At 58.4% G+C, this 57426-nt stretch carries 47 protein-coding genes, 2 tRNA genes, 3 rRNA genes and 2 pseudogenes (2 of these 54 running past the window's edge); 30 read left to right on the top strand and 24 right to left on the bottom strand.

Annotated elements, in window-relative coordinates:
- A protein-coding gene (gene sfsA, locus PSH64_RS25640) for a DNA/RNA nuclease SfsA (RefSeq protein WP_305479115.1) crosses the window boundary here: on the top strand, positions 1-115 show its end. 599 nt of this gene lie to the left of the window's left edge; the window shows 115 of its 714 coding nt (coding positions 600-714); its start codon lies beyond the left edge, outside the window; its stop codon occupies positions 113-115.
- On the opposite strand, the gene PSH64_RS25635 is transcribed toward sfsA, so the two are convergent.
- Positions 112-429 carry a Rieske (2Fe-2S) protein gene (locus PSH64_RS25635; protein ID WP_305479113.1) on the bottom strand — a complete coding sequence of 106 codons (318 nt, stop codon included), beginning with the start codon at positions 427-429 and terminating at the stop codon, positions 112-114. The genes sfsA and PSH64_RS25635 overlap by 4 nt on opposite strands.
- A gap of 247 nt (positions 430-676) precedes the next feature.
- Here PSH64_RS25635 and PSH64_RS25630 point away from each other — a divergent pair, with 247 nt between their 5' ends.
- The 3 genes from PSH64_RS25630 to PSH64_RS25620 are packed head-to-tail and all read left to right on the top strand — an operon-like array spanning position 677 to position 3311.
- Positions 677-1660, top strand: a complete 984-nt coding sequence (locus PSH64_RS25630; RefSeq protein ID WP_305481210.1) for an iron ABC transporter permease — start codon at positions 677-679, stop codon at positions 1658-1660.
- Positions 1660-2427, top strand: a complete 768-nt coding sequence (locus PSH64_RS25625) for a heme ABC transporter ATP-binding protein (protein WP_305479111.1) — start codon at positions 1660-1662, stop codon at positions 2425-2427. The genes PSH64_RS25630 and PSH64_RS25625 overlap by 1 nt, the downstream gene beginning before the upstream one ends.
- Positions 2428-2447: 20 nt before the next feature.
- On the top strand, positions 2448-3311 hold the full coding sequence (locus tag PSH64_RS25620) for a ChaN family lipoprotein (RefSeq protein ID WP_305479109.1): 864 nt from the start codon (positions 2448-2450) through the stop codon (positions 3309-3311).
- 269 nt (positions 3312-3580) lie between these two features.
- On the opposite strand, the gene PSH64_RS25615 is transcribed toward PSH64_RS25620, so the two are convergent.
- From PSH64_RS25615 to PSH64_RS25605, 3 genes are all read right to left on the bottom strand, one after another.
- A complete protein-coding gene (locus PSH64_RS25615) occupies positions 3581-3853 on the bottom strand; it encodes a TfoX/Sxy family protein (RefSeq protein ID WP_007938046.1) in 273 nt (90 codons plus the stop codon).
- A 237-nt stretch (positions 3854-4090) separates the two neighbouring features.
- Positions 4091-4435: a pentapeptide repeat-containing protein gene (locus PSH64_RS25610; RefSeq protein WP_052967693.1), complete on the bottom strand. Its 345-nt coding sequence runs from the start codon at positions 4433-4435 to the stop codon at positions 4091-4093.
- A gap of 91 nt (positions 4436-4526) precedes the next feature.
- Positions 4527-6083, bottom strand: a complete 1557-nt coding sequence (locus PSH64_RS25605; RefSeq protein WP_305479106.1) for a bifunctional aminoglycoside phosphotransferase/ATP-binding protein — start codon at positions 6081-6083, stop codon at positions 4527-4529.
- A gap of 118 nt (positions 6084-6201) precedes the next feature.
- Between PSH64_RS25605 and mrcB the strand changes: the two genes are divergently transcribed.
- Genes mrcB through PSH64_RS25590 form a run of 3 tightly spaced genes read left to right on the top strand, consistent with a single transcriptional unit; the run spans position 6202 to position 9606 of the window.
- Entirely contained in the window at positions 6202-8520 is a 2319-nt protein-coding gene (mrcB, locus tag PSH64_RS25600) for a penicillin-binding protein 1B (RefSeq protein ID WP_305479104.1), read from the top strand.
- A 16-nt stretch (positions 8521-8536) separates the two neighbouring features.
- Positions 8537-9271: a M48 family metallopeptidase gene (locus PSH64_RS25595; protein ID WP_305479102.1), complete on the top strand. Its 735-nt coding sequence runs from the start codon at positions 8537-8539 to the stop codon at positions 9269-9271.
- Positions 9271-9606 carry a YqcC family protein gene (locus tag PSH64_RS25590; RefSeq protein ID WP_305479100.1) on the top strand — a complete coding sequence of 112 codons (336 nt, stop codon included), beginning with the start codon at positions 9271-9273 and terminating at the stop codon, positions 9604-9606. The genes PSH64_RS25595 and PSH64_RS25590 overlap by 1 nt, the downstream gene beginning before the upstream one ends.
- A gap of 96 nt (positions 9607-9702) precedes the next feature.
- On the opposite strand, the gene PSH64_RS25585 is transcribed toward PSH64_RS25590, so the two are convergent.
- On the bottom strand, positions 9703-10125 hold the full coding sequence (locus PSH64_RS25585) for a DUF4124 domain-containing protein (protein ID WP_305479098.1): 423 nt from the start codon (positions 10123-10125) through the stop codon (positions 9703-9705).
- A gap of 401 nt (positions 10126-10526) precedes the next feature.
- On the opposite strand from PSH64_RS25585, the gene PSH64_RS25580 reads away from it, so the two are divergent.
- The 12 genes from PSH64_RS25580 to PSH64_RS25525 all read left to right on the top strand — a co-directional run bounded on the left by PSH64_RS25580 (position 10527) and on the right by PSH64_RS25525 (position 25759).
- Positions 10527-12251 (top strand): acetolactate synthase 3 large subunit, encoded by a 1725-nt coding sequence (locus tag PSH64_RS25580; RefSeq protein ID WP_105343904.1) that lies wholly within the window; start codon positions 10527-10529, stop codon positions 12249-12251.
- A gap of 2 nt (positions 12252-12253) precedes the next feature.
- Positions 12254-12745 carry an acetolactate synthase small subunit gene (gene ilvN / locus PSH64_RS25575; RefSeq protein ID WP_003205610.1) on the top strand — a complete coding sequence of 164 codons (492 nt, stop codon included), beginning with the start codon at positions 12254-12256 and terminating at the stop codon, positions 12743-12745.
- 47 nt (positions 12746-12792) lie between these two features.
- Positions 12793-13809 (top strand): ketol-acid reductoisomerase, encoded by a 1017-nt coding sequence (gene ilvC, locus PSH64_RS25570; RefSeq protein WP_003185459.1) that lies wholly within the window; start codon positions 12793-12795, stop codon positions 13807-13809.
- A 145-nt stretch (positions 13810-13954) separates the two neighbouring features.
- On the top strand, positions 13955-14812 hold the full coding sequence (pssA, locus tag PSH64_RS25565) for a CDP-diacylglycerol--serine O-phosphatidyltransferase (protein ID WP_008006914.1): 858 nt from the start codon (positions 13955-13957) through the stop codon (positions 14810-14812).
- A 63-nt stretch (positions 14813-14875) separates the two neighbouring features.
- Positions 14876-15889 carry a protein-methionine-sulfoxide reductase catalytic subunit MsrP gene (msrP, locus tag PSH64_RS25560; protein WP_305479095.1) on the top strand — a complete coding sequence of 338 codons (1014 nt, stop codon included), beginning with the start codon at positions 14876-14878 and terminating at the stop codon, positions 15887-15889.
- A complete protein-coding gene (msrQ, locus tag PSH64_RS25555) occupies positions 15889-16509 on the top strand; it encodes a protein-methionine-sulfoxide reductase heme-binding subunit MsrQ (RefSeq protein WP_305479093.1) in 621 nt (206 codons plus the stop codon). The genes msrP and msrQ overlap by 1 nt, the downstream gene beginning before the upstream one ends.
- Before the next feature lie 544 nt (positions 16510-17053).
- Positions 17054-18592, top strand: a 16S ribosomal RNA gene (locus PSH64_RS25550).
- A gap of 304 nt (positions 18593-18896) precedes the next feature.
- Positions 18897-21788, top strand: a 23S ribosomal RNA gene (locus tag PSH64_RS25545).
- 140 nt (positions 21789-21928) lie between these two features.
- A 5S ribosomal RNA gene (rrf, locus tag PSH64_RS25540) occupies positions 21929-22044 on the top strand.
- The 16S, 23S and 5S rRNA genes sit together here, the layout of an rRNA operon.
- Positions 22045-22193: 149 nt before the next feature.
- Complete coding sequence (locus tag PSH64_RS25535; RefSeq protein WP_305479091.1) at positions 22194-22853, top strand: paraquat-inducible protein A; 660 nt, start codon at positions 22194-22196, stop codon at positions 22851-22853.
- Complete coding sequence (locus PSH64_RS25530) at positions 22840-23463, top strand: paraquat-inducible protein A (RefSeq protein WP_105348059.1); 624 nt, start codon at positions 22840-22842, stop codon at positions 23461-23463. The genes PSH64_RS25535 and PSH64_RS25530 overlap by 14 nt, the downstream gene beginning before the upstream one ends.
- Positions 23456-25759 (top strand): PqiB family protein, encoded by a 2304-nt coding sequence (locus PSH64_RS25525; protein WP_105348058.1) that lies wholly within the window; start codon positions 23456-23458, stop codon positions 25757-25759. The genes PSH64_RS25530 and PSH64_RS25525 overlap by 8 nt, the downstream gene beginning before the upstream one ends.
- A gap of 190 nt (positions 25760-25949) precedes the next feature.
- On the opposite strand, the gene mksF is transcribed toward PSH64_RS25525, so the two are convergent.
- The 3 genes from mksF to mksB are packed head-to-tail and all read right to left on the bottom strand — an operon-like array spanning position 25950 to position 30755.
- On the bottom strand, positions 25950-28790 hold the full coding sequence (gene mksF / locus PSH64_RS25520; RefSeq protein ID WP_305479087.1) for an Mks condensin complex protein MksF: 2841 nt from the start codon (positions 28788-28790) through the stop codon (positions 25950-25952).
- Positions 28787-29488 (bottom strand): Mks condensin complex protein MksE, encoded by a 702-nt coding sequence (gene mksE, locus PSH64_RS25515; RefSeq protein ID WP_018929534.1) that lies wholly within the window; start codon positions 29486-29488, stop codon positions 28787-28789. The genes mksF and mksE overlap by 4 nt, the downstream gene beginning before the upstream one ends.
- A complete protein-coding gene (gene mksB / locus PSH64_RS25510; protein WP_026286675.1) occupies positions 29478-30755 on the bottom strand; it encodes an Mks condensin complex protein MksB in 1278 nt (425 codons plus the stop codon). Before mksB ends, mksE begins: the two co-directional genes overlap by 11 nt.
- 238 nt (positions 30756-30993) lie before the next feature.
- Here mksB and PSH64_RS25505 point away from each other — a divergent pair, with 238 nt between their 5' ends.
- The gene (locus tag PSH64_RS25505) at positions 30994-31734 is read left to right on the top strand and encodes an energy transducer TonB (RefSeq protein ID WP_305481209.1); all 741 of its coding nucleotides are present in this window, start codon (positions 30994-30996) and stop codon (positions 31732-31734) included.
- Positions 31727-32179, top strand: coding sequence for a ribosomal protein S18-alanine N-acetyltransferase (gene rimI, locus PSH64_RS25500; protein WP_105348052.1), 453 nt, complete (start codon positions 31727-31729; stop codon positions 32177-32179). Before PSH64_RS25505 ends, rimI begins: the two co-directional genes overlap by 8 nt.
- A 124-nt stretch (positions 32180-32303) precedes the next feature.
- Here rimI and PSH64_RS25495 read toward each other — a convergent pair whose 3' ends face one another.
- Positions 32304-32708 (bottom strand): serine kinase/phosphatase, encoded by a 405-nt coding sequence (locus PSH64_RS25495; RefSeq protein ID WP_305479084.1) that lies wholly within the window; start codon positions 32706-32708, stop codon positions 32304-32306.
- Between the two features lie 180 nt (positions 32709-32888).
- On the opposite strand from PSH64_RS25495, the gene can reads away from it, so the two are divergent.
- Positions 32889-33533: a carbonate dehydratase gene (gene can / locus PSH64_RS25490; protein WP_105348047.1), complete on the top strand. Its 645-nt coding sequence runs from the start codon at positions 32889-32891 to the stop codon at positions 33531-33533.
- Positions 33534-33541: 8 nt separating this feature from the next.
- Here the strand turns inward: can and PSH64_RS25485 are convergent, their stop codons facing one another.
- The 3 genes from PSH64_RS25485 to PSH64_RS25475 all read right to left on the bottom strand — a co-directional run bounded on the left by PSH64_RS25485 (position 33542) and on the right by PSH64_RS25475 (position 37073).
- Positions 33542-34066 carry an SET domain-containing protein gene (locus tag PSH64_RS25485; protein WP_305479082.1) on the bottom strand — a complete coding sequence of 175 codons (525 nt, stop codon included), beginning with the start codon at positions 34064-34066 and terminating at the stop codon, positions 33542-33544.
- A gap of 181 nt (positions 34067-34247) precedes the next feature.
- On the bottom strand, positions 34248-35420 hold the full coding sequence (locus tag PSH64_RS25480) for a hypothetical protein (RefSeq protein WP_105348042.1): 1173 nt from the start codon (positions 35418-35420) through the stop codon (positions 34248-34250).
- Between the two features lie 234 nt (positions 35421-35654).
- A complete protein-coding gene (locus tag PSH64_RS25475; RefSeq protein ID WP_105348040.1) occupies positions 35655-37073 on the bottom strand; it encodes a short-chain fatty acid transporter in 1419 nt (472 codons plus the stop codon).
- A gap of 187 nt (positions 37074-37260) precedes the next feature.
- On the opposite strand from PSH64_RS25475, the gene PSH64_RS25470 reads away from it, so the two are divergent.
- From PSH64_RS25470 to PSH64_RS30540, 3 genes and pseudogenes are all read left to right on the top strand, one after another.
- Positions 37261-38574 (top strand): MFS transporter, encoded by a 1314-nt coding sequence (locus tag PSH64_RS25470; RefSeq protein ID WP_105348071.1) that lies wholly within the window; start codon positions 37261-37263, stop codon positions 38572-38574.
- Between the two features lie 119 nt (positions 38575-38693).
- A pseudogene (locus PSH64_RS30545) lies at positions 38694-39422 on the top strand (PAS domain-containing protein); the annotation flags it as partial.
- On the top strand, positions 39402-40010 hold the full coding sequence (locus PSH64_RS30540) for a methyl-accepting chemotaxis protein (RefSeq protein WP_370694485.1): 609 nt from the start codon (positions 39402-39404) through the stop codon (positions 40008-40010). The pseudogene PSH64_RS30545 and the gene PSH64_RS30540, both read left to right, overlap by 21 nt.
- A 98-nt stretch (positions 40011-40108) precedes the next feature.
- Here the strand turns inward: PSH64_RS30540 and ggt are convergent, their stop codons facing one another.
- From ggt to PSH64_RS25450, 3 genes are all read right to left on the bottom strand, one after another.
- On the bottom strand, positions 40109-41953 hold the full coding sequence (gene ggt / locus PSH64_RS25460; RefSeq protein WP_305479078.1) for a gamma-glutamyltransferase: 1845 nt from the start codon (positions 41951-41953) through the stop codon (positions 40109-40111).
- A 138-nt stretch (positions 41954-42091) separates the two neighbouring features.
- A tRNA-Met gene (locus tag PSH64_RS25455) sits at positions 42092-42168 on the bottom strand.
- Between the two features lie 116 nt (positions 42169-42284).
- Positions 42285-44342 carry a methyl-accepting chemotaxis protein gene (locus tag PSH64_RS25450; RefSeq protein WP_305479076.1) on the bottom strand — a complete coding sequence of 686 codons (2058 nt, stop codon included), beginning with the start codon at positions 44340-44342 and terminating at the stop codon, positions 42285-42287.
- A gap of 321 nt (positions 44343-44663) precedes the next feature.
- Here PSH64_RS25450 and PSH64_RS25445 point away from each other — a divergent pair, with 321 nt between their 5' ends.
- Positions 44664-45881, top strand: coding sequence for an MFS transporter (locus PSH64_RS25445; protein WP_305479074.1), 1218 nt, complete (start codon positions 44664-44666; stop codon positions 45879-45881).
- A 554-nt stretch (positions 45882-46435) separates the two neighbouring features.
- Here PSH64_RS25445 and PSH64_RS25435 read toward each other — a convergent pair.
- The 9 genes and pseudogenes from PSH64_RS25435 to PSH64_RS25395 all read right to left on the bottom strand — a co-directional run.
- Positions 46436-46682: pseudogene (locus PSH64_RS25435) on the bottom strand (aminocyclopropane-1-carboxylate deaminase/D-cysteine desulfhydrase family protein); the annotation flags it as partial.
- Between the two features lie 158 nt (positions 46683-46840).
- Positions 46841-47941: a redox-regulated ATPase YchF gene (gene ychF / locus PSH64_RS25430; protein WP_105348028.1), complete on the bottom strand. Its 1101-nt coding sequence runs from the start codon at positions 47939-47941 to the stop codon at positions 46841-46843.
- Positions 47942-47963: 22 nt separating this feature from the next.
- Complete coding sequence (pth, locus tag PSH64_RS25425) at positions 47964-48548, bottom strand: aminoacyl-tRNA hydrolase (RefSeq protein WP_007939748.1); 585 nt, start codon at positions 48546-48548, stop codon at positions 47964-47966.
- Positions 48549-48717: 169 nt separating this feature from the next.
- Positions 48718-49317: a 50S ribosomal protein L25/general stress protein Ctc gene (locus PSH64_RS25420; RefSeq protein ID WP_105348023.1), complete on the bottom strand. Its 600-nt coding sequence runs from the start codon at positions 49315-49317 to the stop codon at positions 48718-48720.
- 142 nt (positions 49318-49459) lie between these two features.
- Positions 49460-50401: a ribose-phosphate pyrophosphokinase gene (locus PSH64_RS25415; protein WP_003171603.1), complete on the bottom strand. Its 942-nt coding sequence runs from the start codon at positions 50399-50401 to the stop codon at positions 49460-49462.
- Between the two features lie 46 nt (positions 50402-50447).
- Positions 50448-50522: transfer RNA gene (locus tag PSH64_RS25410), tRNA-Gln, on the bottom strand.
- 37 nt (positions 50523-50559) lie between these two features.
- Complete coding sequence (gene ispE, locus PSH64_RS25405; RefSeq protein ID WP_305481208.1) at positions 50560-51411, bottom strand: 4-(cytidine 5'-diphospho)-2-C-methyl-D-erythritol kinase; 852 nt, start codon at positions 51409-51411, stop codon at positions 50560-50562.
- Between the two features lie 2 nt (positions 51412-51413).
- Positions 51414-52031, bottom strand: a complete 618-nt coding sequence (gene lolB / locus PSH64_RS25400; protein ID WP_105348019.1) for a lipoprotein insertase outer membrane protein LolB — start codon at positions 52029-52031, stop codon at positions 51414-51416.
- Positions 52032-52035: 4 nt separating this feature from the next.
- Complete coding sequence (locus PSH64_RS25395; protein WP_305479071.1) at positions 52036-53760, bottom strand: tetratricopeptide repeat protein; 1725 nt, start codon at positions 53758-53760, stop codon at positions 52036-52038.
- Positions 53761-53995: 235 nt separating this feature from the next.
- Here PSH64_RS25395 and hemA point away from each other — a divergent pair, with 235 nt between their 5' ends.
- The 4 genes in view from hemA to PSH64_RS25375 are tightly spaced (each overlapping or abutting the next) and all read left to right on the top strand, a layout consistent with a single transcriptional unit that may run on beyond the window.
- Positions 53996-55285 carry a glutamyl-tRNA reductase gene (hemA, locus tag PSH64_RS25390; protein ID WP_105348014.1) on the top strand — a complete coding sequence of 430 codons (1290 nt, stop codon included), beginning with the start codon at positions 53996-53998 and terminating at the stop codon, positions 55283-55285.
- Positions 55282-56364, top strand: coding sequence for a peptide chain release factor 1 (gene prfA, locus PSH64_RS25385; protein WP_305479069.1), 1083 nt, complete (start codon positions 55282-55284; stop codon positions 56362-56364). Before hemA ends, prfA begins: the two co-directional genes overlap by 4 nt.
- Positions 56365-57195, top strand: coding sequence for a peptide chain release factor N(5)-glutamine methyltransferase (gene prmC / locus PSH64_RS25380; RefSeq protein ID WP_305479067.1), 831 nt, complete (start codon positions 56365-56367; stop codon positions 57193-57195).
- On the top strand, positions 57189-57426 hold the beginning of the coding sequence (locus PSH64_RS25375) for a molybdopterin-synthase adenylyltransferase MoeB (protein ID WP_305479065.1). It continues 518 nt past the right edge of the window; 238 of the gene's 756 nt are visible here — the first part of the coding sequence; its start codon is at positions 57189-57191; its stop codon lies off the right edge, out of view. Before prmC ends, PSH64_RS25375 begins: the two co-directional genes overlap by 7 nt.

Genomic DNA, 57426 nt, shown 5'->3' with positions numbered 1-57426 from the left:
GGCGGCGTTACGCGAAGCAGTGGCGTGCGGGGTCGAAGTGCTGGCGTATGGCGTGCGCTTGACCCACGAAGAGATGGTAGTCGATCGGCGGCTGGATGTGCTGTTGAACGGTTAGAGCGTGACCCAGACTCCTTGCTCGTCTTCGCGGCAGGGGATGGTGGTCAGGGATTGTCCGGCGCACGGTCCGGCGACGCATTCGCCGTCTTCGATCAGAAACAGTGCGCCGTGGGTGGCGCACTGGATCAGGCTGTTGCTGGGGTCGAGAAACTGGTCGGGTTTCCATTCCAGTGCGACACCACGGTGCGGGCAACGATTTTCATACACGTACACTCGACCGTCTCGGCGCACCGCCAGAAGCTTCTGACCGTCGACGTCGAAACCGCGACTGCTGGCGTCAGCCAATTCGGCGCCTGTGCAAAGAAGTTTCATGTCTATCCTCAAATCCTGCGGCTCGTGACCCGGGATGTCCGAGTCTGACGTGCAAATGTAAGCAATTATCAAATGGCCGCTCGCCCCAGGGCGATTGCCGGATGCCGAGGATACTTGGCCTGTCATCTCTATGCCTGGGAAACCTTTAAAGGAAGCTGTTTATGCACCCGTTCCATCCCGGTACGACTGACCAATGACCTTTCTGGTTAAACCCCGTGCGTTGTTCATTGGCCTGAGCCTGCTGTGTTTGCTGGCGATCTGGCTGTCGCTGGCGCTGGGCCCGGTGAGTTTGCCGTTGTTCGACACGTTGCGGGCGGCGCTGCGGTTGATCGGTTTGCCCATTGCGCCCGACGGGTTGGAGCAGGCTGAGCTGATCCTCGGGCAGATTCGCCTGCCGCGTACCTTGCTGGGATTGGCGGTAGGCGGGGTGCTGGCGCTGTCCGGCGTAGCGATGCAGGGCTTGTTTCGCAACCCGCTGGCCGACCCGGGATTGGTGGGGGTGTCCAGTGGTGCGGCATTGGGCGCGGCCATCGCGATTGTCGGCGGCTCGGCGTTCGGCGGTCTGCCTGAATCCTTCGGGCCTTATCTGTTGTCGGTGTGCGCGTTTCTCGGCGGGTTGGGGGTGACGGCACTGGTCTATCGGCTGGGGCGGCGCAATGGCCAGACCAACGTCGCGACCATGCTGCTGGCCGGTATCGCATTAACGGCTTTGGCTGGCTCGGCGGTCGGGTTGTTCACCTATCTGGCGGATGACGCGACCCTGCGCACCCTGACATTCTGGAATTTGGGCAGCCTTAATGGCGCCAGTTATTCGCGACTCTGGCCGTTGCTGCTGGTGAGCAGCGGTGTGGCGTTGTGGTTACCGCGTCGGGCCAAGGCCTTGAATGCATTGTTGCTGGGAGAATCGGAGGCCGGTCACCTGGGCATCGATGTGGAAAGACTCAAGCGCGAATTGGTGTTCTGTACGGCGCTTGGCGTCGGCGCGGCAGTCGCGGCGGCGGGGATGATCGGCTTTGTCGGCCTGGTGGTGCCACATCTGGTACGGCTGCTGGCCGGCCCCGATCATCGGGTGCTGTTGCCGGCGTCGGTATTGGCGGGGGCCAGTCTCCTGTTGTTTGCCGATCTGGTGGCGCGGCTGGCCCTGGCGCCGGCCGAGTTACCGATCGGGATCGTCACGGCCTTCATCGGCGCGCCATTTTTTCTGTATTTGTTGATCAGAGGGCGCGCCTGATGTTGCGAGCGCAGAACCTGCAAATCCGTCGCGCTCGAAAGATTGTCCTCACCGACATCACCCTTGAGCTCAAGCCGGGGGAAGTCCTCGGTGTACTGGGCCCCAACGGTGCCGGTAAAAGCACGCTGCTCGGTGCCCTGTGCGGCGAATTGCGTGCGGAGCAAGGCGGCGTCTGGCTCGATGAGCGTGAGCTGAGTCATTGGGCCGGAGCGCAGCGAGCCCGGCGTTTGGCGGTGCTGCCGCAGGTGTCGACCCTGGATTTTGCCTTTCGTGTCGAGGAAGTGGTCGGCATGGGGCGTTTGCCCTATCAAAGCGGTCGGGTTCGGGATGACGAGATTGTCGCCGCCGCGCTACAGGCAGCCGATGCGGGGCACCTGAGCGGCCGCAGCTATCTGGCGCTGTCCGGTGGCGAGCGTCAGCGGGTGCATCTGGCGCGGGTGCTGGCGCAGCTCTGGCCGGGGGAGGCGGGGCAGACGCTGTTGCTCGATGAGCCGACCTCGATGCTCGACCCGTTACATCAGCACACCACCCTGCAAGCGGTGCGCGAGTTCGCCGATCGCGGCGTGGCGGTGTTGGTGATCCTGCATGATCTGAACCTGGCGGCACGTTATTGTGATCGTCTGTTACTGCTCGAGGGTGGTCGTCCCGTGGCGCTGGATACGCCGGAACAGGTGTTGCGTCCGGAACCGCTCAAGGCCGTGTTCGGGCTGGAAGTGCTGGTGCAGCTGCACCCGGAGCGTGGGTATCCGCTGATCATCGCCCGTTGAGGTTTCTGTAGGGGGAGAACATGCGTGTGATGGTGATTCTGGCTGCGCTGTTACTGAGTGCTTGCCAACATGTATCAGTCCCGCCGCCGGTCAGCGGCGAAATCCGGGATCTGCGCAGCGGTCAGGCCCTGACGCCGAGGGAACTGCTTGCGCGCCTGGCTGAGTCTGCGCGGCTGATCGTCGGCGAGCAGCATGACAATCGTGATCACCATCAGCTGCAATTGTGGTTATTGCAGGCGCTGGGGGAGCGACGGGCCCAAGGCAGTCTGCTGCTGGAAATGCTTACACCGGCTCAGCAACAGCGCGTCGATGACGTTCGGCATTCCTCGTCGCCGCCGGCGGATTTGTCGGGTGCATTGGCCTGGCAATCGGGTTGGGACTGGGATTTGTACGGGCCGATCGTTCGTTTTGCCCTGACTCAGCCGTACCCGGTGCTGGCGGCCAATCTGGACACGTCTGAAGTGCGTACCGTCTATGCCAAACCGCCGGTATTGAACGGTTTGCGCTCCAATGCCCCGACAGTCAAGGAAGAGTTGCTGGCACAGATCAGCGATTCCCACTGCGGCTTGCTGCCTGAATCACAGATGCCCGCAATGCTGGCCGTGCAGCAGCAACGTGACCGGCGGATGGCCGAGCGATTGCTGGCCGCACCGTCGCCATCACTGTTGTTTGCCGGCGTATTCCATGCACGCAAGGATGTCGGGGTGCCGATCCATGTGCTGGATCTGAGAGAGCCCCAGGCACCCACGGTATTGATGCTGGCAGAGCAAGGTGCCGAGGTCTCGCCGGCCATGGCTGATTATGTTTGGTATACACCCGCCACGCCGCCGCAGGATTACTGCGCGCAAATGCGCAAACAGTTCGGCAAGCCGTCAGGTCAATAAACCGGGCAGGTTTTCCACAGGCAAAAAAAGACCCGGCAAGAGCCGGGTCAAATAACCGTGATTAGCCTGATGAGGAGATAATCTGAGAGTCCGAACCAAGGGCTTTTCAGAATATCGACCAGTCTCGCGACCAGTTGTGATAATAATAGCGATTCTCATTACCAAGTCAACCGCTGATTTCTCATTCCCTTGGATTACGCCATTCCTTCGCTGGAAGGCCTCGTAATCGTTGGGTTTCAGGCTATGTGTTTCGAATGAACGTCCCTCGTTCAATTCTTGTGGCGAGAGGAAATAGCATCCAGCTGTCTGTTCAAAGCCTCCTTGCGCTCTGCGGGAATGTCGTTCCAGTGAACATCCATCAACGCGCCTTCGATCGCATACAACAACACCTTGGACGCCCGAAAACCGCGCGTGCGCACGGCCCGATAAGCATCCACAGCTCCCAGCCGACGCAAGTCCGAGGCACTGTGGATGCCCACGGCATGCAGCCATTGCGCCGACGTCTTGCCAAGATTCTTCAGGTGTTGCAGTTCATCATTCATCAAGCCTCCTTGCGACAGCCGAACGGTGCGTGGGCGAGCCTCTCAGCAGTGTAGCCATCAGTAGGAAAAGCGTGATTGTTTGGTCGGTTTCGACGCAAAAGCTTCTAAGAGGGAGGCGCGGGGGAGCTGAATGAAAGTCTGCGAACGCAGCAGGAGCAGGTGTGGAAAATCGGCTTTTTGGGCAAAAAAAGTCCAGCGCGAAATAGGACGCTGGACTTGTTTTATATGACGTCGCTTTTAGCGGGTGCGATAACGCAGGCGAGTACCGAAATTCATCGACATCAGAATCTCATCGGCACTCAGCTCTGGCGGGAAGTAGGCGCCGGAGATCTGTGCGTGGGCCAGGCTCGCGCCCTCCAGGGACGAGTTGCGAAAGTCGATGCCACGCAAGTCGGCAGAGCGGAAATAGGCATCGGTGAAGTCGACGCCATCGGCATTCAATTCACGCAGATCAAGGCCGCGAAAGTCACCACCGACCATGTCGATGGGGCCGTCTTTCGGGCGTTCGTTATTAAAGCCTGTGATGTCGTCTTTGTGCAGCAAGGCATAAAGCGGGGTATCGAGAAGTTTCGGCTGGCTCATGTCACATCACCTGATGGTTTTATGACGCCAGTATAGTGCCACTATTTGACAGCCGTGAAGCCGGTGAGGGCTTCACGGCTGAAATTGTTTCTTACAGGCCTGGCAAGCGTTGGCGAATTTGCGCAACGACGGTGTCGAGGGTGCCACTTTCATTGGTCTGGACGCGTTTGCTGCAGAGGATTTCTGCTGGCGTCAGGGCCTCGCGGCTGGCTTGCTGGGCGGCGATAACGGCCAGATTGGCGTCGGACGGATCGTTGTTGTCCGTCTGACGTTGCTTCAGCCAGCTCTCGATCACCGCTTGCGGTGCGTCACAATCGAGGATCAGGAACGGCGCACCGGTGGCCTCGGCGATTTTTGCCGCGCCATCCCGTTGGTCGCGCTTGAGATAAGTGGCATCGATCACCACCGGGAAACCGGCACGCAGAATCACAGCCGCAACTTCATGCAGGCGGGCATAGGTGGCGACGCTGGCGTCGGCGCTATAGATGCCGGCCTGCAGCTCGTTTGGTACGGTCTGCTCGCCGAACATACGTTTGCGCTCTACATCCGAGCGCAGGCGAACGGCGCCCAGCGCTTCCACCAGACGCATGGCCACATGGCTTTTGCCAACGGCGGAAACGCCATGGGTAATCGCCAGGAAGCGCGAAGGGATGGTGCTGTAGCTTTCCGCCAGGTTGGCGTAGTTGCGGTACTGACGCAGAGTGGTGGCGCGCTGTACCGGATCGGCTTCGGCCGGCATGCTGAACAGGCTGACCTTGGCGCGAACCAGTGCGCGGTAGGCTTTATAGAAGTTCAGCAGCTCAAGACCCTGATAGTCGCCGGTCAGCTCCAGGTACTGGCTGATAAAGCGGCGCGCCAGGCTCTTCAGGCCGCGGTCTTCCAGGTCCATTGCCAGGAAACCGGTGTCGGCGTAAACGTCGGTGAAGCGGAACGGCTCGTTGAACTCGATGCAGTCGAAGATCACCACTTTGCCGTCGATTACAGTGGCGTTGCCCAAGTGAATGTCGCCATGGCATTCGCGAATGAAACCGTCGGCCTTGCGCTGGGCGAACAGCGGCTTGAGGCGCTCGAAGCTGCTTTCGGCCCAGGCTTGCAGTGCATCGAGTTGCAGCAGATCGGCCTTGTCGCTGAGGAACGGACGGATCTGTTCGAAGTTCTGCCGTACCGGCGCCATGACGCTGTCCGGCGTGCCAGCTTCATGTTCGGCAGGCACTTTCGGCGCGTTGAGGTGGAATTGAGCGATTTGTGTGGCCATCTCGTCAATGTGCGCGGTGGTCAATTCGCCGTTGGCTTGCAGGGTGCTGAGCAATTGGCTTTGTGGGAACTGACGCATTTTCAGGGCGTAATCGACAACCGGACCATCGCCGCCCAGTTGTGGGGCCTCGGCGCTGCCGGTGATCGGCAGCACTTCAAGATACAAGTCATGGGTCAGACGCTGGTTCAGGCGCAGCTCTTCGCCGCAGAAATGCTTGCGAGCTTCGAGACTGGTGAAGTCAAGGAAGCCGAAATTCACCGGCTTCTTCACTTTATAAGCATAGGGACCGGTGAGTATCACCCAGGAAATATGGGTCTCGATGACCTGGAACCCTTCTACGGGATGCGGGTAGAGGGCCGGGTTTTGCAGGGCAGCGATCAGGGATTGGCTCACAGGCGATCCTTCAGAGTCTGGGGAAAATTCAAGGCCGTCATTATGGCTGCAAGTCCGTCCGACGCAAACCTCAGAGGGCTCCTGTTGAGGATGAATAAAGTGCGTATAATCCGCCGCCATGACTCGAACTCGATCCCCCCGACCCCCTAAAAAACCACCTTCCAGAGGCATGCGCCCCTGGCTGGGCTGGGCCCTTAAACTCAGCCTGGTCGGCCTTGTGGTGCTGGCCGGGTTCGCGGTTTACCTAGACGCCGTGGTCCAGGAGAAGTTCTCCGGCAAGCGCTGGACCATCCCGGCCAAGGTGTACGCGCGCCCGCTCGAGCTGTTCGTCGGACAAAAGCTCAGCAAGGACGACTTCCTCACCGAGCTCGATGCCTTGGGCTACCGGCGTGAAGCGGTCAGCAACGGCCCCGGCGCGGCGGCGGTCAATGGCAATACCGTCGACTTGAATACCCGAGGCTTCCAGTTCTATGAAGGTATGGAGAGCGCCCAGCCCGTGCGCGTGCGGTTCTCCGGCGATTACGTGGCCGAACTCTCGGCGACCAACGGTTCGAAGCTTTCCGTGGTGCGACTGGAGCCGCTGCTGATCGGCGGGATTTACCCGAAAAACCTTGAAGACCGCATCCTGATCAAGATCGATCAGGTTCCGCCATATCTGCTCGAAACCCTGGTTGCCGTAGAAGACCGGGATTTCTACAGCCACTGGGGCGTGTCGCCGAAATCGATTGCCCGAGCTATCTACGTCAACACCTCGGGCGGCAAGATGACCCAGGGCGGCAGTACGCTGACGCAACAGTTGGTCAAGAACTTCTACCTCACCAGTGAACGCAGCCTGACCCGCAAGCTCACCGAAGCGATGATGGCGATGTTGCTTGAGCTGCATTACGACAAGCGCGAAATTCTTGAGGCTTACCTCAACGAAGTGTTCGTCGGCCAGGATGGTCAGCGCGCGGTGCACGGTTTCGGCCTGGCCAGTCAGTTCTTCTTCGGGCAGCCATTATCCGAGCTGAAACTGCATCAAGTCGCTTTGTTGGTGGGCATGGTCAAGGGGCCGTCCTATTACAACCCGCGTCGCAACCCTGAAAGGGCGTTGGAACGGCGAAATCTGGTGCTCGACGTTCTGGAGCAACAAGGCGTCGCCACTGCCGAGCAGGTTGAGACAGCGAAGAAAATGCCACTGGGTGTGACCACTCGCGGCAAGCTGGCCGATAGCTCGTTCCCGGGCTTCCTCGATCTGGTCAAGCGTCAATTGCGCGAAGACTACCGCGACGAAGACTTGACCGAAGAGGGGCTGCGGATCTTCACCAGTTTCGACCCGATCCTGCAGATGAAAGCCGAAGCCTCGGTCAATGACACGTTCAAACGTCTGGCCGGGCGCAAGGGTTCCGATGACGTGGAAGCGGCGATGGTCGTGACCAACCCGGAAACCGGTGAAGTCCAGGCTATGATCGGCAGCCGTCAGGCGAGTTTTGCCGGTTTCAACCGGGCGCTGGATGCGGTACGACCGATCGGCTCGCTGATCAAGCCGGCGGTTTATCTGACCGCCCTTGAGAAGCCAAGCCAGTACACGCTGACCAGTTGGCTGTCGGACGACTACTTCTCGGTCAAAGGCGCGGACGGTCAGGTCTGGAAACCACAGAACTATGATCGCCGTTCCCACGGCACGGTGTTCCTGTATCAAGGGTTGGCACATTCCTACAACCTGTCGACCGCGCGTCTCGGGTTGGCGGTGGGCGTGCCGAATGTCTTGAAGACCCTGGCGCGCCTGGGCGTAAGCCGCGAATTCCCGGCGTTCCCGTCGATGTTGCTCGGTGCCGGCGGTATGACCCCGATCGAAGTGGCAACCATGTACCAGACGCTGGCCAATGGCGGGTTCAATACGCCGATGCGCGGTATTCGCAGCGTGCTGACTGCCGAGGGCGAGCCGCTCAAGCGTTATCCGTTCCAGATTCAGCAGCAATTTGATCCGGCGTCCATTTACCTGATCCAGAACGCCATGCAGCGCGTCATGCGCGAAGGTACCGGCAGTTCGGTTTATAACGTGTTGCCGAAAACCCTGACCCTGGCTGGCAAGACCGGTACCAGTAACGACTCGCGGGACAGCTGGTTTGCCGGTTTCAGTCAGGATCTGCTGGCCGTGGTCTGGCTGGGGCGCGATGATAATGGCAAGACACCGTTCACCGGTGCCACCGGTGCGTTGCAGGTCTGGACCAGTTTCATGCGCAAGGCCGATCCTCTGCCGCTGGACATGCCGCAGCCGGACAACATTGTTCAGGCCTGGGTCGATTCGCGTACCGGGCAAGGTTCCGAAGCCAACTGCCCAGGTGCGGTGCAGATGCCGTATATTCGCGGCAGCGAACCGCCTCCCGGTGCTGCTTGCGGCGGCGAAAGCCCTGCTGAATCGGTGATGGATTGGGTCAAGGGCTGGATGAATTAAGCAAAGAGGATTTGAAGTGAACAAGTGGTTGATTCCAGCGGTGACTGCCGTGGCTTTGCTCAGCGGCTGCTCCACTGTGCAGCGTGGTTCGATTCCGGTTGTAGATGCCGGCACTGCCGTCTCCAACAGCGAGCGGATTTCGGCGAATGGCGGGTTCCGGCAGTCGACGGTGAAACGTCCTGCACAAGCCCAGACTCAGGCGATCCCGCAAGGTGACACTGGCGTCGTGGTGATGGTGCCGGGTGGAGGGGCCGTCTCCTCGGCGCCGATCAGCACTTCGCCGATTACCCCGGGTCCGATTACTCCGGGACCGATTGATACCTCGCCGGTCCAGTCGGCACCGATCAATCAGGGCAGCTACAGCATGCCGTCGACGCCGAGCGGGATTCCTTCGGCGAACTCCGGCGGCCTGTCTGCCGATGAACAGCTTGACGGTCCGGTCCTGGCCTTGTTGACCACCGCCCAGCAGCAACAGGCCAGCGGTGACCTTAACGGCGCATCCTCCAGCCTCGAACGCGCCCAGCGTGTTGCGCCGCGTGAACCGCAGGTGCTTTATCGTCTGGCCCAGGTACGTATGGCTCAAGGCGATGCGGCACAGGCCGAGCAGTTTGCCCGTCGTGGTCTGACGTTCGCCAATGGTCGTCCGGATCTTCAGGCCAGCCTGTGGGAATTGATCGCCCAGGCTCGTGAGAAGCAGGGTGACCCGGCCGGTGCGGCATTGGCACGTCAGAAGGCCAAGGTTTCGCTGTGATGGATGCACGTTTCCCGAAGATCGCCGAGCAGTTGCTGTTGATCGAGCGCGAACTGCGGGTTCAGGGCTGGTGGGATGAAGTGCCGCCGTCCGCTGATGCGCTTTCCAGCGTCGAGCCATTCTCGGTGGATACGCTGGATTTCGAGCAGTGGCTGCAATGGATCTTCCTGCCAAGGATGAAGTCGATCCTGGAGCAGAACCTGCCATTGCCCAACGCATCGGGGATCCAGGAGATGGCCGAAATGGTCTTCGCCGCGCGTAATGTCCAGGGCAAGGATCGACAGCTTCAGGTCCTGCTCAAAGAGTTCGACGTGTTGATCACCATCTCCCGCTAACCCCGAACCCTTGTAGGAGCCGTTGGAGCTGTCGAGTGCTGCGATCTTTTTAAAAACAACGTCAAAAGATCGCAGCCTCGTTTCACTCGACAGTTCCTATATGCAGTTTTTCGTAATCTGTTTCTGTGCTTCGGTGATGCGCTCCTGACGTTGTTGGTCGGTCAGGCGACGCATATCACCGTCGACTTCCTCCCGTAGTCGCGGATTATTCTGCAGCTGAGCCAGGTTCGTCCGGGCCTGCTCGCAGAATGCTTTTAGCTGGGTCTGCTGCTCGGCGACCTGCTTTTTCACTTTTTTATCGATAGCCTGTTGATCGCCTATGACGTTGCCGTGCGGTGGCGCGCTCGGCTTGCCGACGGGCGGGGCGGGCGTGACCACGAGGGTGGCCTCCCGGCCCTGGGGCGGTTGCGCATCGAAATGGGTAACCCCCTGGGCATCGACCCATTTATAGATCTGACCCGCCATGCACAAAGGGCTCAGGCTGATCAGCAAGCCGGTGGTGAGGAAGAACGTTCGCATGCCATTTCCTTGTCATGAGTGCGCAATTGAAGCTAACACAGTTGCGGTTTAAAGGTTTTTTCTTGCGTTCTCATGCGCTTAGTTCGAATAAAGCACATTGACGGCTTGACTTGCGATGGGCGAAACAGAAGAATCCAAAGTCCGCTGTAGAGGGACTGCCAGAAGCAGACCCACTCGGTAGATCATGAGGCGCACATCCGCGCCGACCTGTTACACCCGCAACGCGTTACCTCGCGCTGGGTGGGAAAGGCCCGCAACACTTGGGACGATCCCAATACTTGCTCAGTCAGTGCTGACGTAGTCGGCGACCACCGTCGCTCATGCTCTGCCGAGAAGTAAACCTATTAAGACCCGTCCTCTTTGAATGTGGGCGGTATTCTGGCGTTTTAGAGGTGAACAACGTGGAGCTTTTATCTGGCGGTGAGATGCTCGTCCGCTTTTTGCGTGACGAAGGCGTCAAATATATCTACGGGTACCCGGGTGGTGCCGCATTGCATATTTACGATGCACTGTTCAAAGAACCGAGTGTTCAACACATTCTTGTTCGTCATGAGCAGGCTGCCACCCACATGGCTGACGGCTATGCGCGCGCCACTGGCAAGGCTGGCGTGGTACTGGTGACCTCCGGTCCTGGTGCGACCAATGTCATTACCGGTATTGCCACGGCGTACATGGACTCGATCCCGATGGTAATCCTGACCGCTCAGGTGCCGAGCTCGCTGGTTGGTACCGACGCGTTCCAGGAGACCGACATGATCGGTATCTCCCGGCCGATCGTAAAACACAGTTTTATAATCAAGCACGCGTCGGAAATCCCGGAAGTTCTGAAGAAAGCCTTCTACCTGGCAGAGTCCGGTCGTCCTGGTCCTGTGGTTGTCGACATTCCGAAAGACATGACCAATCCGGCCGAGAAGTTCGAATACGTCTTCCCGAAAAAAACCAAGTTGCGCTCCTACAGCCCGGCGGTTCGTGGTCATTCGGGTCAAATCCGCAAGGCCGTGGAAATGCTGTTGGCGGCCAAGAGGCCGATCATTTATGCCGGCGGCGGTGTCATTCTGGGTAACGGCTCCGCGCCGTTGACCGAGTTGGCGCAACTGTTGAACGTGCCGGTTACCAATACCTTGATGGGCCTTGGCGCCTATCCGGGCAGCGACCGTCAGTTTCTCGGCATGCTCGGTATGCATGGCAGCTACACCGCCAACCTGGCCATGCACCATGCGGATGTGATTCTGGCTGTCGGCGCGCGCTTCGATGACCGTGTTATCAATGGTGCGTCGAAGTTCTGCCCAAGCGCCAAGATCATCCACATCGACATCGACCCGGCTTCGATTTCCAAGACCATCAAGGCCGACGTTCCTATCGTAGGCCCGGTGGAAAGTGTACTGACTGAAATGGTCGCCACCCTCAAGGAAATCGATGATTCTCCCAGCAAGGAGTCGGTCGCTAGCTGGTGGAAGCAAATCGAAGAGTGGCGTGGTGATCGCGACATGTTCCCTTACAACAAGGGTGACGGCAGCATCATCAAGCCGCAGACCGTGATTGAAACCCTCCACGAAGTGACCAAGGGCGATGCCTATGTCACTTCGGACGTGGGTCAACATCAGATGTTCGCGGCGCAGTACTACCGTTTCAACAAGCCTAATCGCTGGATCAACTCCGGTGGCCTGGGCACGATGGGTTTCGGTTTTCCGGCCGCGATGGGCGTGAAACTGAACTTCCCGGACGCTGATGTGGCGTGCGTGACCGGTGAAGGCAGCATCCAGATGAACATCCAGGAGCTGTCGACCTGTCTGCAGCACGACCTGCCGGTGAAGATCATTCTTCTCAACAACGGCGTGCTCGGCATGGTTCGTCAGTGGCAGGATATGAGCTACGGTGCGCGTCACTCGCACTCCTACATGGAATCGTTACCTGACTTCGTCAAGCTGGCCGAAGCCTACGGTCACGTCGGTATGCGCATCACGGAGCTGAAAGATCTGAAGCCGATGATGGAGCAAGCGTTCGCCATGAAGGATCGCCTTGTGTTCATCGACATCAAGGTCGACGCTGGCGAGCACGTCTACCCGATGCAGATCAAAGACGGCTCCATGCGCGATATGTGGTTGAGCAAGACGGAGCGTACTTAATCATGCGGCACATTATTTCCTTGCTTCTGGAAAACGAACCGGGCGCTCTGTCTCGTGTAGTCGGCCTGTTCTCGCAGCGCAACTACAACATCGAAAGCCTGACCGTGGCACCAACCGAAGACCCGACTTTGTCGCGTCTGACGCTGACCACTGTCGGCCACGATGAAATCATCGAGCAGATCACCAAGAACCTGAACAAGCTGATCGAAGTGGTCAAACTGGTCGACTTGTCGGAGAGTGCTCACATCGAGCGCGAACTGATGCTGGTCAAGGTCAAGGCCACCGGCGCCCAGCGCGCCGAGATCAAGCGCACCACCGATATTTATCGTGGGCAGATCGTTGATGTCAGCGCCAGCGTGTATACCGTTCAATTGACCGGTACCAGCGACAAGCTCGACAGCTTCATTCAATCGATCGGCACTGCCTCGATTCTGGAAACCGTACGCAGTGGCGTCACCGGGATTGCCCGCGGCGACAAAGTACTGAGCATCTAAACCAAATTAGCGAATGGCCTGAAGGGCCAGATATAAAGGGGAAATTCATGAAAGTTTTCTACGATAAAGACTGCGACCTGTCGATCATCCAGGGCAAGAAAGTTGCCATTATCGGTTACGGCTCCCAGGGTCACGCTCAAGCGTGCAACCTGAAAGACTCCGGCGTTGACGTTACCGTCGGCCTGCGTAAAGGTTCGGCCACCGTTGCCAAAGCCGAAGCCCACGGCCTGAAAGTGACCGACGTTGCTTCCGCTGTCGCGGCTGCCGACCTGGTCATGATCCTGACCCCGGACGAGTTCCAGTCTGCCCTGTACAAGAACGAAATCGAGCCGAACATCAAGAAAGGCGCCACCCTGGCCTTCTCCCACGGTTTCGCGATCCATTACAACCAGGTTGTGCCGCGCGCTGACCTCGACGTGATCATGATCGCGCCGAAAGCTCCGGGCCACACCGTGCGTTCCGAGTTCGTCAAGGGCGGCGGTATCCCTGACCTGATCGCTATCTACCAGGATGCTTCGGGCAACGCCAAAAACGTTGCACTGTCCTACGCCGCCGGCGTTGGTGGCGGTCGTACCGGCATCATCGAAACCACCTTCAAGGACGAGACCGAAACCGACCTGTTCGGCGAGCAAGCCGTTCTGTGCGGCGGTACCGTTGAACTGGTAAAAGCCGGTTTCGAAACCCTGGTTGAAGCTGGCTACGCGCCGGAAATGGCCTACTTCGAATGCCTGCACGAACTGAAGCTGATCGTTGACCTCATGTACGAAGGCGGTATCGCCAACATGAACTACTCGATCTCCAACAACGCTGAATACGGCGAGTACGTGACGGGTCCGGAAGTGATCAACGCCGAATCCCGTCAGGCCATGCGCAATGCTCTGAAACGTATTCAGGACGGCGAATACGCCAAGATGTTCATCAGCGAAGGCGCCACCGGCTATCCTTCGATGACCGCCAAGCGTCGTAACAACGCCGCTCACGGTATCGAAATCATCGGTGAGCAACTGCGCTCCATGATGCCGTGGATCGGTGCCAACAAGATCGTCGACAAAGCCAAGAACTAAGTCACGAGTTTGTACGGAAAACGCGGCCTAGGCCGCGTTTTTTCGTTTGGATCCGCCGGTTCTGGTATAAAGCTGCATCGTTTGCGGTCGAACCGTCGTCCCAGACACCTGTCGAAACTTTCCACCCCGTTGCAAGGTAATGTCCATGAGCGAACGTCCCGAAGAGCCAAAGCAGGCTTCTGACGCCGAAAGCCTTCTGCCTATCGATGAGCACATCGAAGAAGGGCATGACGCTGAAGGCCGTAAAGTCCGGCATCGTGGTATCTATCTTTTGCCGAATCTGTTCACCACTGCGAACCTCTTCGCAGGGTTCTATTCCATCATCAACTCGATGAGTGCCCAGAGTGCCTTGAGTGCCGGTGATGCGATCGGTGCGAGCAAGTATTTTGCATTTGCCGCGATCGCGATTTTCGTCGCCATGGTGCTCGACGGCCTCGACGGCCGCGTTGCCCGCATGACCAATACCCAAAGCGCCTTTGGTGCCGAGTACGATTCGCTGTCGGACATGGTTGCCTTTGGTGTCGCGCCGGCGCTGCTGGCGTTCGGTTGGGCGCTGGGCGATATGGGCAAGGTTGGCTGGATGGTCGCCTTCATCTATGTGGCGGGTGCGGCGTTGCGTCTGGCGCGATTCAATACTCAGGTCGGCACCGCGGACAAGCGCTACTTCATTGGTCTGGCCAGTCCGGCTGCGGCGGGTGTGGTTGCGGGGATTGTCTGGGCGTTCAGCGATTACGGCATTCAGGGTTCCAAAATGTCGTTCCTGGTTGCGCTGATGGTCGCAGCCGCGGGCATGCTGATGGTCAGTAACATCAAGTACAACAGCTTCAAGGAGCTGGACTTGAAAGGGCGCGTTCCCTTTGTCGCGATCCTGGCGGTGGTATTGGTATTCGCCGTTGTGTTCAGTGATCCACCGCGCATCCTGCTGCTGGTATTCCTCGCCTACGCGGCTTCCGGACCGGTCCAGTACCTGTTGCGCCTTCGTCGGCACAAAAAAGCCGAGTGATGTAATTTCCCTCATACTCCGCAGTCTACGGGTGCATCTGTCCTCCAATGCTGCGGAGTTGCCATGCTGATCAAAGTCCCCAAAACGTCTGACTGTCACGAGTCGGACGTCACGCCTGAATCTTTCTACCTTTCCCGTCGCAGTGTATTAGGTGCCGCCGTTGCCGGTTTGGCTGTGAGCAGTCTGCCGCGTTGGGCGAGTGCCGACGACGCTGCGCGTTATGCCGATGTCGAGCCTGGCAAGGCGCCATCCTGGTTTGCCGAAAAGCTTCCTTCTACCAAATGGGGGGCGGTCAACGTCAAGGACGAGGCGATCACACCTTTCAAGGATGCGACCCACTACAACAACTTCTATGAGTTCGGTACCGACAAAGGTGATCCCGCGACTAACGCCGGAGCCCTGAAAACCGAACCATGGAGCGTGGTGGTGGACGGGGAGGTGGGTAAGCCGGGGCGGTATGCGCTGGAAGACTTCATGAAGCCTTATCAACTGGAAGAGCGTATCTATCGTCTTCGCTGTGTGGAGGCCTGGTCAATGGTCATTCCGTGGATCGGTTTTCCCATTTCGGCCTTGCTCAAAGAAGTCGAGCCGACGTCCAAGGCCAGATTCATTCGCTTCGAAACCTTGCAGGATCCCAAGAGTATGCCCGGACAGCGTTCCGGTTTTGCCCTGATCGATTGGCCTTATGTAGAAGGTTTGCGTCTGGATGAGGCGATGAATCCGTTGGCGATTCTTGCTGTAGGCATGTACGGGCGTGAGCTGCCCAATCAGAACGGTGCGCCGTTGCGTCTGGTGGTGCCGTGGAAGTATGGCTTCAAGAGCATTAAATCCATCGTGCGAATCAGTCTGGTCAGTGAGCAACCGAAAACCACCTGGCAGAGCATTGCCTCGGATGAGTATGGCTTTTATGCGAACGTGAACCCGACAGTCGACCATCCGCGTTGGACGCAGGCACGGGAAAGGCGTTTGCCGAGCGGTCTGTTCAAGCCTAATGTGCGGGATACGCAGATGTTCAACGGCTACGCAGATGAAGTCGCTTCTTTATATGCTGGGCTCGATCTGCGGAAGAATTACTGATGCGATATCCGTTCTGGCGTATCGGCGTCTTCATCGCCGCCGCGATTTGGCCGCTGCTTTGGTTGTATCAGGCCTGGGCGGATGTGCTGGGGCCTGATCCTGGAAAGGTACTGGTTGACCGTCTCGGGCTGGGGACGCTTGTCCTGCTTCTTATTACATTAAGCATGACCCCTTTGCAGAAGCTCACCGGTTGGTCGGGGTGGATAGCTGTCCGACGGCAGTTGGGGTTGTGGTGTTTCGCCTATGTGATGCTGCATTTAAGCGGTTACACGGCGTTCATCCTTGGCTTTGATTGGTCGCAATTGGGTATCGAGTTGCGCAAGCGGCCGTACATCATTGTTGGAGCGCTGGGGTTTGTCTGTTTGTTGGCGTTGGCAGTCACTTCCAATCGTTATAGTCAGCGGCGTTTGGGAGCTCGCTGGAAGAAGTTGCACCGACTGGTCTATGTGATTCTCGGGCTTGGGTTGCTGCATATGTTGTGGATCGTCCGCGCCGATCTGAAAGAGTGGGTCGTCTATACCTCTATAGGTGCATTGCTATTAGTACTGAGATTGCCGTCGGTAACCCGTCGAATCCCGCGTTTAATAGCCAAAAAGGCGCCGTCTGCGAGAAAGGCGTAATTAAGAGTTGACGGCAGATTCTGGACGTCTATAATTCGCCCCACTTCCGGCGCAGTCGAAACGGAAAACTCCTTGGTAAACAATGAGTTACGCAGTTTTCGGCAGCGGTTACGCTTCAGTTCATCGAGGCCAGAAGGAGTTGGTAAGGCAGTGTGTTGTCGCCTTGTTGACGGTTCGATCTTCTCGGTCGAAAGCGGAGAAAAAGAGGTGTTGACAGCAGCGAGTAACGCTGTAGAATTCGCCTCCCGCTGACGAGAGATCGGAAGCGCAAGTGGTTGAAGTTGCAAAGGAAACTTTGAAAACTTCGGAAAATAACCGCTTGACAGCAACAGAGGCTGCTGTAGAATGCGCGCCTCGGTTGAGACGAAAGCTCTTAACCAACCGCTCTTTAACAACTGAATCAAGCAATTCGTGTGGGTGCTTGTGGAGTCAGACTGATAGTCAACAAGATTATCAGCATCACAAGTTACTCCGCGAGAAATCAAAGATGTAACCAACGATTGCTGAGCCAAGTTTAGGGTTTCTTAAAAACCCAAAGATGTTTGAACTGAAGAGTTTGATCATGGCTCAGATTGAACGCTGGCGGCAGGCCTAACACATGCAAGTCGAGCGGCAGCACGGGTACTTGTACCTGGTGGCGAGCGGCGGACGGGTGAGTAATGCCTAGGAATCTGCCTGGTAGTGGGGGATAACGCTCGGAAACGGACGCTAATACCGCATACGTCCTACGGGAGAAAGCAGGGGACCTTCGGGCCTTGCGCTATCAGATGAGCCTAGGTCGGATTAGCTAGTTGGTGAGGTAATGGCTCACCAAGGCGACGATCCGTAACTGGTCTGAGAGGATGATCAGTCACACTGGAACTGAGACACGGTCCAGACTCCTACGGGAGGCAGCAGTGGGGAATATTGGACAATGGGCGAAAGCCTGATCCAGCCATGCCGCGTGTGTGAAGAAGGTCTTCGGATTGTAAAGCACTTTAAGTTGGGAGGAAGGGCAGTTACCTAATACGTAATTGTTTTGACGTTACCGACAGAATAAGCACCGGCTAACTCTGTGCCAGCAGCCGCGGTAATACAGAGGGTGCAAGCGTTAATCGGAATTACTGGGCGTAAAGCGCGCGTAGGTGGTTCGTTAAGTTGGATGTGAAATCCCCGGGCTCAACCTGGGAACTGCATTCAAAACTGTCGAGCTAGAGTATGGTAGAGGGTGGTGGAATTTCCTGTGTAGCGGTGAAATGCGTAGATATAGGAAGGAACACCAGTGGCGAAGGCGACCACCTGGACTGATACTGACACTGAGGTGCGAAAGCGTGGGGAGCAAACAGGATTAGATACCCTGGTAGTCCACGCCGTAAACGATGTCAACTAGCCGTTGGGAGCCTTGAGCTCTTAGTGGCGCAGCTAACGCATTAAGTTGACCGCCTGGGGAGTACGGCCGCAAGGTTAAAACTCAAATGAATTGACGGGGGCCCGCACAAGCGGTGGAGCATGTGGTTTAATTCGAAGCAACGCGAAGAACCTTACCAGGCCTTGACATCCAATGAACTTTCCAGAGATGGATTGGTGCCTTCGGGAACATTGAGACAGGTGCTGCATGGCTGTCGTCAGCTCGTGTCGTGAGATGTTGGGTTAAGTCCCGTAACGAGCGCAACCCTTGTCCTTAGTTACCAGCACGTAATGGTGGGCACTCTAAGGAGACTGCCGGTGACAAACCGGAGGAAGGTGGGGATGACGTCAAGTCATCATGGCCCTTACGGCCTGGGCTACACACGTGCTACAATGGTCGGTACAGAGGGTTGCCAAGCCGCGAGGTGGAGCTAATCCCACAAAACCGATCGTAGTCCGGATCGCAGTCTGCAACTCGACTGCGTGAAGTCGGAATCGCTAGTAATCGCGAATCAGAATGTCGCGGTGAATACGTTCCCGGGCCTTGTACACACCGCCCGTCACACCATGGGAGTGGGTTGCACCAGAAGTAGCTAGTCTAACCTTCGGGGGGACGGTTACCACGGTGTGATTCATGACTGGGGTGAAGTCGTAACAAGGTAGCCGTAGGGGAACCTGCGGCTGGATCACCTCCTTAATCGACGACATCAGCTGCTCCATAAGTTCCCACACGAATTGCTTGATTCATTGAAGAAGACGATAGGCCAACTATTTGAGATGGCCTGCAATCGTTAAAGCTTAGAAATGAATATTCCGTTGTGAATATTGATTTCTAGTCTTTGGCTAGATCGTTCTTTAAAAATTTGGGTATGTGATAGAAAGATAGACTGAACGTTACTTTCACTGGTAACGGATCAGGCTAAGGTAAAATTTGTGAGTTTAATCGCGAATTTTCGGCGAATGTCGTCTTCACAGTATAACCAGATTGCTTGGGGTTATATGGTCAAGTGAAGAAGCGCATACGGTGGATGCCTTGGCAGTCAGAGGCGATGAAAGACGTGGTAGCCTGCGAAAAGCTTCGGGGAGTCGGCAAACAGACTTTGATCCGGAGATGTCTGAATGGGGGAACCCAGCCATCATAAGATGGTTATCTTAAGCTGAATACATAGGCTTAAGAGGCGAACCAGGGGAACTGAAACATCTAAGTACCCTGAGGAAAAGAAATCAACCGAGATTCCCTTAGTAGTGGCGAGCGAACGGGGACTAGCCCTTAAGTGGCTTTGAGATTAGCGGAACGCTCTGGAAAGTGCGGCCATAGTGGGTGATAGCCCTGTACGCGAAAATCTCTTAGTCATGAAATCGAGTAGGACGGAGCACGAGAAACTTTGTCTGAATATGGGGGGACCATCCTCCAAGGCTAAATACTACTGACTGACCGATAGTGAACTAGTACCGTGAGGGAAAGGCGAAAAGAACCCCGGAGAGGGGAGTGAAATAGATCCTGAAACCGTATGCGTACAAGCAGTGGGAGCCCACTTTGTTGGGTGACTGCGTACCTTTTGTATAATGGGTCAGCGACTTATTTTCAGTGGCGAGCTTAACCGAATAGGGGAGGCGTAGCGAAAGCGAGTCTTAATAGGGCGTCTAGTCGCTGGGAATAGACCCGAAACCGGGCGATCTATCCATGGGCAGGTTGAAGGTTAGGTAACACTGACTGGAGGACCGAACCGACTACCGTTGAAAAGTTAGCGGATGACCTGTGGATCGGAGTGAAAGGCTAATCAAGCTCGGAGATAGCTGGTTCTCCTCGAAAGCTATTTAGGTAGCGCCTCATGTATCACTGTAGGGGGTAGAGCACTGTTTCGGCTAGGGGGTCATCCCGACTTACCAAACCGATGCAAACTCCGAATACCTACAAGTGCCGAGCATGGGAGACACACGGCGGGTGCTAACGTCCGTCGTGAAAAGGGAAACAACCCAGACCGTCAGCTAAGGTCCCAAAGTTATGGTTAAGTGGGAAACGATGTGGGAAGGCTTAGACAGCTAGGAGGTTGGCTTAGAAGCAGCCACCCTTTAAAGAAAGCGTAATAGCTCACTAGTCGAGTCGGCCTGCGCGGAAGATGTAACGGGGCTCAAACCATACACCGAAGCTACGGGTATCACTTAGGTGATGCGGTAGAGGAGCGTTCTGTAAGCCTGTGAAGGTGAGTTGAGAAGCTTGCTGGAGGTATCAGAAGTGCGAATGCTGACATGAGTAACGACAATGGGTGTGAAAAACACCCACGCCGAAAGACCAAGGTTTCCTGCGCAACGTTAATCGACGCAGGGTTAGTCGGTCCCTAAGGCGAGGCTGAAAAGCGTAGTCGATGGAAAACAGGTTAATATTCCTGTACTTCTGGTTATTGCGATGGAGGGACGGAGAAGGCTAGGCCAGCTTGGCGTTGGTTGTCCAAGTTTAAGGTGGTAGGCTGGAATCTTAGGTAAATCCGGGATTCTAAGGCCGAGAGCTGATGACGAGTGTTCTTTTAGAACACGAAGTGGTTGATGCCATGCTTCCAAGAAAAGCTTCTAAGCTTCAGGTAACCAGGAACCGTACCCCAAACCGACACAGGTGGTTGGGTAGAGAATACCAAGGCGCTTGAGAGAACTCGGGTGAAGGAACTAGGCAAAATGGCACCGTAACTTCGGGAGAAGGTGCGCCGGTGAGGGTGAAGCATTTACTGCGTAAGCCCACGCCGGTCGAAGATACCAGGCCGCTGCGACTGTTTATTAAAAACACAGCACTCTGCAAACACGAAAGTGGACGTATAGGGTGTGACGCCTGCCCGGTGCCGGAAGGTTAATTGATGGGGTTAGCTAACGCGAAGCTCTTGATCGAAGCCCCGGTAAACGGCGGCCGTAACTATAACGGTCCTAAGGTAGCGAAATTCCTTGTCGGGTAAGTTCCGACCTGCACGAATGGCGTAACGATGGCGGCGCTGTCTCCACCCGAGACTCAGTGAAATTGAAATCGCTGTGAAGATGCAGTGTATCCGCGGCTAGACGGAAAGACCCCGTGAACCTTTACTATAGCTTTGCACTGGACTTTGAATTTGCTTGTGTAGGATAGGTGGGAGGCTTTGAAGCGTGGACGCCAGTTCGCGTGGAGCCATCCTTGAAATACCACCCTGGCAACTTTGAGGTTCTAACTCAGGTCCGTTATCCGGATCGAGGACAGTGTATGGTGGGTAGTTTGACTGGGGCGGTCTCCTCCTAAAGAGTAACGGAGGAGTACGAAGGTGCGCTCAGACCGGTCGGAAATCGGTCGTAGAGTATAAAGGCAAAAGCGCGCTTGACTGCGAGACAGACACGTCGAGCAGGTACGAAAGTAGGTCTTAGTGATCCGGTGGTTCTGTATGGAAGGGCCATCGCTCAACGGATAAAAGGTACTCCGGGGATAACAGGCTGATACCGCCCAAGAGTTCATATCGACGGCGGTGTTTGGCACCTCGATGTCGGCTCATCACATCCTGGGGCTGAAGCCGGTCCCAAGGGTATGGCTGTTCGCCATTTAAAGTGGTACGCGAGCTGGGTTTAGAACGTCGTGAGACAGTTCGGTCCCTATCTGCCGTGGACGTTTGAGATTTGAGAGGGGCTGCTCCTAGTACGAGAGGACCGGAGTGGACGAACCTCTGGTGTTCCGGTTGTCACGCCAGTGGCATTGCCGGGTAGCTATGTTCGGAATAGATAACCGCTGAAAGCATCTAAGCGGGAAACTAGCCTCAAGATGAGATCTCACTGGGACCTTGAGTCCCCTGAAGGGCCGTCGAAGACTACGACGTTGATAGGTTGGGTGTGTAAGCGCTGTGAGGCGTTGAGCTAACCAATACTAATTGCCCGTGAGGCTTGACCATATAACACCCAAGCAATTTGCGCTTAAAGAGCCAGATTGCGGTGTGTGAAGACGCAATGAACCGAAAGTTCGAGAGCAACACACAAACTATCGCATACCCAATTTGCTGAAGCGTCGAAAGACGGTTCGGTACCCGAATTTCTTGACGACCATAGAGCATTGGAACCACCTGATCCCATCCCGAACTCAGCAGTGAAACGATGCATCGCCGATGGTAGTGTGGGGTTTCCCCATGTGAGAGTAGGTCATCGTCAAGATTAAATTCCGAAACCCCTATCTGCGTATGCAGGTAGGGGTTTTGTTTTGCCCGCAGGAAAAGTCTTCTTCTCTGGCAACACAAAATTGCACAGTTATTTTCGAGTCAGGACACTAGAATAGGTCCAACCTTTTTGGAGCCAGAGCCTTTATGCCGGATCCGGTTGACGCCCCCGGGCTGTCAGATTTACCGCTGGACGACTTGGTAGCGTGTCATGAGTGCGACTTGCTGATGCGCAAGCCTGAACTCGCCCATGGAGAGAAGGCCATCTGTCCACGCTGCGGCTATGAGCTGTATGCCCATCGGCACAATGTCGTGCAGCGCAGTCTCGCCCTCGTCATTTGCGCACTGTTGTTGTTTATCCCGGCGAACTTTTTACCCATCATGCAGCTCCACCTACTCGGACAGTCGTCGCATGACACTGTCTGGAGCGGTGTTGTCGGTCTGTTCGATACCGGTATGCGTGGCGTGGCAGCAGTGGTATTTCTCTGCAGCATGGGAATTCCGCTACTGAAGCTGCTTTGCCAATTGGTTGTGCTGCTGAGTATTCGTTTCAATATAGGACGCAGCTACGGCTTGTTGCTCTACCGCATTTATCACCATCTACGGGACTGGGGAATGCTCGAGGTTTACCTCATGGGCGTACTGGTCGCGATCGTCAAATTGGCCGATATGGCGGCGATCACCGTAGGTTTTGGGCTGGCGTGTTTTATCAGTTTGTTGTTGGTCCAGATCTGGCTGGAAGTGGTGATGTCACCGCATCAGATCTGGCAGGCTTTATCAGGAGAAGATGCCCATGCGGGCGATTGATGCGGGCATTCTGATTTGTGCCGAATGCCATGAGTTGAACAAGCAGGAACCCGACACCGACGAGCAGGTCTGCACCCGCTGTGGGGCATTGGTTCATGCCCGCCGTCCGAACAGCTTGATGCGTACCTGGGCGCTGCTGGTCACTGCTGGGATTCTTTATATCCCGGCCAACGTGCTGCCGATCATGACTGTCAGTTCTCTGGGTCAGGGCGATCCGAGCACCATCATGTCCGGTGTAATCCAACTGGTTCAGCACGGGATGATTCCAATCGCAGCCGTGGTTTTCATCGCCAGTATTCTGGTACCCACGTTCAAACTGGTAGGCATCGCGTTGCTGCTGTTTTCGGTGCAGCGCCGCCAGCCACTCTCGGCACGCCAGCGCATTTTCATGTACCGCTTTATCGAGTTCATCGGCCGCTGGTCAATGCTCGATATTTTTGTGATCGCCATCCTGGTAGCGGTTGTGAATTTCGGACGGCTTGCCAGTGTCGAAGCCAATCTTGGCGCCATCGCCTTCGCCAGTGTGGTGATTTTGACGATGCTTGCCGCAGTAACTTTCGATCCCCGACTGATTTGGGATAACACGGAGTCGGACGACGACCATGACTGATTTGCCTAAAGCGAAAACCCGACCGGCCTCGAACTGGTCTGCCATCTGGGTGTTGCCCCTGATCGCCTTGATCATCGGCGCCTGGCTCGGCTGGCGTGCCTACAGCGAAACGGGCATCGAGATTCAGGTGCGCTTTGAAAGCGGCGAAGGCATTCAGGCCAACAAGACCGAGGTCGTCTACAAAGGCATGTCGGTTGGCAAGGTCAAAGCCCTCAAGCTCGATGACGAAGGCAGCTCTAAAGGCGTGATCGCCACCATCGAGATGAACAAGGATGTGGAGCAATATCTCAGAACCAGTACGCGCTTCTGGCTGGTTAAACCGAGCGTGACCCTGGCCGGCATCACGGGCCTGGAGACGCTGGTCTCGGGTAACTATGTGGCCGTCAGCCCAGGTGAAGGCGAGCCGACCCGCAAGTTCAAGGCCTTGGCCCAAGAGCCTCCACTGTCAGACGCCAAGCCCGGTCTGCACCTGACCATCAAGGCTGATCGCCTTGGCTCGCTGAATCGCGGCAGCCCGGTGTTCTATAAGCAGATCCAGGTCGGCCAGATCAAAAGCTACGAGCTCTCTGCCGACCAGAGCACTGTCGAACTCAAAGTCTTCATCGAGCCGACCTACGCCAGCCTGGTGCGCAAACACACGCGGTTCTGGAATGCCAGCGGCATCAGTATCGACGCTAACCTCTCCGGTGTGAAAGTGCGTAGCGAATCCCTCGCCAGCATCGTCGCCGGCGGTATTGCGTTTGCCACACCGGAAAACCGCAAGGACAGCCCTCCCACCGATCCAAGCCTGCCGTTCCGTCTCTATGAAGACTTCGATGCAGCCGCCGCCGGTATTCGGGTCAAGGTAAAACTCAGCGATTTTGAAGGCCTGCAGGCCGGTCGTACGCCGGTGATGTACAAAGGTATCCAGGTCGGCAATCTGAAAACGCTCAAGATTGATCCGGACCTGTCCAGTGCGACCGCCGAGTTGACGCTTGATCCGCTGGCCGAGGAATACCTGGTCACCGGCACCCAGTTCTGGGTGGTCAAACCGTCGATTTCCCTCGCCGGTATCACCGGTCTGGAAGCGTTGGTCAAAGGTAACTACATCGCTGTGCGGCCTGGCGACAAGGGCGGTGCCCCGCAACGCGAGTTCGAAGCACGGGCAAAGGCGCCACCGCTGGATTTGCGTTCGCCGGGTTTGCACCTGGTGCTGTTCACCGAGAACCTCGGATCACTGGAGGTCGGCAGTCCGATTCTCTACAAGCAGGTCAAGGTCGGTTCGGTGCAGAGCTACCAGTTCTCCCGCACCAAAAAGCAGTTGGTGATCGGTGTGCACATCGAGAAGGAATACGAGGGGCTGGTCAACGCCTCGACGCGTTTCTGGAATGCCAGCGGCATTACGCTGACGGGTGGGCTGACCGGCGGCATCCAGGTCAAAAGTGAGTCGTTGCAAAGCCTGATGGCTGGTGGCATTGCCTTCGAAACCCCGGAAGCCAAAGCGCCGTTGCAAAAGCGTATTCCACGTTTCCGCCTGTATGCGAACCATGATGAGGCAACGCAAAAAGGTGCGGTGGTGACGATCAAGGTCGATCGCGCCGATGGCCTGCGCGCCGGCACACCGGTTCGTTACAAAGGCCTGGACGTTGGCAAGATCGAAGACGTTGACCTCAGTGACGACTTGCAATCGGTACTGTTGACCGCGCGGATCACCGAGGTGCCGGAGCGTATTGCTCGGGTGGGCAGTCAGTTCTGGGTGGTCAAGCCTGAATTGGGGCTGATCAAGACATCCAATCTCGAAACGCTGGTAACGGGGCAGTACATCGAAGTGCAACCGGCACCGAAGAACCTCGGCCCGCAAAAGAACTTCGTAGCCCTGACCAACCCACCGGAAACCGCCAAGGAAGAGGCTGGTTTGAGCCTGGTATTGAGCGCTGCCCGTAGGGGGTCGCTGAAGACTGGTGTGCCCGTCACTTATCGTGAAATCACCGTAGGCAAGGTGACCGGCTATGAGCTGGGCCAGACGGCCGATCGAGTGTTGGTGCACATCCTGATCGAGCCGAAGTACGCGCCACTGGTGCGCAGCGGCACGCGCTTCTGGAATACCAGTGGTTTTGGTTTTGATTACGGCTTGTTCAAAGGCGCGACCATACGCACCGAATCGCTGGAAACGCTGATCCAGGGCGGCATCGCCTTCGCCACACCGGATGGCGACCGTATGGGCGCCCCGGCGCGACCCGAACAAACGTTCCCGCTGTTCGACAAGTTCGAAGATGAATGGCTGACATGGGCGCCGAAAATTTCCCTCGGCAAGTAGATTATGGGTGCCAGTGATGCCGTCTTCGCGGGCAAGCCCGCTTGTGTCTTGCGCAGAAATTAGACTGAGGGAGAGAGCAGGCTTACCCGCGAAGGGGCCATGGTACTCACCGAAGGTTTCAAGAATGCACCCATAAATAAAAAGGCCGCGATCCATTGGATCGCGGCCTTTTTATTGGTCGATTAAAACATCAGACCGCATCCAGCTCCGGCTCGTCCGCCTGCACGTTGACGGTTGCCTTCACTTCATCGTGGCGGCGGATGTACTTCCAGTCCGCCTCGTCGATGTAGATGCCGTTCGGCCCGCTGCCGCCCTCCAGGTCGATGGCGACACTGGCGCAGACTTGCGGCTTCACACTCGCCAGGATCGGCACGAAGCCCAGTTGCAGGCTGGTTTCCAGCAGTGCAGCCTGGTTCTTTTCGTCGATGTCCGCCGCCTCATCGAGGTAATACGGCAGGCGCACGCGACCGGCCTGGTCGCGGTCCATCAAGTGCAGCAACAAGTACATGTTGGTCAGCGCCTTGATGGTCATGGTGGTGCCGTTGGACGCCGCGCCGTCGATGTCGGTGTGGATCACCGGTTGGCCGTTGACCTTGGTGATCTCGAACGCCAGCTCGAACAAGTCCTTGAGACCAAGCTGGTTGTGGTTGGCCGCCACCAGTCGCGCCAGGTATTCCTTGGCCTCCTCGTTTTTGTTGTCCTGATCGGCACTTTGGCTCAGATCGAAGACGGAGAGGGTTTCGCCTTCTTCGTATTGGCCGGCGCTGTGGATGATCTGGTCGATGTGCTTGAGCGCTTCCTTGTTCGGCGCCAAGACGATGCGGAAGCTCTGCAGGTTGGAGACCTGACGTTTGTTGATCTCGCGGTTGAACAGCGCCAGTTGATGCTCGAGGCTGTCGTAGTCGCTGCGGATGTTGCGCAGGGTCCGGGCGATATCGGTGACTGCTGCACGGCGTGCCTTGCCGAGGGTCAGGGCTTCATCGGTGCGGTGTGCGTACGCGTTGATCAGCAGTTGCAGGCGACGCTCCATGTCGTCTTCGCTGTCGAACTTGGCCACGCCTTTCAGGCGGACCTGAGCGTAGAGCGCGTCGATCTGGCCATCGGCGCGCAGCAGACCTTGCCAGCTGTCCTGATAGTCATTGAGCAGCGGCAGCAGGTTGTCCATGGAGTCGTCGACCGGGTCCATGAACGGCGTGCCGAACGGCAGGTCGGCCGGCAACAGCTGACGGCGGCGCAGGGCATCGTCGAGGGTGCGTTGCTTGGCTTCCATGTCGCCGATCTGCCGGCCAACCAGTTGCAGCTTGGCCGACAGTTGCTGGACGCGTTCAGTGAAGGCATCGCTGGAACGTTTCAATTCGTCTTGAGCGGCTTCCATCTGCGCCAATTGCTCAAGCTTGTCACCTTCTTCGGCGCTCAGGGTCTGCGCGCGGCGGAAGTCTTCCAGGGCTTTCTGCGCATCCAGCACTTGCTGGTACAGCGCTTCGGTCTGGGTCTTGCTGGCCGCGCGGTCGGCTGCTACGGCTTGCTGGGTTTTCAGTTGCTTGAGTTCTTTGTCCAGACGCTCTTTCTGATCGCGCAATGCGGCACGGTCGGCCAGTGCTTGCAGGGCCGGTGGCTCGATGTGCGACAGGTCGATGGACAGGCCCGGCACTTCGAAGCGCTCGCCTTTGAAGCCATCGAGGATCAGCTCCATGGACTTGACCCACTCACCGTCTTCATCCAGAGCGATGCCGTGTTCACCCAACGGCAGGCTGAACAGCGCGCTGTTGAACAGCCGCATCAGGCGCTCGACGTCCTGCTGCGAAAATTCTTCGCGCAAACGGGCGTAGCTGTTGTTGTCGGCGTGATCGAGTTGTTGCTTCACCGATTTGAGGCGTTTTTCCAGATCCCGCAGACGCTCTTCCAGGTCTTCGGCCGAGAACTGCCGCGACTGGGCCAGGGCACCGGCCAGTTCGTCGTGCGCGTCCTTGGCGGCGAGCAGTTGCTGTTCGAGGACTTTGACGTCATCGACCAGAGCAAAGCGATGCTTGAGCACCGACAACTCGCCGAGCCAGCGCTGGATGCCGGTGATTTCCCGCTCCAGGCGCATCAGCTCTTGAGTGCCGCCACGCTGATCGTTTTGCAGGGCGTCCTGCTCGTTGCGGTAGTGCTCGGCCTGGATTGTCAGTTCTTCCTTGCGCGCACTGGCGTAATCCGACCAGGTGCCGAGCAGGGAGTCGAGCAGCGGCGACAGGCGATGCAGTTTGCCGCGCAGGATATCCCGCTGTTTCACGCCGTTGGCCAAGGCTTCGACCAAGGGACCGGCCGCCACCAGCGAGTTGTAGTCCTGCTCCATGCGGCGTACGTCACGGAAGGCTTCTTCGCACGCGGCGATGTAATCGACACTGCCGGAACGCAGGCTGTGTTCGAAGGCATCGAGGAACAGCTGCTTGAGCTTGGCCGCGGTGATTTCACGCATGTGCAGCAAGTTGATGAACAGGGCGCGGAAGGTCTTCAGGCTCTGTTCGCTGGTGGAACGCAGCGGGATCAACGTCAGGTCGAGCGGAATCGAGGTGTGACCGCCCACCAGCAAGCGGCGCAGTTCATCCGGCTTGAGTTCGTAGGCTTTCAGGCCTTCGCGCTCAAGATTGGTGAACAGCTCTTTCTGCCGCAGGCAGGTGTCGTCTTTCTGATAATGGGCCAGGTCGAGTTTGCCGGCGTAGGCAAAGAATTGGTGACCGAAACCACCACCCGGACCGCGACCGACCACACCGATCACGTGCGGGCCGTGGGGCAGGGAGACTTCGACGAGGATGTAACTGGTGTCCGAGGCGAAGTAGAAACGTCGCGATTGTTCCAGACTGTACTTGCCGAAACTCATATCCGACATGCGCGCCAGGATCGGGAACTGCAAGGCGTTGATCGAGGCGGATTTGCCGAGGTTGTTCGCGCCGTAGACCGACAGCGGTTCTTCCAGCGGGAACAGGCCAAGGCTGTAACCGGCGGTGTTCAAAAGGGCAAAGCGGCGAATGCCGTAGCGTTCCTTGCTCATGCGTCGGTCTCCTGTTCTTCGGCAATGGCGCGGGCCAAGGCGTCTTCTTCGCTCTCTTCTTCAAACTCGGTGAGATCGAGCGGGTCGTCGGTCTGCAGCAGTTTTTCGTCGCTGTCTTCGTCAATCAGCACCGGCGCCGGCAACGGCAGCACGCTGTGCAGGCTGGCGGCCAGGTCGCGGTCTTGCTGGACCGACAGGCAAACATCGAGGAAGCGGTGCATCGGCGGCAGGAAACGGTAGACACCGTTTTCTTCGCCGGCGAAACCGAGCTGAGTCATGCGGCGCATGATTTTTTCTTCGAGCTCTTCGACGGTCTGCACTTCGGCCTGGATGAACAGGTCGCGGTACTTCTCCAGCAACGATGGCAATTCATCGCGACCGAGGCTGCCACCGTCGAGCACGGCGATCGGGTCGCGACCCTGGTCGGCCAGGTGTTCGACGAGGATGAAGGTGAACAGCGCCAGACGCTGGGCCGTCTTGTTCACTGCGGCGGCGGCCAGGTCTGGGACGAAGTAATAGAAACCACGGGTGTCGCACACCAGTTCAAAGCCCAGCGCCTTGAACAGGGTGCGGTACTGGTCCTGGAAGTTCGACAGTTGGGCGTACAGTTCCGGATCGCGCCGGCTGACGTGGTAGCCCTTGAACAGCTCGCGAAAGATCGGCGCCAGCTGGGACAGTTCGTTTAGATCAAGATGCATGTGGGGTGCTCGCAGAATCCTCGGCGGCGGTGTCGCGGGCCGAGAGCAGGGCGAAGGAGCGCAGGCTGACCTGGTGCTCATGAGTGTGGTAATCGCGGCGTTCCAGACGCTCGCGCTTGAAGCGTTTTTCCCGCGACAGGCGCGAGAACCAGTAGAGCAATTCGTCGGTGGCGCCGTCCGGCTCCTGTTCCAGCAGCCAGCTCATCAGGTCCGGCATCGGCAGGGCGTCTTCGCAGCGTTCGAGCATTTCCCGAACCGTGCGTGGCGCGCGCGGAGCTTCGCCTTTCTGGGTCTTGTGGGCCTTGGGGAAACGCGCCGGTTTCGGCTCGAAACGGGCCAGGGCGTACACGTAGGCTTCGACCTGACTGGCGCTGCCGAGGAAGGTGCTTTGCGGGCGGGTGAACAGCGGCATCGCGGCTTGCGGTACGGCATCGATGCCTTTACGACGAATGGCTGACAGCGCCAGGGCTGCGCCACGGGTCACGGCGTTGTGCCGGCGCGCTTCTTCGCGCAGCGGCAGCAGCAGTTCGCGGGCGTGACGCAAGGTCAGCTGGGCGCTGGTCTGCATTTCGAGGATGCGCGCGTGAGTACGCAGCAGCATGTCGTCATCGACCAGATGGCCGAGGCGCTGCTGTTCGGTGAGCATGCGCAACAACACGTTCTCAACCTTGCGCACGCCTTGTTCGAAGGCGCCGTCGGCATTCACCAGCTGGATCATCGGTTCGACGTATTCGTCCCAGGTCGCCAGCACTTCAGCATAACGCTGACGCAATGGAATCTGCCGGTCGCTGGTCTTGGCCCGCTCGGCGACGGCCACCAGGGCCTGTTCGTCGTTGGCGAGTTTCTTCAGCACGTCCCGCACACGCATGTCGAGCAGGCGCAACTGGCGCGCCAGGTCGTTGCCGTCGCGAATGTCGAAGGCGTCCTGGATGTAACCGGCCAGGCGTTCGAGGTGGCGCAGATAGGCTTCGATTTCCAGGCACAGGCCCAGACGGTGCTCACGGCGCAGGTAGGCGAGGAAGTCGTGAATCTGCGCGTTGAGTTCGAAACGGTTCGGGCTTTTCGCCACGGGAACCAGAATGTCGAGGCGGATCCACACGTCCAGCAGGCTGGTGATGTCCTGCGGTGTGCTGTCCAGTTGCTGGGCGGCCAACTGTGAACGCAGTTCGTTGAGGCTCAGGGTGCCTTGGTCGAAGTGCTCGCACAGTGGCTCCAGAAGTGCCCAGTGTTCAGCGAGGGCGCGCAAGACGCGCTTGGGTTCGATCATCGGAATGGCCGGCTGGTTGGCGATTAAAAGCCGCGATTGTACTGCATCGCAGCCATGTCGATTCACTCTCGGGATGGGCTGTCGCCATTTTTCATGGGTGGAAAGACTATCGGTGAAGTCTATCGATCAACAGCGCGGGCGATCTTGAGCGAAGGGCGGTAGAATCACCGCACTTCAGTTATCCACAAGTGGCCGACCTTTGCTTATCGAGTCCCGTCGCCGCGCTTATTTGGCCGCCATGCAGGTGGTCAACTGGCTGCCGCGCACCGAATTGCCCTTTGCTGCGCCATCGCGGCCCGAACTGCTGGAGATGCCCGAGCCCTTGGTCGTCGCCCCGGTTAGGCTTGCTCCCGTGGCTGATGCGCCGGTGGAACCTGCGGCCAAACCGGTCGAGCGGGTGAAAATCGAGGTGCCACGGCCATCGCTGTCGAGCACGCGGATGGTCAGCCAACCGGTTGAAGAAGAGGCGCCGCTCGTCGCCAAGGCTGCGCCAGTGCCTCCACCGCGCTTCGCCCTGCAATTGCTGCGGGCCGGTCGTTGCTTGCTGCTGGTGGAGTTACCCACAGGCGAAACTTTCCAGACCCGCGATCCAGCCTATCTGCTGCTCAAGGACATGCTGCGCGCCGCCGGTCTGCCGGACAGCCCGCAGATCGTCGGCGAGCCGGTACGCTGGCCGCTGCTGGCTCGCGGCACGATGGATCAAGGGCCGGAAGCGGCTCGGGATTTCGTGCAAGGCTTTCTGTCGGCCCGTCTGGAAGACGCTCCGTGCGTCTGCCTGTGGCTGATTGGCCTGCCGGCGGTGCGTTTTGCCGGTGAGGCGAGCGCCGAATCCTTCAACCGTGAACTCCAGGTCGAAGGCCTGGGTTCGGTCTGGGCCTTGCCGGGCCTGGAGTTATTAATGGAAGAGCCACAGCGTAAGGCTGATGTCTGGCAAGCCATGCGTCGGCTGATGGCGCGTTGGAAAGAATCGAATGAGTGACGCTGTATCGTTCCGCCCGATGACTGAGGCGGACCTGGACGCTGTACTGAAAATCGAATATGCGGCCTACAGCCATCCCTGGACCCGCGGGATTTTTCTCGATGGCCTGGGCAAGTACCAGATCTGGTTAATGTTCGAAGGACAGCAACAGGTCGGTCACGGCGTAGTGCAGATCATCCTTGATGAGGCGCATTTGCTGAACATCACCGTCAAACCGGAAAACCAGGGCCGCGGCCTGGGCTTGACGCTGCTGGAGCATCTGATGTCCCGGGCTTACGAAGCCAAGGCGCGGGAATGCTTTCTGGAAGTGCGCGACAGCAATCGGGCGGCGTTTCGGTTGTATGAGCGGTATGGATTCAACGAAGTCGGGCGTCGGCGGGATTACTACCCGGCGGTTGGCGGGCGGGAAGATGCGGTGGTGATGGCCTGCACGTTGGTTGATTGATCGTTGCTAAAAGCTTCGCGGGCAAGTCGGACCGCCGCACCGCTCGCTCCTGCCACCAAACACACAGGAGCGAGCGGTGCGGTGGTCCGACTTGCCCGCGAAGCGTCTTCACTGACGCCAACGATCAACGCTTGCCGTCCAACGGATCGTGCTTGGCCCATTCGGCCTCATCCAGCCCGTCGCCGCCGCCGATATCGTCTTCATCGACAATGCTCAGATCCCAATCCGCCTGGCCACCTTCACCCGCTTCATGGGAATCCCGTGCGCCGTCTTCACGGATCAGGGTTTCCGGGCTCAAGTCATCGTCGGTGGCGTCGTTGTCATTGGTCGAGCCCCCCGTTATGCGGGTTTTACGGACGCGTGTCTCGGGCAGCTGATGTGCACGCTCTTGTTCGGGTGTCAGGTCGCCGATTCTGGTGCCGGGTTCTTCCTCGTCGAAATCCAGCTCATGCACCGAGCCCATGCGGTCTTCATCGTCGTCGACGGGCTCGGGTTGCTCCTTATCGAACGGACGTCGTGAATCAGTCATGGCAATTCCTCATACTGTAGGCCCTACTACAATTGACCCACTGGGCTGCCGAGAATTCCCGCGGGCATGGAGTGCCGGCTAGCCGTTATAGACAGGGCGTCAGGGGTATCTGCATCTTGCGCGTGACCCCGACACACGGTTGTCTGTCAAAGCAGCAAATCATTCTTGAGGCTTCATTGCATGAACGAATTACAAGATCTGATTGATAACAATGAGCGCTGGGCCGACGCGATCACCAAAGAAGACCCTGATTTCTTCGCCAAGCTGGCCCGTCAACAAACACCCGAATACCTGTGGATCGGTTGCTCCGATGCCCGCGTGCCAGCCAACGAGATCGTCGGCATGCTGCCAGGCGACTTGTTCGTGCATCGCAACGTGGCCAACGTGGTGCTGCACACCGACCTCAACTGCCTGTCGGTGATTCAGTACGCGGTGGATGTACTCAAGGTCAAACACATCCTGGTAACCGGCCACTATGGCTGTGGCGGTGTACGTGCATCGATGCAGGATCGTCAGTTGGGCCTGATCGATGGCTGGTTGCGCTCGATTCGCGATCTCTATTATGAAAAACGCGACGAACTCGCCAAGTTGCCCACCGAAGAAGAGCGGGTCGACCGCCTCTGCGAGCTCAACGTGATCCAGCAGGTGGCCAACGTCGGTCACACCAGCATTGTGCAAAATGCCTGGCACCGCGGGCAGAGCCTGTCGGTCCATGGCTGCATTTATGGCATCAAGGACGGTCGCTGGAAAAGCCTGAACGCCACCATCAGCGGCTTCGAACAGTTACCGCCACAGTACCGTTTGCGTCCTGTCGAGGCGTTGTAATAAGCCTTTCAGCCGAGACTTCGCCGACGCCAGCGTTGAAAGAACTGTTCACCATTGGCATTCGGTGACTCGTCATAACCGATGATCCAGCCACGGCAGCAGGAACACCCGCAGCGGCAGGCGAACTGCCGCAGCAGCTTGTCTTCTGTCGCGGCGAAATCCATCGTCAACCGGTCACCCTTTTTGATGTCTTTGAGCGCCCATAACCACAGCTCACTCATGTCGAGAAAGACGTTGGGGTCGCAGGAGTGGCTCAGCAGACCGCAGAAGCGCGGATCGTAGACATGGATCCCCGGCGCCAGCTGCCGGGTGTGTCGATTGCGATAGGGCAGCAGATGTCCGGAAACCCGACAGATTCGGCTGATGCGCGGGAACTCGCGCAGAGCCATGACAGCCATTGCCGATCCCTGAGTGCTGTAGATGATTTCAAAGTCTTCTTTGGAGGGAAATCCAAGGCGAAGGGACAACTCTTCAAATGGATAGATGCCATTGGAGGGGGGTGGGGGTTTTTCTTGTTCGGCGTGGGTTCTCATAACGATCCTTGTCAGCTGGGTGCTACGACCTCCATCAGCTGACATCCGGTCAGCTCTGCAGCACATGAGTACACTCCAAGCCTCTCGCAAATGAAGCGACCGGTCTACTGTCAGATATGACAGGCGAAAGAAGCTCTTTCCCGCGTGAGCCATGGCTGACGCGGGAAAGACTTATATCGTTTTACAAGTGTGGGGCAGGAGCGGAGGTCACAAGGGCTGGGGTCTGCAGCTGTTTCAGCTCAGACTTGACCGTGTCCGTTGCGCACTTGGCCACCGCCTGTTCAGGCGTCAGGTTGCGAATCGAGGTGTAGAACAGTTCGCAGGTTTTTTCTTTCTGGGTCACTTGCCAGGTCTGAGTGCAGCTTTTCAGCTGAGCGGTAGGGTCAGTGCCCGGTTTGCTGCCCATTCCGGCCTGCCAGCACGCGGCACTCAAATCCTGCCCCATGACTTTCAGCCCTGCGGCGTCGGCTTTGGCCTGGGCATCGCTGCCGCTATAGGCCTCGGGGTCGGCGGCATACCAGATGTAACTCGGGTGGTTGGAACCCAGTACGGGAACCGTCACGCCCTTGCTCGGGCTGATGGTTGCCAGGCCCAGTATCTCCACGGTCGGCCCGTATTGTTGCTTGATCCAGTTACGCACCGGTGCGCCGAAGGCAACCATTGGCAATGCCGCGCCGCTGGCGTTCTGGCTGACTTCCTTGACCATGGTGGTCTGGTAGTCCGTGAAGTAGTTGTAGACGCCTTCCAGGTCCTTGCCGGCGGTGGACGGTGCGGCAATCGGCGCGATGTCGATGATGGTCTGGTAACCCGGTGTCTGGTCGACGGGAATGCCGTTGGCGGTCAGCAGCGTGGCCCAGCGATCGGTGGTCTTGGACTCCAGATAGTCCTGGGCCTGGGTCAGGGAATAATCCGGCGGGAAGTGCAGCAGTTCGACGCTTTTGCGGTTTTCCAGGGCCATGCCCAGCGGCAGGAACAGGTACCAGTTATAGGTCCATTTGCCATCGGCACTCAGCTTGTTGGCGCCGTTGTAGGCCAAATCCCCAGCATTGAGCAATGCACTCAGCGGCTTGCCATAGCCTTTAGGCACACCGCTGATATGGGCGTGGAGCTGCTTGTTTTCGGTTTTGACCAGCACTTTTGCGGTCTTGTAGCCATCGCGTTGTACGCTTTGGGTCAGGTAATGCTCGACGGTCTGCTCCAGTGTCCAGTTGCGGAAGCAGATGACATTACAGTTGTTGGGGTAGGCGAACAGCCGAGTGACGCGTTCGGTGCTGCCCAGATTCAGATCGACATCAGCGTGGGCGGCGGCACTCAGGGTGAGTGCGGCGAGGGTGAATCCTGCGAGTTTGAACATGCTCAGATCCTTTTCAGCGTGAGCCCTCGGAGGTGGGGCGGGTACATACTGAAACTACTTGTGTCGAGCGGTCTAGTGCCTGCGTGAAAAGATCGCCAGTCAGAGCGCCTCCTCAATCGCTAATGTGGGAGCGGACGACGACGGTCTTCCAGTCGATACAGATGTCGCCTGATATTCCGCTTTCGCGAGCAAGCCCGCTCCCACACCGGGTTTGTGGTGATTTGAAGGTTCTGTTTAAGGTATCACCGGCGCCATATACGTAAGCGTCGTCCCTAGCGCCCACAGCAGGAACAGCACCAGCGGCGTATGCACCAGCAATTGCACGAACGAAAATCCGATCAAGTCCCGGGCCTTCAACCCGAGCACGCCCAGTAGCGGCAGCATGTAGAACGGGTTGATCAGGTTCGGCAGGGCTTCGGCGGCGTTATAGATCTGCACGGCCCAGCCCAGGTGGTAGTTCAGGTCATTGGCCACTTGCATGACGTACGGCGCTTCAATGATCCATTTGCCGCCACCGGAAGGGATGAAAAAGCCGAGGATGGCCGAGTACACGCCCATCAGCAGGGCATAGGTGTCATGGGACGCGATTTGTACGAAAAAGGTTGAGATGTGGTGGGCCAATGACTGTCCGTCGGTGCCCTTGACCACTGTCATCAGCGCGGCTATCGAGCCGTACAGCGGGAACTGGATCAGCACGCCGGTGGTGGTTGGCACCGCACGGGCCACCGCATCGAGGAAGCTGCGCGGGCGCCAGTGCAGCAGCGCACCCAGCATCAGGAACAGAAAATTGTAGGTGTTCAAACCGGAAATCGCGCTGATCGCCGGTTTGGTCGCAAACTCATGGAACAGCCATCCGGCCGCCAGCAATGCCAGCAGAATCGTCAGCAGTGGGCTGTATTCCAGCCATTCTCCGGGACGGGTACGGGGTGGCGGCGCCGGCAGACTGAAACTGGGGTCGATACCGCAGGCGTTGGCGTCTCGGGCTGTCGCCGGGCCGGGTGCCGTGGCATAGGCAACGATCAGCGAAACCACGATCAGGGTCAGCAACAGCACACCCGACTGCCAGAGAAAGATCGTTTGGGTGAAGGGAATGACGCCTGTGATCGATAGAATCGACGGCGGCAGGCTGGCCGGGTTGGCCTGCAATTGCGCCGCGGACGACGACAGACCCAAGGCCCAGACCGCGCCCAGACCCAAATACGCGGCGGCACCGGCAGCGCGGTAGTCCATCTTCAGATCGGTACGGCGGGCCAGGGCACGCACCAGCAGCCCGCCGAACACCAGTGACAGCCCCCAGTTCAGCAACGACGCGACCATGGAAATCAGCGCCACCCAAGCCACGGCGGAGCGCCCGTTTTTCGGGATCCGTGCCAGGCGATCGATCAGTTTCACCGCCGGTGGCGAACTGGCGACCACGTAACCGCCAATCACCACGAATGCCATCTGCATGGTGAACGGAATCAGGCTCCAGAAACCGTCACCGAAGGCCATGGCGGCGTCGGTGGGTTTGGCGCCCATGGCCATGGTCGCCACGGCGACGATGATCACTGCCAGTGCGGCGAACACCCAGGAGTCGGGAAACCAGCGTTCGGCAAAGTTTGAACAATGCAGGGCAAAGCGCGCAGAGCGGCTATCTTCGATATCAGCGGCCACGGGAGTACCTCGTTCTTATGTTTATTGTGGGGTTCAGGGCGCAATGGCCCATCCGGTCGGTGCCAACAGTAAATCAATCGGTCCGTTGCGGGGACGCTGTTTGGGACTATGGTCTAACGGGTTGTCCACAAGCGCATTTGCGTAGACCATGGGCGCCTTGGTTTTTTGCCTGCCAGAGTTCTTTTACATGACTGCCAACATCAATGCGCGCCCGGCGCCCTTCACTCGCTCGGACTACAAGACCCTGGGGCTTGCAGCCTTGGGCGGTGCGCTGGAAATCTACGACTTCATTATTTTCGTATTCTTCGCGCTGACCCTCAGCCAGCTGTTCTTCCCGCCGGAAATGCCCGAGTGGCTGCGTCTGCTGCAAAGCTTCGGGATCTTCGTCACCGGCTATCTGGCGCGTCCATTGGGCGGAATCCTGATGGCGCATTTCGCCGACCGGCTGGGACGCAAGAAGGTGTTCAGCCTGAGCATCCTGATGATGGCGTTGCCGTGCTTGCTGATCGGGATCATGCCGACCTACGCTCAGATCGGCTATTTCGCACCCCTGTTGCTGTTGGCCCTGAGGGTCCTGCAAGGCGCGGCGGTGGGTGGTGAAGTGCCGAGCGCCTGGGTGTTCGTCGCTGAGCACGCGCCGGTCGGGCATCGCGGTTATGCCCTCGGTTTCCTGCAGGCGGGGCTGACCTTCGGTTATCTGATCGGCGCCTTGACGGCGACTTTTCTGGCACAGGCGTTCACCCCGGCGCAAATCCTCGATTACGCCTGGCGCTACCCGTTTCTGTTGGGCGGTGTGTTTGGCGTGATCGGTGTCTGGCTGCGCCGCTGGCTCAGCGAAACCCCGGTGTTCATGGCGATGCAGGCCCAGCGCGAGGCCGCTGTCGAACTGCCGCTGCGTACGGTCCTGCGTGAGCACCGTCTGGCGATGCTGCCGGCGATGATCCTCACCTGCGTGCTGACCTCGGCCGTGGTGGTGTTTGTGGTCATCACCCCGACCATGATGCAGAAAACCTTCGGCATGACCGCCAGCCATACCTTCGCCCTGAGTGCCTTGGGCATCGTTTTTCTGAATATTGGCTGCGTGCTTGCCGGGCTGCTCGTCGACCGCATCGGTGCCTGGCGTACGGTGATGCTGTATAGCCTGCTGCTGCCTTTGGGCATCGGCGTGCTCTACACCTGCCTGATCATTGAAGGCCAGTGGATCGGTTTGGCCTATGCGGTGGCCGGTCTCGGTTGCGGAGTGGTTGGCGCGGTGCCATCGGTCATGGTTGGACTGTTTCCGGCGCGGATTCGCGTCTCGGGGATTTCCTTCACCTACAACATTGCCTACGCCGCCTGGGCGAGTGTCACACCGTTGCTGTTGATCGCGCTGATGCCATGGAGCCCATGGGTTTGTGTGATCTTCTGCGCGGTGATGGGGGCCGTGGGCATCAGCAGCGCGGTGTATTTCGGTGCGCGAATGCCGCGAGTCGGACGCTGTGCGGTGGCTGGCGCGGCATGAGGCTGTTTGTGCCGCGACTATTTTTGTAGGACAACCCTGCAACACTCTTCAGAAAATATCCGCAAAGCCGATGGTTAGGCTGTAAGCCGCTTTTTATCTCTGTCCATCGGTGCTTTCCCATGTTCAATAAACGCTTGAAGCAGGAGCTGTCGGCTCTTCGCGAAGAACTCTCCAGCCTTCAGCAAGTCAAGGAGAGCCTGGACAGCGAAATGCTGGTCCTGACCCTTGATGCCGATGGCAGGATTCAATCGGTCAACCAGAACTTCATGGGCGAGATGCTCTACAAGAGCAACGATCTGGTCGGTCGACACATTGAAGACATTGTCCCGGCTCATGTGAAGTCAGATGAATTCCACCACCGCTTCAGGGCCGCGCTGACCCGTGGTGAGCACTTTGCCGGCGCCGTCCGTTTGCTGCGCGGCAACGGCGCCGAAGCCTGGTTGCGTTCGATCATGCAGCCGGTGCGGTCCTCGGACGGCCGGATCAAGCACTTCTCGATTTACTCCAGCGACCTGACCCGTACCATCGAGGCGTCCCGTGAACATGCAAACCTGATTGGCGCGCTGGTGCGCTCGACGGCAGTCATTGAGTTCGACCTCAATGGCAACGTGCTGACGGCCAATGAGCGTTTTCTCAGCGGCATGGGGTACAGCCTGGCGCAGATCCAGGGTAAACATCACCGCACTTTCTGCGAGCCGGAGGAATACAACAGCGCCGACTATCAGAACTTCTGGCGTCGCCTGAACGCCGGCGAGTTCGTGGCCGATCGTTTCAAACGCATCGACAGCCACGGTCGCGTGGTCTGGCTGGAGGCTTCCTACAACCCCGTGGTCGACGCCAACAACAAGCTCTACAAAGTGGTGAAGTTCGCCACGGTGATTACCGATCAGGTCAATCAGGAGCAGGCCGTCGCCGAAGCAGCCAACATTGCCTACAGCACTTCTCAGCAAACCGACCAGAGTGCACAGCGCGGTACTGCCGTGGTGACTCAAGCGGTGGACGTCATGCGTGACCTGGCCAAACACATGCAAACCGCCGGCGAAGGCATCGAAGCGCTGAACGAGCAATCGCTGGTGATCGGTACCATCGTCAAAACCATCAGTGGCATCGCCGAACAGACCAACCTGCTGGCGCTCAACGCGGCCATCGAAGCGGCTCGCGCCGGTGAACAGGGGCGCGGGTTTGCCGTGGTGGCGGACGAAGTCCGGCAATTGGCCTCGCGCACCAGCCAGGCGACCGATGAAATTGTCGGCGTCGTGCGTCAGAACCAGGACATGGCGCGCAACGCCGTGGCCCTGATGACCGACGGCAAACTGCAGGCTGAACAAGGTCTGGCGCTGGCGGCGGAGGCGGGCACGGTGATCGTCGAGATCCAGGACGGTGCGCAGAAAGTGGTCAACGCGGTCGGGCAGTTTGCCAACCAACTATCGACTTGATGTTATCTGTCCAGCGTGAGTAGCCCCTTATCAGGACAAGACGTTATCAATAAAAAGGCCTACCTGCCGGTAAGCCTTTTCTTATTCCCGCGTACGACTCAATCCCCCAGCGCTTTCCCCTCACGCCGTGGATCGGCCCCGCCAGCCAACGCAGCTTTCCCCTGCGCATCCTTGACCCGAACAATCGCCTGAGTCCCGCTGGTCATGTCGATCTCGCTCACGCTGTGCCCTTTGTCCTTCAGCGCCTGAATCAGCGCCGGGCTGAATTGACCCTGTTCCAGTTCGGTCGGGCCGTTGCGGCTGCCGAAGTTGGGCAGGTTGATGGCGGTTTGCGGGTCGAGGTTCCAGTCGAGCAGGCCGATGGTGGATTTGGCCACGTACTCGATGATCTGCGAGCCACCGGGAGAACCGACGGTGGCCAGGAATTCGCCGCTCCGACGGTCGAAGATCAGCGTAGGCGCCATGGACGAGCGCGGGCGTTTGCCGGGTTCGACGCGGTTGGCGACTTTTTGTCCATTCTCTTCGGGGATGAACGAGAAGTCGGTCATCTGGTTGTTGAGCACAAAACCCTGGACCATCAAGTGCGAACCGAATGCCGCTTCCACGGTGGTGGTCATGGACACGGCGCCGCCCTCGTCATCGACCGCCACCACCTGCGAGGTGGAGATGCGCAGCGGCGAGCGGTCCGGCGCGTAGGCAACCTGAATGCCCGGCGGGGTGCCGGGTTTGGCCATGCCCATGCTGCGATCACCTATCAAGGCGGCGCGGCTGGCCAGGTAAGTCGGGTCGACCAGCCCTTTGACCGGTACGGGCACGAAGTCGGTGTCGGCGACGTACTGCGCGCGGTCGGCGTAAGCCAGGCGCTCGGCTTCGGCGATCAGGTGCACGGCTTCAGGTGACGGCTCAATGCCCGCCGGTTTGCTGGTCTTGATTGGTTTGAGTGGTGCCAGGGCAAAACGTGGTTCGCGAGATTCCAATGCCTGCAAGGTCCCGAGGATTTGCGCCACGGCGATCCCGCCCGACGACGGAGGCGGCATGCCGCAGACCTGCCAGCGCTTGTAGTCGGTGCACAGCGGCGCGCGTTCCTTGGCCTTGTAGCCTTGGAGATCGGTCAGCGACAGGCTACCGGGGTTGGTATGGTCTTGAACCTTGGCGACGATCTCTTTTGCGATCGGGCCTTTGTACAGCGCGTCGGGACCTTCCGTGGCGATACGCTTCAACACCGCGGCGAGTGCCGGGTTTTTCAGTTGCGTACCGATGGCTTTCGGACTGCCGTCGGCATTCAGAAAGTAGGCGGCCATATCCGGTGAGCGCTGGATAAACGAGTCTGCCGCGATCAACTGATGCAGTCGTGGCGAGATGGCGAAACCTTGCTCGGCGAGTTTGATGGCGGGTTCGAACAGCCTCGCCCACGGCAGACGACCGTGCTTTTGATGGGCCAGCTCAAGCGCCCGCAACACACCCGGCGTACCCACCGAGCGACCACCGATCTGCGCCTGGGTGAACGGCATCGGTTTGCCATCGGCTTGCAGGAACAGTTTCTCGGTGGCACCGGCCGGCGCGGTTTCGCGGCCGTCGTAGGTGCGCACAGCCTTGCCGTCCCACAGCACGATCAATGCGCCACCGCCGATACCTGACGATTGCGGTTCGACCAGCGTCAACACTGCTTGCATGGCAATGGCCGCATCAATCGCCGAGCCGCCCTCGCGCAGCATCTCCCGCCCGGCGTCGGCCGCCAGCGGATTGGCGGCCGCGGCCATGTGTTTTGAGGCGTGTCGGGTCTGCAGGTCAGTGCGATAACCGGAGGCGATTTCCGGCGCGACCGGCAACGTCGAGACCGAAGGCGAAGGGGGCGGCGCATTACACGCGGCGAGAGTCAAAGCGGTGGCAATCAGCGAAAGGGCTGACAGGCGATAGCGACTCAAGTGGAAGGCTGAGAACACGCGGGGCACTCCGTCCATGGGATAAAAGGTCCGGGGACTTTATCGGCCGAAGGAGTGGTAAGCAAATCAGGGTTCGCCCGCCACTTTTCTCGGGGCATAAAAAAACGGCCTACCTTTCGGTAAGCCGTTTTTAGTACTTGGTGGCTACACAGGGACTTGAACCCCGGACCCCAGCATTATGAATGCTATGCTCTAACCAACTGAGCTATGTAGCCAAGTGGCGCGCATTATTCACCTGGAACGACGATGCGTCAAGCGTAAATCTAAAATATTTCTCCACACTTTCAACCGCTTATCCCGCTGACCCGAAAAATCGGGCCAGGGAAGGGCATCAACCGAGCTGAAATCTCCCGGTATTTGCACTCAAGGCCTTGCTGCCCTGGCTCAAGGTGTCTGCGGCAAGGTTCACCGCCCGCGCGCCTTCGAGCAAGCGTACCGCCGCCTGATCGACCTGCTGGATGTTGCCGCTGACTTCATCGGCGGTGCTCGCTTGCTCTTCGACGGCGGTAGCGATCTGCGCCAGGGTGTCGGTGACGCTTTGCACCGCGCTGGCGATTTCTCCCAGGCGTTCGCCGAGACCGGTGACGGCTTGCGCATCCGATTGCGCCTGGCCGCAGGCAGCCTCCATCAGGCTTACCGCTTCGTTCACGGTGCTGCGCAGGCTGTCGACGGTGCCGGCGATCTGCGCGGTGGAGGACTGGGTGCGTTGCGACAGGCTGCGCACTTCATCGGCCACCACCGCAAAGCCGCGACCTTGCTCGCCAGCCCGTGCGGCCTCGATGGCGGCGTTGAGGGCCAGCAGGTTGGTTTGCTCGGCCACGCCGCGAATGGTGTCGACCACCAATTGAATCTGCTGCCCTTGCTCACTGACCCGACCCAGTGCTGCCGCGGTGTCGTTCAACCGCTGATTGAGCTGCTGAATACTCGCTGTCGTGCGTTGGCTGTCGCGGCTGCTGTCGGCAGCGATGCGTTGGGTATGCTGAGCGCTGCCAGACGCCTGTTCGCAACTCTGGGCGACGCCTTGGGAGGTCGCGGCCAATTGCGTGGCGGCTGCGGCGATCTGGCTGATCTGCAACTGCTGGGCTTCGACTTCGCCAAGAGCGCCTCTGGAGTGATCGTTGAGCGTGCGTACCGCATTGCTCAGCTGCAGGGTTTCGTGATCGACGCCCAGCAAACTGTTGCGCAGTTGTACCACCGCAACGTTCAGCGAGGTGCTGATCGCTGCCAGTTCGTCGCGGCCCTGTACCGGCACTTGCAGGCTCAGGTTGCCGTCACGCAGCGCTTCGGCCAATAGCGTGATGCCGCTGGCGCTGCGACGGATAGAGGCCTGCAGACAGATGAACAGGTACAGCGCGGCCAGCAGCAGGCAGCCAAAAATTGTCGCCACCAGGATGAACTGGCGGATGGCCGAGCCGTGGTAATAATCCAGCCGTTGATCCAGCGAAACCAACGATTGCTGGCGCAGCGAGGCGAGGTTGCCGAGGAGGGCGTCGAGATTGCGTTCGAAGTCTTCGGGCTTGAGGTTGATGCTGCCACCGAAGACGCCGTCGTCCAGCACTTTCAAACCGCTATCCAGCTGCTTGAGGCTGTCATGGTACTGCCCGGCCCAGGTTTGCAGGGCACTGGGCAGGCGCGCTTCCAGCAGGCTACCAGTTTTCACCAGCTGTTCCCGAGCGTCGCCGATGCGGCTGCGCAAGTCGCGCAATTGCAGGCGGCTTTGCAGAGTGAACTGCCCGGACACCACCGAAGCTTGACCAACCGCGGCGAGGCGACCGATCCGTTCGATCAGGTCCGGTGCGTGTTGAGTGGAGATCTGCGTCAGCAGATAAGTTTCCAGCCAGGGTGCGAGGGTCAGGCGATTGTCCATGGCGATTTGTTCGCGCAAGGCTTGCAGGGCGCTCAAGGCATTGGTGAAGCGATCATAGCCGTCCGGCCACCATCCAACGCTGCTCAGGCTTTTCGAATCCAGGCTGGTGAGGGCGCTTTGCAGGGCTTGATAGCGGGTGAGGGTCTCGCCCTCGGCGCCTTCGGCGTTCAGGGCATTACCCAAGTCTGTGATTGCCTGGGCCACAGCCGGCTGAACCGTGTCGAACGCCGCCATCGCCGCGATGGTTGCTGGTGTCGGCTGGCGGTTGGTTTCGGTGGCGCGCCAGCGCGCGGCACGGTCACGCTGGGCGGCGAGCAAGTTGTCGAGCGCATCCAGGGCAATCAATTGCCGGACCCCGGCGCGTTCGCCGGCGATCAGGCTCAACTTGTCACGATAGTCCTGGCCGATCATCCACAAGCTGCCTGCCAGCGGCAGGATAAACAGCAGAAACAGCAGCTGAAATTTGCGCGCGAAGCCGAAACGCCCCAGCAGTCCGATCCCCGGTGATAAAAAAGCCTGCATGCCCCATGACTCCTCTGGACACCACGCACCATTGGCGTGCGTCGAAGCCATTGCGGCCACGACTGATGCCCTGCTAAAAGGCCTCGAAAGTTCACCTTGGTCCGCTCTGTAGGCCGACTCTGTAGCGAAACTTCCCATTCTCGGTCCCCTTTGTAAGGGGCCGCGTTGAAGCGGATAAGCAAGGCAAGATTCAGACCATGGCTTTGCGCTATCACCTTTTTTTGAAGTCGTTAGCAGGCTAAGGGGATGGCGCGACTGCACCGAAAAATGGCACATTGACCGACCTGCCAGTGCGCACCCATCCGCAGTACGGAAACTCTTATGGCTATCAGCAACGTTCAGTCCGCCCCGACCTCGGTGCCCGCTTCTTCACCAAGCAGTCCGCTGGTCATGCGCATCATCGGCGCGGTGGCGCTGGCGCATTTGATCAACGACCTGATTCAGGCGGTGCTGCCGTCGATCTATCCAATGCTAAAGGCCAACTATGGGTTGACGTTCACTCAGGTCGGCCTGATCACCCTGACGTTTCAACTGACGGCCTCGCTGTTGCAGCCGTGGGTCGGTTACCACACGGATCGTCATCCCAAGCCATGGCTATTGCCGGCCGGTACTGTCTGCACACTGATCGGCATACTGATGATGTCAGTGGTCGGCAGCTTCCCGATGATTCTGCTGGCCGCGGGGTTGATCGGGATCGGCTCGTCGACTTTTCACCCGGAAGCTTCTCGCGTCGCGCGACTGGCCTCGGGCGGGCGCTTCGGCCTGGCGCAGTCGACGTTTCAGGTCGGTGGTAATGCGGGCTCGGCCTTCGGGCCGTTGCTGGCGGCAGCGATCATCATTCCTTACGGGCAGGGCAATGTGGCCTGGTTCGGATTGTTCGCGCTGTTTGCGTTGTTCGTGCTGTACCGGATCAGCCGCTGGTACGCCAATCACTTGAACCTGTTCAAGCTCAAGCAAGGTCAGGCAGCGACTCACGGTCTGTCGAAAAGCCGAGTGATCAGCGCGCTGGTGGTACTCGGGCTGTTGGTGTTCTCCAAATATTTCTACATGGCCAGTTTCACCAGCTATTTCACGTTCTACCTGATCGAGAAATTCGACCTGTCGGTGGCCAGCTCGCAGTTGCATCTGTTCCTGTTTCTGGGGGCGGTAGCGGCGGGGACCTTTTTCGGCGGGCCTATCGGCGACAAGATCGGGCGCAAGGCGGTGATCTGGTTCTCGATCCTCGGTGTGGCGCCATTCACGCTGCTGCTGCCCCATGTGGACCTGTTCTGGACCAGTGTATTGAGCGTGGTGATCGGTTTCATTCTGGCCTCGGCGTTCTCGGCCATCGTGGTGTATGCGCAAGAACTGGTGCCGGGCAATGTCGGGATGATCGCCGGAGTGTTCTTCGGACTGATGTTTGGCTTTGGCGGAATTGGTGCGGCGCTACTCGGGCATCTGGCGGATATTCACGGCATTGAGTACGTGTACTTCCTGTGTTCGTTCTTGCCGTTGTTGGGGGTGTTGGCGATCTTTCTGCCACGGACCAAAAAAGTCTGACCCGGAGCGCCTGCGGGCACCTGCAGCCGTGATTGCAATTTGCGCAAATCACTATCCTGGTGGACACTTCGCGCCTTTCTGGACTCGATAAGGACGCGAGCAGTGGAGTTTGACAGGAATCAATTTATCGCCAATCACGGCATTGTCTTCAGCGTCACCCGTTTCAGCATCACCCCCAGTATCATCAAGTCCCAAGGAACATAGGCCCATGAGTCTCTACAGTCAGTATGCGTTGGCCTGTGTGGGGATGGTGCTGCTATACACTTGCGTAAGGAGCTACGTACTCAGGAAATGGCTCGGTATTGCTCTGGTCGGTCTGGGCTTTGGCGTGATGTTTGTGCTGCCACCCTACATTGGCAGCATTGATGTCGGGATCTTTGCAATCGCGGTAGTGGGGGCGGGGTCTTCGATGTTCTTCAATCGGAGTAAGTACCGAGTGTGAACATCGCGGTGGCGGTTCCTGATAAAGGAGCCGCCGTAGCCTTTGTTGTGCTGGTTTTATCCACGAAAAAAGATGTCGCGTCCTGAATGAGGTTTATACCTGTTTCAGGATCCTCAAAATATTCAGCCGTTTCGTCAATTTCCGCTCCCAGCACGCGGCTCATCAGGATATTCCCAACCCGGTCGTAGACCGCATCCGGGAATGGAACCCAGCTTTCCGCCAAACGCAAGCCCGGAGTTGCAATCCTCTCGTTTGGCATAGAGCTCGATATTGCCCCCGAGACACGCCGATAGGCGATTCAGTTTCTCGATCGGCGTAGGGCCGAACATGAGTGGATAGCGTTCAAATTTCTCCAGCATGACGGTTCTCCAGATCACGGATGAGCCGTTTTCAATCTAGCAGAGCACATGTAAGAGGGTTGCGCGCTACCAGGATCCCAAAAAGCAAAATCCCCGTATCAGCGAGTGATTACGGGGATTTTCAGTCTATCGGGTTCCGTGTAAATCCACGGTCACCGTTACACGTTGAAACGGAAGTGCATCACGTCGCCGTCTTTAACGATGTAATCCTTGCCTTCCAGACGCCATTTACCCGCTTCTTTGGCGCCGGCTTCGCCCTTGTACTGGATGAAGTCGTCGTAGGCGATGACTTCGGCACGGATGAAGCCTTTTTCGAAGTCGGTGTGGATCACGCCAGCGGCTTGTGGCGCGGTAGCACCGACGCGCACGGTCCAGGCGCGGACTTCTTCGACACCGGCGGTGAAGTAGGTCTGCAGGTGCAGCATCTCGTAGCCGGCACGAATCACGCGGTTCAGGCCGGGCTCTTCGAGGCCCAGGGCTTCGAGGAACATGTCTTTCTCTTCACCGTCTTCCAGTTCGGCGATTTCGGCTTCGATCTTGTTGCAGACCGGAACCACCATGGCGCCTTCTTCTTCGGCAATGGCTTTGACGATGTCCAGCAGCGGGTTGTTCTCGAAACCGTCTTCAGCAACGTTGGCGATATACATGACTGGCTTGGTGGTCAGCAGGTGGAAGCCACGAATCACTGCTTTGTCGTCGGCACCCATGTTCTTCATCAACGTGCGCGCAGGCTTGCCGAGGGTGAAGTGAGCGATCAGCTGTTCGAGCAGGCCTTTCTGGACCACGGCGTCCTTGTCGCCACCCTTGGCGTTGCGGGTGACTTTCTGCAGTTGCTTCTCGCAGCTGTCGAGGTCGGCGAAGATCAGTTCCAGGTCGATGATCTCGATGTCGCGCTTCGGGTCGACGCTGTTGGAGACGTGAATCACGTTCTCGTCTTCGAAGCAGCGGACCACGTGAGCGATGGCATCGGTTTCGCGGATGTTGGCGAGGAACTTGTTGCCCAGGCCTTCACCTTTCGAGGCGCCGGCAACCAGGCCTGCGATGTCGACGAATTCCATGGTGGTCGGCAGGATGCGCTTTGGATTGACTATGACCGCCAAGGCTTCCAGGCGCGGGTCCGGCATCGGCACGATACCGGTGTTCGGCTCGATGGTGCAGAAGGGGAAGTTCTCGGCCGCAATCCCGGACTTGGTCAGGGCGTTGAACAGGGTGGACTTGCCGACGTTAGGCAGGCCGACGATGCCGCAATTGAATCCCATGGTGTTTCCCCTCGGGTAAGAGTCAGGCCTTCTGGCTGTGCAGGTTTTTCATCGCGCGGTTCCATTCCCCGGCGAGGATATCCGGCAGCACGCCGAGGGCAAAGTCGATGCTGGCATCGAGTTTTTCCTGTTCGGCGCGTGGCGCACGACCCAGGACGAAGTTTGAAACCATACTGGCAACGCCCGGGTGGCCAATGCCAAGCCGCAGGCGGTGAAAGGTATTCTGATTGCCCAATTGCGCAATGATGTCGCGCAACCCGTTATGACCGCCATGGCCGCCGCCCTGTTTGAGTTTGGCAACGCCCGGAGGCAGGTCGAGTTCGTCATGCGCCACCAGAATCTCTTCCGGCTTTATGCGAAAGAAACCGGCAAGTGCCGCCACGGCCTGGCCGCTGCGGTTCATATAGGTGGTGGGAATCAATAGACGAACATCCTGACCCTGATGCGAAAAGCGCCCGGTCAGGCCGAAATATTTGCGATCGGCCACAAGGTTGACACCCTGTGCCTGCGCGATGCGCTCAACAAAAAGGGCCCCTGCGTTATGCCGGGTCTGTTCGTATTCAGCGCCTGGATTTCCCAGGCCAACGATCAGTTTGATGGCAGTCACGATAGGGGCCCTTCCTTGAAGTGGTGGATAACATCGCCGTCATCAGGGAGTGCGGCGAAAGCGGACGACAAGTGCTCATTTACCATTATGTAAACTCCGCGTTCTCGCCTGCTTTCTCGCTACGCTCTAGTCCGCGATGTTTCCGGTCACTCCGGCGTACAGAGTAAAATTACTCTGCAGCGCCTTCTGCAGCTTCTGGAGCAACACGTGGAGCGTGAACGTTGGCAACAGCCAGGTCGTTACCGTGAGCCAGAGCAACAAACTCAACGCCTTTAGCAGCTTTGAGGTCGGACAGGTGAATGATCGAACCGACTTCGGCGTCAGCCAGGTCAACTTCGATGAATTCAGGCAGGTCTTTCGGCAGGCAGGTCACTTCGATTTCAGAAACAACGTGCGAAATTTCGCCGCCTTTCTTGATCGGAGCCGCTTCGTTGATGAAGTGTACAGGCACGACAGCGGTCAGTTTCTGGCCAGCTACTACGCGTACAAAGTCAGCGTGCATCACGTGGCCTTTGGCCGGGTGACGCTGCAGAGCCTTGATGATTACGTTTTGCTTGGTGCCGCCAACGTTCAGCTCGATGATGTGGCTGTAAGCCGCTTCGTTTTCGAGCAGTTTGGCAACTTCTTTAGCCAGCATGCTGATGGATTCAGGGGCTTTGTCGCCACCGTAAACTACAGCTGGAACCAGGCTTGCGAGACGACGCAGGCGGCGGCTCGCACCTTTCCCCAGGTCGGAACGCACTTCAGCATTCAGAGTAAAATCGTTCATGTTGTATCTCCAAAATAACCACATTCGCCCCAGCGTTTGCGACCAGCGCTAAAGGCGATATGGGCAAAAAAGCCCCGCCCCGACAGGAATGCCGGGGCGGGGCGCTTTTCGTCAACAGGATGTAATGAAAAGGGCAGGGCCCTTAACGGAACATCGCGCTGATCGATTCTTCATTGCTGATGCGGCGGACCGCCTCGGCAACTACCGGTGCGATATCCAGTTGGCGGATACGCGCACAGGCTTGTGCTGCAGCGGACAGCGGGATGGTGTTCGTCACCACCAGCTCGTCCAGCACGGAATTTTCAATGTTTTCGATCGCCCGACCCGACAGCACAGGGTGCGTGCAGTAGGCGAAAACCTTGGCAGCGCCATGCTCTTTCAGGGCCTTGGCCGCGTGGCACAGAGTGCCGGCGGTATCGACCATGTCATCGACCAGAATACAGGTACGCCCTTCGACATCACCGATGATATGCATCACTTCAGAGTGATTGGCTTTCTCACGGCGTTTGTCGATGATCCCGAGATCCACGCCCAGGGATTTGGCAACAGCCCGTGCACGCACGACGCCGCCAATGTCCGGGGACACGATCATCAGGTTTTCGAAGCGCTGATCTTCAATGTCATCCACCAGTACCGGGGAGCCGTAGATGTTATCTACCGGAATATCGAAGAAACCCTGGATTTGGTCAGCATGCAGATCAACCGTGAGAACACGGTCGATGCCGACTACGGTAAGCATGTCAGCAACGACTTTCGCGCTGATAGCCACACGTGCGGAACGCGGACGGCGATCCTGACGGGCATAACCAAAGTAAGGAATAACAGCAGTGATACGAGTAGCCGAGGAGCGGCGGAAGGCATCAGCCATCACTACCAGTTCCATCAGGTTATCGTTGGTCGGAGCGCAAGTCGGCTGAATAATGAAGACGTCTTTACCGCGGACGTTTTCATTGATCTCGGCAGTAATTTCGCCGTCGGAGAACTTACCGACAGAGATGTCACCGAGAGGGATATGCAGCTGACGTACGACACGCCGAGCCAGATCGGGGTTGGCGTTCCCCGTAAAGACCATCATCTTGGACACGCGCAGTACCTGAAGGCTGAGGGTAACCTGGATGAGTATAGGAAAATGGCAGGGGCGGCTGGATTCGAACCAACGCATGGCAGGATCAAAACCTGCTGCCTTACCGCTTGGCGACGCCCCTGTATCTGTTGCTACGAGTACCCAGTACCCGATTCCTTTTAGAGCAGACTTTGCAGCTTGCGATGCAACATCGAAACGTTGCTTCCTTTTGCCACAAACCCTGTAAGGGTCTCTGTAAGAAGGGCCGAGACTTTATCAGCTTCAGCTTTGCTTGGGAAGCCCCCAAACACACAACTTCCAGTTCCGGTGAGTTTTGCTTCGGTAAATTTACCTAACAAATTCAAGGCGTTATGTACCTCTGGATAACGTCTTGCTACCACCGGCAAGCAGTCATTTCGACTGTTTCCCTTGGGAACGGGGCGCACTTTAATGGGAGGAGTGTTACGTGTCAACAGTGGATCTGAAAAAATTTCTGCTGTACTTACAGATACTTGCGGCACAAGCACCAGATACCACGGTTCCTCGGGTTCTACAGGTGTGAGTTTCTCTCCCACGCCCTCGGCGAAAGCCGCGTGGCCACGCACGAAAACCGGGACGTCGGCGCCAAGCGTCAGACCCAGCGCGGCCAGCCGGTCTTCATCCCAGTTCAGTTGCCAGAGGTGATTGAGACCCAGCAACGTGGTCGCCGCATTCGAACTGCCGCCACCGATTCCACCGCCCATGGGCAGGATTTTTTCGATCCAGATGTCGATGCCCAACGAACAGCCGGATTGCTCCTGGAGTTTTTTTGCGGCTTTGACGATCAGGTTGCTGTCATGAGGGACGCCAGCGAATTCGGTGTGCAACCGAATCACGCCATCGTCGCGAACGGCGAAGGTGATTTCATCACCGTAATCGAGAAACTGAAAAATCGTCTGCAGCTCGTGGTAACCGTCTTCACGGCGACCGAGAATATGCAGCATCAGGTTGAGTTTGGCGGGCGAGGGCAAAGTCAGGCGTGGCGCAGTCATGTTCACTGCCCCAATTTGCGTGGTTGCCATTCCTTGATCACCAGCGTGACATCAAGGTCGGTGCCGTGCAGTTTGATCCGCTCGGGCAGCCAATAGCCGTTTTGCTCGGCATAACTGAGGTACTCGACCTGCCAGCCATCCTGTTCAAGGCTGGACAGGCGGCTGTCGACATCCAGGGTCAAGCGACTTTTGCTGTCCGGGGCCGGGAGCCCGCGAACCCACCACGCCAGATGGGACACCGGTAATTTCCAGCCCAGTTGTTCTTCGACCAGGGCTTCCGGAGTCGGTGCGTCATAACGGCCCTGATTGGCGACTTCCAGCGAGACTTTGCCGGGGCGCCCAGTCAAGCGGGCCGCGCCACGACCCAGCGGGCCGGAGAGGCGGATGTCGTAATAATCCTGGCGCTGCAGCCAGAACAAGGTGCCGCTGCCCGAATCTTTCGGTGCGCGGATGCCGATCTTGCCGTTGATCTGCCAGCCATCGAGACCGGCCAGTTGCTGTTTGTGCTCGCGCCATTGGGCCGGGTTGCCGTGCCCCTCGACCGATTCACGGGCGCCGAAGCCCGCGCAGCCGGCGAGCAGGGCGATGAAGCTGAAAACGATAATGTGGCGCAAAAACATAATCTTAAAGAGTCTCTGATCCGGTCAGGCGCTTGATGGTGCTGCGCAGGGCAGGGCTGTCGGGCTGTTCCTTGAGGAACTTGCTCCAGACTTGTTTGGCTTCGCGTTGTTTGCCATTGACCCACAGGACTTCGCCCAGGTGAGCGGCGACTTCCTGATCGGGGAAGCGTTCCAGTGCCTGGCGCAAATAACGCTCGGCCTCATCGAGGTTGCCCAGGCGGAAATTCACCCAGCCGAGGCTGTCGAGAACGGCCGGGTCTTCCGGGTTGATCTGGTGCGCCTGTTCGATCAGGGCCTTGGCTTCGGCGTAGCGTGTGGTGCGGTCGGACAGGGTGTAGCCAAGGGCATTCAATGCCATCGCATTGTCCGGGTCGCGTTTGATGATCAGTCGCAGGTCTTTTTCCATCTGCGCCAGGTCATTACGTTTTTCCGCCTGCATGGCCCGGGTATACAGCAGATTCAAATCGTCCGGGTATTTCTGCAGGGCTTGCTGCAAGACTTTCCAGGCCTTGTCGCCCTGTTTGTTGGCCGACAAGGTTTCGACTTCGATCAGGTACAACTGGATCGCGTAATCGGGTTGCTCGTCGCGCTGGGCCGCCAGGCGGCTTTGGGCTTCGGCGGTCCTGCCGTTGTTCATCAGAATATCGGCCTGACGCAATTGCGCCGGCAGGTAATCGTTGCCCGGCCCGACCTGGGCGTACTCGATCAACGCACCCTGGGGGTCGTTACGCTCTTCAGCGATGCGCCCAAGGTTCAGGTGTGCCGAGTCGACATGGCTTTCCCGGGCGATCAAGTCTTCCAGATAACCCTTGGCCTCGTTCCAGGCCTTGGCTTCCAGACAGACCAGGGCCAGTGAATAACGCAGTTCGTCGTCTTCCGGGTATTGCTGAACGAGGCTCGAGAACTCGACCTTGGCGTCATCCATGCGGTCCTGTTCGACCAGAGTGCGCGCGTAGGTCAGGCGCAGGCGTTTGTCATCCGGGTATTTCTTGATGCTTTTTTTCAGCAACGGCAAGGCTTCATCGCCACGGTTGAGCCCTTGCAACAGGCGCGCCCGTAGCAGGATCGGCGCTATTTCACCTTCATCCGGCGGGTTGTCTTCGAGCAGGGTCAGTGCGCCTTTGGCATCGCCATCCTGTTGCAGCAGCAAGGCCTTGCCGAAAATCAGCTGGTTGTTGTGCGGATGACGCTGCAGCAAGCGGTCGAAACCTTTCATCAGACCGTTGCGGGTCTCCTGGTCGGTATCGGCCGCAGACAGGGCAAGGAAGTCGAAATGCGTGTCGCCTTTGCCTTGCAGGACTTTTTCCATATAAACCATGGAATCGTCGTAACGCCCGGCGCGGGCGAGTTGCACGGCCGCCGCCCGTTGCGCCTCGAGATCGTTCGGGGCGTTTTTTGCCCAGATCAGCGAGGTGTCGAGAGCGGCTTGATCAGCGCCCAGGTATTCGGCAATGCGAAATGCCCGCTCGGAGATGCCCGGATCCTGGGTATTGATGGCCTGGGTCACGTAGTTGTCCAGGGCAATGTCGTAACGATTGCGCTGGCCCGCCAGTTCTGCGCTCAACAGGCTGAAGACGGTTTCTTCACTGAACGAGCTGTAAACCTTGGGCTTTTCAGGCGCCGGAGTGTTGTCTTCGACCGGCGGCGTACCGTCCGACGAAACGGGTGCCAAGGCCTGGCAGCCGCTGAGGAAGACAAAAGCAAGGAGCAACGCGGAAGATCTATTCATATAGGGAAGAGGACGACTAACCTGCGGTCGGATCATCATGACACAAGCCTTCGGCCAAACATAACCGCCCGGCCAATTTACCCGCGCACGTAATCCCGGCAAGCCCGGCGCCGGTGTAAACGAGAATGGATCTCGGCTTCGGCAGCGTCAACCGGGACGATAGCTATCGAGTGGTTGTTCTGGCTCTGTCGAAGTAGGACAATTGTCGGCTTCACGTCACCATCAGCGACCTTGAATGGCCTTCCTTGCACTCGGTATTAACCACAAGACTGCTTCAGTAGACGTCCGCGAGCGCGTGGCCTTTACCCCTGAGCAGCTGGTTGAGGCCTTGCAGCAGCTCTGCCGACTCACCGACAGCCGCGAAGCTGCGATCCTCTCCACCTGCAATCGCAGCGAACTGTATATAGAACAGGATCACCTTTCGGCTGACATCGTGTTGCGCTGGCTGGCCGATTATCATCATTTGAGCCTCGATGAGCTACGCGCCAGCGCTTATGTGCATGAAGATGATGCGGCAGTTCGTCACATGATGCGGGTCGCTTCCGGGCTCGATTCGCTGGTGTTGGGCGAGCCGCAGATTCTCGGTCAGATGAAGTCGGCTTATGCTGTGGCTCGCGAAGCCGGCACCATCGGTCCGTTGCTCGGGCGGCTGTTCCAGGCCACGTTCAATGCGGCCAAACAGGTGCGAACCGATACCGCCATCGGCGAAAACCCGGTGTCCGTGGCGTTTGCCGCGGTCAGCCTGGCGAAACAGATTTTCAGCGATTTGCAACGCAGCCAGGCCTTGCTGATCGGCGCCGGCGAGACCATCACCCTGGTCGCCCGCCATCTGCATGAGCTGGGGGTGAAGCGAATCGTGGTTGCCAACCGCACCCTGGAGCGCGCAAGCACCCTGGCCGAGCAGTTCGGTGCCCACGCGGTGCTGCTTTCGGACATCCCGGCGGAACTGGTGCGCAGCGATATCGTCATCAGTTCCACTGCCAGCCAATTGCCGATTCTCGGTAAAGGCGCAGTGGAAAGCGCCTTGAAATTGCGCAAGCACAAGCCGATCTTCATGGTGGATATTGCCGTTCCTCGGGATATCGAGCCGGAAGTCGGCGAACTGGACGACGTTTACCTGTATAGCGTCGACGATCTCCACGAAGTGGTCGCCGAAAACCTCAAGAGCCGTCAGGGCGCTGCCCAGGCCGCCGAAGAGATGGTGTCGGTCGGCGCCGAAGACTTCATGGTTCGCCTGCGTGAACTGGCGGCGGTGGATGTGCTCAAGGCCTATCGTCAACAAAGCGAGCGTCTGCGCGACGAAGAATTGCAGAAGGCCCAGCGCATGCTCGCCAACGGCAGCAGTGCCGAGGACGTGCTGGTGCAACTGGCCCGTGGCCTGACCAACAAACTCTTGCACGCCCCGAGCGTGCAATTGAAAAAGCTCTCTGCCGAAGGCCGCCTCGATGCGCTGGCCATGGCCCAGGAACTCTTTGCCCTCGGTGAGGGCTCATCGGATAGCTTTTCGGATAAGAAACCGCAATGAAAGCGTCACTGCTCAATAAGCTGGACATCCTCCAGGACCGTTTCGAGGAATTGACCGCCCTGCTTGGCGATGGCGAAGTCATTTCCGATCAGAACAAATTCCGCACCTATTCCAAGGAATACGCGGAAGTCGAGCCGATCGTCGACAGCTATAAACAGTTGCTTAAAGTGCAGGGCGACCTCGAAGGCGCGCAGGCACTGCTCAAGGACAGCGACCCGGACATGCGTGAAATGGCCGTGGAAGAAGTCCGCGAAGCCAAGGAACGATTGGTCGAACTCGAAGCCGGCCTGCAACGCATGCTGCTGCCCAAGGATCCGAACGACGGTCGCAACGTGTTCCTGGAAATCCGCGCGGGCACCGGCGGTGACGAAGCGGCGATTTTCTCCGGCGACCTGTTCCGCATGTATTCGCGTTACGCCGAGCGGCGTGGTTGGCGCGTGGAGATTCTCTCGGAGAACGAAGGCGAACACGGTGGCTATAAAGAAGTCATTGCCCGGGTCGAAGGCGAGAACGTCTACGGCAAACTGAAGTTCGAATCCGGTGCGCACCGTGTGCAGCGGGTTCCGGCCACTGAGTCTCAAGGTCGCATCCACACTTCGGCCTGCACCGTGGCGGTATTGCCCGAGCCGGATGAGCAGGAAGCCATTGAGATCAACCCGGCGGATCTGCGGGTCGACACCTATCGCTCCTCCGGTGCCGGTGGTCAGCACGTCAACAAGACCGACTCGGCGATTCGTATCACGCACTTGCCGTCCGGTATTGTCGTCGAGTGCCAGGAAGAACGTTCCCAGCACAAGAACCGCGCCCGGGCGATGTCCTGGCTGTCGGCCAAGCTCAACGACCAACAGACCAGCGCCGCCGCCAATGCCATCGCCAGCGAGCGTAAATTGCTGGTCGGTTCCGGTGACCGCTCCGAGCGGATCCGTACCTACAACTTCGCCCAGGGCCGGGTCACCGACCATCGGGTCAACCTGACGCTGTATTCGCTCGACGAAATTCTCGCGGGCGGTGTGGATGCGGTGATCGAACCGTTGCTGGCCGAGTACCAGGCCGACCAATTGGCAGCGATAGGTGAGTAAATGACGATCATTGCCAGTTTGCTGCGCGCCGCCGATTTGCCCGACTCGCCCACTGCGCGTCTGGATGCCGAATTGCTGCTGGCGGCGGCCTTGGGCAAGTCCCGGAGCTTTCTGCATACCTGGCCTGAGCGTATCGTCCCGAGCGAAGCGGCGCTGAAGTTTGCCGAGTACCTGCAACGCCGTCGTAGCGGTGAGCCGGTGGCCTATATTCTGGGGCAGCAAGGCTTCTGGAAGCTCGACCTTGAAGTCGCGCCTCACACGCTGATCCCGCGTCCCGACACTGAGTTGCTGGTGGAAACCGCGCTGGAACTGTTGCCGGCTACACGGGCCAAAGTGCTCGACCTGGGCACCGGCAGTGGAGCCATCGCGCTGGCGCTGGCCAGTGAGCGTCCAGCCTGGATAGTCACTGCCGTGGATCGCGTGCTCGAAGCCGTGGCCCTGGCCGAACGCAATCGTCAGCGCTTGAACCTGAACAACGCCACGGTGTTGAGCAGCCATTGGTTCAGCGCCTTGGAAGGCCAGCGTTTTCAACTGATCATCAGCAATCCGCCCTACATCGCGTCGACCGATCCGCATTTGGTGGAGGGCGACGTGCGCTTCGAACCGGCCAGCGCGCTGGTGGCCGGCGTCGATGGGCTCGACGATCTGCGTTTGATCATCGCCCAGGCACCGGCGCACCTTGAGGCGGGTGGCTGGTTGATGCTCGAACACGGTTACGATCAAGCCCTGGCAGTGCGCGATTTGCTGCTGACTCGCGGCTTTGAAGAAGTCCACAGCCGCACCGATCTGGGCGGTCACGAACGCATCAGTCTGGGGCGCTTGCCGTGCTGAATGATCAGGAGTTACTACGTTACAGCCGGCAGATTCTGCTGCAACACGTCGACATCGACGGCCAGTTGCGGCTCAAGGAAAGCCGCGTATTGATTGTCGGCCTCGGCGGCCTTGGCTCACCGGTTGCGCTGTACCTGGCCGCGGCCGGGGTCGGTGAGTTGCATCTGGCGGATTTCGACACGGTGGACCTGACCAATCTGCAGCGCCAGATCGTTCACGACACCGCCAGTG

This window comes from Pseudomonas sp. FP1742, assembly GCF_030687145.1.
GTDB lineage: Bacteria > Pseudomonadota > Gammaproteobacteria > Pseudomonadales > Pseudomonadaceae > Aquipseudomonas > Aquipseudomonas frederiksbergensis_D.
The sequence above is the reverse complement of the archived record's forward strand: the minus strand, read 5'-3'. Positions and strand labels throughout refer to the sequence as shown.

Bases quoted from the DNA above. Each gene is read 5' to 3' on its own strand.
- PSH64_RS25635 (WP_305479113.1), bottom strand. From the start codon at position 429: ATGAAACTTCTTTGCACAGGCGCCGAATTGGCTGACGCCAGCAGTCGC.
- PSH64_RS25625 (WP_305479111.1), top strand. From the start codon at position 1,660: ATGTTGCGAGCGCAGAACCTGCAAATCCGTCGCGCTCGAAAGATTGTC.
- PSH64_RS25620 (WP_305479109.1), top strand. From the start codon at position 2,448: ATGCGTGTGATGGTGATTCTGGCTGCGCTGTTACTGAGTGCTTGCCAA.
- PSH64_RS25615 (WP_007938046.1), bottom strand. From the start codon at position 3,853: ATGAATGATGAACTGCAACACCTGAAGAATCTTGGCAAGACGTCGGCG.
- PSH64_RS25610 (WP_052967693.1), bottom strand. From the start codon at position 4,435: ATGAGCCAGCCGAAACTTCTCGATACCCCGCTTTATGCCTTGCTGCAC.
- mrcB (WP_305479104.1), top strand. From the start codon at position 6,202: ATGACTCGAACTCGATCCCCCCGACCCCCTAAAAAACCACCTTCCAGA.
- PSH64_RS25590 (WP_305479100.1), top strand. From the start codon at position 9,271: ATGGATGCACGTTTCCCGAAGATCGCCGAGCAGTTGCTGTTGATCGAG.
- PSH64_RS25585 (WP_305479098.1), bottom strand. From the start codon at position 10,125: ATGCGAACGTTCTTCCTCACCACCGGCTTGCTGATCAGCCTGAGCCCT.
- ilvN (WP_003205610.1), top strand. From the start codon at position 12,254: ATGCGGCACATTATTTCCTTGCTTCTGGAAAACGAACCGGGCGCTCTG.
- ilvC (WP_003185459.1), top strand. From the start codon at position 12,793: ATGAAAGTTTTCTACGATAAAGACTGCGACCTGTCGATCATCCAGGGC.
- pssA (WP_008006914.1), top strand. From the start codon at position 13,955: ATGAGCGAACGTCCCGAAGAGCCAAAGCAGGCTTCTGACGCCGAAAGC.
- msrP (WP_305479095.1), top strand. From the start codon at position 14,876: ATGCTGATCAAAGTCCCCAAAACGTCTGACTGTCACGAGTCGGACGTC.
- msrQ (WP_305479093.1), top strand. From the start codon at position 15,889: ATGCGATATCCGTTCTGGCGTATCGGCGTCTTCATCGCCGCCGCGATT.
- PSH64_RS25535 (WP_305479091.1), top strand. From the start codon at position 22,194: ATGCCGGATCCGGTTGACGCCCCCGGGCTGTCAGATTTACCGCTGGAC.
- PSH64_RS25530 (WP_105348059.1), top strand. From the start codon at position 22,840: ATGCGGGCGATTGATGCGGGCATTCTGATTTGTGCCGAATGCCATGAG.
- PSH64_RS25525 (WP_105348058.1), top strand. From the start codon at position 23,456: ATGACTGATTTGCCTAAAGCGAAAACCCGACCGGCCTCGAACTGGTCT.
- mksF (WP_305479087.1), bottom strand. From the start codon at position 28,790: ATGAGCAAGGAACGCTACGGCATTCGCCGCTTTGCCCTTTTGAACACC.
- mksE (WP_018929534.1), bottom strand. From the start codon at position 29,488: ATGCATCTTGATCTAAACGAACTGTCCCAGCTGGCGCCGATCTTTCGC.
- mksB (WP_026286675.1), bottom strand. From the start codon at position 30,755: ATGATCGAACCCAAGCGCGTCTTGCGCGCCCTCGCTGAACACTGGGCA.
- PSH64_RS25505 (WP_305481209.1), top strand. From the start codon at position 30,994: ATGCAGGTGGTCAACTGGCTGCCGCGCACCGAATTGCCCTTTGCTGCG.
- rimI (WP_105348052.1), top strand. From the start codon at position 31,727: ATGAGTGACGCTGTATCGTTCCGCCCGATGACTGAGGCGGACCTGGAC.
- PSH64_RS25495 (WP_305479084.1), bottom strand. From the start codon at position 32,708: ATGACTGATTCACGACGTCCGTTCGATAAGGAGCAACCCGAGCCCGTC.
- can (WP_105348047.1), top strand. From the start codon at position 32,889: ATGAACGAATTACAAGATCTGATTGATAACAATGAGCGCTGGGCCGAC.
- PSH64_RS25485 (WP_305479082.1), bottom strand. From the start codon at position 34,066: ATGAGAACCCACGCCGAACAAGAAAAACCCCCACCCCCCTCCAATGGC.
- PSH64_RS25480 (WP_105348042.1), bottom strand. From the start codon at position 35,420: ATGTTCAAACTCGCAGGATTCACCCTCGCCGCACTCACCCTGAGTGCC.
- PSH64_RS25470 (WP_105348071.1), top strand. From the start codon at position 37,261: ATGACTGCCAACATCAATGCGCGCCCGGCGCCCTTCACTCGCTCGGAC.
- PSH64_RS25450 (WP_305479076.1), bottom strand. From the start codon at position 44,342: ATGCAGGCTTTTTTATCACCGGGGATCGGACTGCTGGGGCGTTTCGGC.
- PSH64_RS25445 (WP_305479074.1), top strand. From the start codon at position 44,664: ATGGCTATCAGCAACGTTCAGTCCGCCCCGACCTCGGTGCCCGCTTCT.
- ychF (WP_105348028.1), bottom strand. From the start codon at position 47,941: ATGGGATTCAATTGCGGCATCGTCGGCCTGCCTAACGTCGGCAAGTCC.
- PSH64_RS25420 (WP_105348023.1), bottom strand. From the start codon at position 49,317: ATGAACGATTTTACTCTGAATGCTGAAGTGCGTTCCGACCTGGGGAAA.
- ispE (WP_305481208.1), bottom strand. From the start codon at position 51,411: ATGACTGCGCCACGCCTGACTTTGCCCTCGCCCGCCAAACTCAACCTG.
- lolB (WP_105348019.1), bottom strand. From the start codon at position 52,031: ATGTTTTTGCGCCACATTATCGTTTTCAGCTTCATCGCCCTGCTCGCC.
- PSH64_RS25395 (WP_305479071.1), bottom strand. From the start codon at position 53,760: ATGAATAGATCTTCCGCGTTGCTCCTTGCTTTTGTCTTCCTCAGCGGC.
- hemA (WP_105348014.1), top strand. From the start codon at position 53,996: ATGGCCTTCCTTGCACTCGGTATTAACCACAAGACTGCTTCAGTAGAC.
- prfA (WP_305479069.1), top strand. From the start codon at position 55,282: ATGAAAGCGTCACTGCTCAATAAGCTGGACATCCTCCAGGACCGTTTC.
- prmC (WP_305479067.1), top strand. From the start codon at position 56,365: ATGACGATCATTGCCAGTTTGCTGCGCGCCGCCGATTTGCCCGACTCG.